The organism is Paenisporosarcina sp. TG20 (assembly GCF_000286315.1).
In the GTDB taxonomy this organism is placed as follows: Bacteria; Bacillota; Bacilli; order Bacillales_A; family Planococcaceae; genus Paenisporosarcina.
Map to the genome: position 1 here is coordinate 1 of NZ_ALJG01000351.1, position 41,896 is coordinate 41,896.

A 41,896-nucleotide genomic window follows, 5' to 3' on the forward strand; every position below is an offset into this window, starting at 1 on the left:
GTCCGCCTGTAACGGAAATCACTAGACTTTAATAGAAGGCTATCTTATAAAGGACCGGGCGTACTTTGCCCGGTTTTTCTTAAATGTAGAAAGTTATGCCATAAACTGAGGTGTTATGGTACTAACATTATAAAATGTGCATTCTTTGGTAACACTCTGGGAATTTGCCCGATTTTTCTTATGGTTTGGGTCGAATTTGGACAACTTTTTGTGCGATAGGGGCAACTTTTGGCTCGATTGGGGCAACAAACCAATTATCTCCTAAATTTCGTAATGGTTTTATGGGGCAAATAGTTTTTTCGTTGCAACTTTTCGCGTTTAGTTGCAACTTTTCACGTTTCGTTGCAACTAACCAATTTCCTCCTAATTTGATCCTCTTCGGTTTTAAAAAAGACCTGAATCGCTCTGTAAGCGATTCAAGTCTATTTAATGGAATAAACGATAAAATATCGATGTCCGATAGCTAGTCATGATGTGGTTGCCAACTGCCAGAGAAAGGATCGCAAATACCCTATCTCTGGTCTCGTGAATGGGTAATATTTACGTCAAATGGCGGTGTGCTCACTACTTCAAAGGTGGCAGAAGCCAGCTTGACTCTTCCTGAACTACGTTCTATCTCTTCGAGAATGCCTGTGAATAACTCATCTTTCATGATTCTTCGTCTTTTATATTCAACGACATATCTAAGCGTGAATTCCACCCAGTTATCGTTGACAGCTAACGTCACCAAAGGCTTAGTGGTCGCATCTTCAATGACGAATTTCCTCATCATTAATTCCCAGTATTCTCTTGCGAATTCATTATATTCTCCAGTTTTTTCGTCAGCAACTTTATATATCAATTCTCTTGCTAAAGTATACTCACTGCCGAATTTCACAGGTATAGTTAGCTCATCCCACAGAAATGGGAAATCGGTTGAATAATTATAAACAGGTTGTGTAAACACGAAGCTGTTAGCGATTTTTACTATTCTGCCGTTATATAAATCGCCATCAACCCATTGACCAACTTCCATAACAGTTGTTCTAAGCACACCTAGATCAATAACATCTCCGGTTACACCACCAAGCTGAACCCGATCACCTGTTTTAAACATTCCACCCATTAAAATTGTCAGCCAACCTGCAATACTGGCAATCACTTCTTTTAAAGAAAAAGCAATGCCTGCACTTGCAACACCAAGAACAACAGTGATACCTCCGAGCATATCGCTGTAAAGGATAGCTAAAAAAATAACAATCAGAATATAGCCAAAAATATTCATTGTCTTTTTAGTTTTATACCAGTTACTGTGATCCTTTACATAGCGTTGGGCAGTTTTTTTCAAACCAGTAATAAAAAAGGTGATTATAACAACGCCTAATAATGCGATTAGGAACTTATATATAGTAGTATTCGACATGATAGTATCTACTAGTTCATTCATTTCATAATCTCCTCTAGATCGATCTTATAAATCATTTACCCCTGAAAAGGCAAGGCAAACCCAATAACTGAATAGATTAACGGTTGATATAAAATGAATAAACAAACAGATAATCTAAAACCCCTGACATCACTTGAATGGTCATTAAGAAATGCTCCCCAACATGAAAAAAGTAATAATAAGCATGACAAACTTTCGTTATACTAATGTGAATTATCAGATTATAATTAAAATTAGTCAAGTAATGCAATTATGAGTTTTACTAAATTAATTTTAGAAGGGTTCATTTAATGACTATAATAGCCCATTTCTGGAACCACAGATATTGGGAAATCAGTAAGTATTGCAGAAGCAGTCAATTAACAAAACATTTGAAAAAACATATTAAAAATATTTGAAACAGGTATGATGATAGAGTAACAAAAAATTATTTAATGAAAAGGAGAAATATATGAAAAAAATTGTTAAGATTCTTGCGTCGATTAGCTTAATGCTTGCCGTTATTACTCCAACAGTTTCTCCAGCAACCAGCGTTCAAGCTGCTATAAATGGAGAAGTTGTCATTAATGAAATTGCTTGGATGGGGACCTCTGTAAGTTATAACGATGAATGGATTGAACTCTATAATAATACTAATACTTCCATTTCTTTAGAGGGCTGGATACTAAAGGCGACAGATGGTAGCCCGAATATTTCTTTAAGTGGAAACATCTCTGCAAAAGGCTACTTTATACTCGAAAGAACGGATGATTCAACTGTTTCTGAAGTATCTGCAAACCAGATTTATACTGGGGCAATGGGTAATTCTGGCGAAACATTCGAATTAATAGATTCAAGTGGTGTAGTTATTGATGAAGTTAACGCTTGGTATAGTGGTGACAATGATACTAAAGCGACAAAGGAGCGAATTGATCCTTTGGCTACTGGCTCAGATGCTGCCAACTGGAGTACGTCAACTGAAATTTATTTAGAGGGAATTGGATCTCCAGGTAAAATAAATTCCGGAACAATTGAAACCGGTGGATGTACTGATTCAGTTGAGCACCTAAATCAAGTTTCAGATGCCACGGATGCAATTAATGTGTACTTTAATAAATGTGCACTTGATCAATACGCGTCTCCCGGTAATGAAGCGAATTATAATGTGAATCTTGAAAATAGGTTACTTGAGCGAATATCGGGAGCACAAACGAGTATTGATTTTACTACATATGAAATCAATCTTCCTAAAATAGTGAATGCTCTTATCTTGAAAGCGTCAGAAGGCGTTGACGTGCGAGTAATTGCTGACTCGAAAAATGCATCTGATCCTAGCTATATTGAAAGGTTCGAATTAATGAGGCTTTATATAGAAGAGATGGTTCGTGGAAAAGACATGATAATTGGAACAGCTGATGATATAACAGTTTTATCAGAATCACCTATGTTGGCCGTTGAAGATTCAGTAAAACGAGCAAAACATGAACTACCCTCGTCACCGAACGACTTTCCTCTAAAGACTATTATGGTAGGAAATACTGAGATGATAGGCTATTTATTTGTAGAGGCTGAACAGAAGACGGATGGTAGTTATTATTCCCCATCGACGCAGATGCATAATAAATTTGCTCTTATCGATGATAAATGGGTATTTACTGGTAGCTGGAATTTCACAGTTACAGGGCTTTATGGGACTGATGAAAACATGAACATTGGTGTTCTTGATGGAAACCAACAGCATATCGTTGAAGTAAACTCTGCAGCATTGGCTCAAATTTATGAAACAGAGTTTAACGAAATGTGGGGGTCAGATACATTAACTCCTGATCTTCAGGTTTCCAATTTTAGCTCACGTAAAATTGATAATACCGTTCACCAGGTCACCGTGGGTGGTAAAAATATAGAAGTGTATTTCTCACCTGGAGACAATGCCATTGCAAGAATGGTAGAACTTATTAAGACAGAAGCTGATTATAAAACATATTTCACCATATTTGCATGGAGTGATCAGGCTTTAGTCGATGAGCTGAAAAATAAGTGGGAAGGATCTTATGAAGATTTGCAAGGGACTCTAACTGGATTCGATGTAAAAGGCGTATTTGACAGTAGCTTCTGGACTCAGTGGTGGTCCGCAAGTATCGAAATGACAGGCCAAACCGTTGCGGGAAGTGTCAACAATCCAAACACACGTTGGGCTAATGTTGCACCGGTATATAAAGATGCTGAATCTCGCAAGTTGCACAGTAAAACGATGATAGTTGATGCGGATACGGATAGCGATCCAACGGTTATTGTTGGTTCTACTAATTGGAGTACTAATGGAGAAGACATAAATGATGAGAACTTACTAATCATTCATGACGCTGATATCACGAATCAATTTTTACAGGAGTTCAATGCTCGCTATAAACAAGCAGGCGGTACAGTTTCCACTCCATAAAGATTAGAAGATGTGTAATTGGAGATATTGACTATATAAAATGTAAATAGCGGCTGAAATTGTATCTTCAGCCGCTACTTTTTATGAAGTCAGTGTCGATTCTCTCGTCCACAAAAATCAAAGGTTTAAGTAAAAGGGGGACTCTTGATGCAGAAACCAAAGTGGATCAAAAATAATTTTTATTCACCTACATACAACGATGAGGAATTATCATTCTTTCAAGACAAGGAAATCGAAAAAGTTCATCGATTTCAAAAAACACATAATGCTTTCACTGAAACGCCTTTACACCAGTTGAGTAATTTAGCTGAGTTTTTAAATGTTGCTGAAATTAGAGTAAAAGATGAGTCATATCGGTTTGGTCTCAATGCCTTCAAAGTGATGGGAGGCATATTTGCGATTGGAAAATACTTGGCTGAACGTCTAGGCGAGAATATTGATGACCTTTCATTTGAAACTTTACAATCGTCAAAAGTTAAAGAAAGGCTTGGTGAATTAACTTTTATTACAGCAACAGATGGTAATCATGGTCGTGGTGTAGCATGGGCAGCTCGCGAACTGGGACATAAATCTGTGGTCTATATGCCAGCAGGTTCCTCATTAGAGCGACTAACTGCTATTCGCAATGAAGGGGCAGAGGCAAATATTACGGAACTAAATTACGATGATTCAGTGAGGATGTGTGCAGATCTTGCACAAGAAAATGGGTGGATTATGGTCCAGGATACGGCTTGGGAGGGCTATGATGATATACCACTTTGGATTATGCAGGGGTATGCATCAATGTCAAAAGAAGTTGTGGAACAAATTGAGGGTGAACTACAGCCAACGCACATTTTTCTTCAGGCAGGAGTCGGATCATTTGCTGGCGCAATAACTGGTTATATGATTCAACATTATCGAAAAAACCCTCCTATCATTATTGTAGTAGAACCAAATGAGGCAGATTGTTATTATCAGTCATTTTTAACTAAAGAGGGGACTAGAGAAACTGTGACTGGAGAGATGAATACGATAATGGCGGGATTGGCCTGCGGGGAACCGAACACAAGAGCGTTTCGTATTCTCCGTCAGTATGCTACAGGAGCATTCTCATGTAATGATTCTATCGCTTCACTAGGAATGCGTGTGTACGGGAATCCTTTAAAAGATGATCCCCGTATTGTCTCAGGCGAGTCTGGTGCAGTAACACTAGGATTGTTATATTATTTGAGAAAATTAAAAGAAAACCTTCAAATTAGTCAAGATTTATCACTGGATTCCACTTCTCGAATTTTGCTAATAAGTACCGAGGGGGATACTGATCCTGTAAATTATTTAAAGCAAGTTTGGGAGGGTTAGTGTTTAATAGATTTATTCAAACACTCTTTACATATACATGATTTATATAGTTTTTCATTAGACACTAGCTTAAAAATTTCTTTGGGAAAAAACTGTTTAGAACACCAACAAGTTGGCTCTCCCAGCTCATTTCCACAATGATTTATTTTATTGCAAATAGGACATATCTTTGCATCGATTGTCATTTTGACCTCCACGTACTAATTTAATAGTCAATGATCTTCTTAAAGATTATAACTCAACTGTATGTTGGATGAAGTATGTAAATTGAAGTAATTTTCAAAAAAATTGTATACAAATACAAAAAAGATTTTTATACTTTTATTAACAGTTAATAATAGGAAGTTTCTAGTATAGTTTATCAGTTACTTCTATTAAACTGGTTTTCAAAAAATAGGATGGGGTGTAGAATATGTCCAAATTTGAATATGGATCCTATGATGCGATGGGTCTAGCAGAACTAGTGACAACTAAAGAAATAACAGCAACAGAGATTCTTGAGGCGGCAATATCCAAGACAGAAGAACTAAATCCTAAACTCAATGCAGTTATTCACAAAATGTATGATCAAGCGAGGGAACATTTAAATCTTAATCCATCTGGAGCATTTGCTGGGGTGCCTATGTTTCTCAAGAATATCACGCAGGAAATTAAAAATGAGCCAATTACGTCTGGGTCAAAAGCATTTTTAAACTATACAGCAAAAGAAGACTCCGAGTTTGTTAAGAGAATTCGCACAACGGGAGCGGTGTTCCTGGGTCAAACGAATGTTCCGGAGTTAGCTTTGATGGGGATTACCGAGCCTAAGCAATATGGAGCAAGCAGAAATCCGTGGAATATTGATTACACTCCAGGAGGTTCAAGTGGTGGTTCCGCTGCAGCAGTTGCATCTGGAATGGTACCGATTGCTGGCGCAAATGATGGTGGAGGATCCATTCGTATTCCAGCAGCATATTGCGGACTTTTCGGCCTAAAGCCTACTAGAGGACGCGCGCCAGTAGGTAGACAATTGGGAAGACAGTGGCAAGGTGCTTCAGCCGATCATGTGTTGACCAAATCAGTTCGAGATAGCGCAATGATGTTGGATCTAACAAAAGGTTATGAACCAGGAGCCGCTTTTCACGCACCCCCTTTTGAGTGTAATTATCTTGATTGTGTGACCAATCCGTTAGAAAAAAGACGTCGAATAGCCTATTCATTAAAGTCTCCAATTGGTACTGAAGTTGATTCTGAATGCAAGGAAGCGGTGCTGAAAACAGTCGCATTATTGGAAAGTATGGGCCATTTAGTCGAAGAAAAAGATGCTCCGGTTGATGGTCTTAAAATTGCTAACAGTTATATGACGATGTATTTCGGAGAGGTAGCAGCATCCCTTGCTTCTGCAGAAAATCTACTTGGAAGAAAGATTAAATATGGTGATGTAGAGCCGACCACATGGTTACTTGGGTTACTCGGAAAAGCTACAAATGCAGAAGAGTGGGTACTTGGTTTGAGAGAATGGGATGTTGCAGCATATTCTATGGAAGATTTTCATACGACATATGATTTTTATGTAACTCCAACAACTGCCTATCCACCAGCAAAAATCGGAGAACTGGATTCCAAGCTAACAGAAAAAGTTCTTCTGAATGTAATAGGGAAGTTAAAATTAGGGACACTAGTAAAAAAGACTGGATTAATAGATGAGATCATTAAGAATAGTCTTAAACGAACGCCTTTTACCCAACTAGCAAACCTTACTGGACAACCAGCCATGTCAGTCCCAATGTACAAAACCAAATTAGGTTTACCACTAGGCGTGCAATTCATAGCAGCAAAAGGTCGTGAAGATCTCCTATACCGAATGGCAGGAGAATTAGAACAGACTGATAACTGGCTACATATATAAAGAGAAGGCGAGCTCAGTTTAAAGTCACTGAATTCGCCTTTTCGTTTTTTGAGTGATAGTGCAGAGGATTTACTGTACACAAAGTGATCCTGAAACCTTTGTAAATATATTATGGACCTACATAGGTTGCATTGAGTGAAACAAGTATTAGCTGTTTGAAACTCTTAAAAAGTTCAGTAAATAATAATATATATAATAGAATTCAAAAGTATTATTTAAGTTGAAGTCGTATATATATATGAATCTAACGTGACAGACCAACTGCATTTTCTCCAGCGATAATTAGCTCTACTGCAACTTCCCCTTTAATTGAACTACGGGGATATATTGGTGCATTTAATCAGATAGACAAAACCTCTGATACTGGGTAGTTATAAATTGAACCGATTACAATTGCTTTTTGTAACATTTCTTATTTCAGAATTTGTGTGACTCTATTTCAAAAGACGGTTCATTCGTTCTCTTGTCCTAGAACCATAAACTCCGTCAACATGGTATGGGTCATGAACTTTTTGGAAACGTTCAACAGCGTCTTTTGTTTTTGCTCCATAAGAACCGTCAACTTCTCCAACTTTGAAAAACAATTCATTGAGAGCCTGCTGGAGCATCCTCACGTCGTTTCCGTTGTCTCCATAACGTAAAACGCCAGAAGGGAGTTTTGGTTCGAAAGCATCCTTTACTGCCCCTCTCATGATGTTCAAAAGTTCAGTGTTCTGTTCAGCTGAACCTTGATAACCAGGAATTCCGTGTTTCTTTGCAAGTTCAGCTCTGTGGTCGTAACTTGAGTCAACGTCAATTGACTTCAAATATTCAACAATTGAGACGGTCTTCATGTTTGGTTTTGGTTTTGGAGTCGCCTCTGAAACCTTCACAACTGGAATTTTGACTGTGTCTCCAATAGAAAGTTCACGAGCTTCAATTCCTTTGTTCACGTCCCGAATTGCGTCAAGTGAAACCTTGTATTTTTGAGCCAAACTGTAAAGTGTGTCTCCATTTTCAATCTTATGAGCGACATATTTACCATTTGGAATGTTGATAAATGAGCCGATTTGTAAAGCACGAGGGTTTACGTTTTGATTTGCTTCCTGCAATTCATTTACGGGTACACCAAACTCTTCAGCAATTGAATAGAGAGTGTCTCCATTTTGAATTTTATAGTTTCCGTCAGTATGATTTTGAGGAGTTTCTTGTTTGACGTCCTCTATTGGTTCTGACTTCTTCACTAAATCAAAATATTCAGCAATGCCTTTTGCAATTGCTTCTCCCTGGTCTTTTAAGAAACTATCGTCTCTCATTTTTAGTATATCCGTTCGACTATCCATGAATCCTCCTTCAACCAGAGCTGCAGGCATATTCGTTTCACGTAGTTCATGAAAGTTAGCTGATTTCACTCCCCGGTCTGTTAAACCCATCGCATTGACGACCTTTGGATGAATCTGATTCGCTAGTTTAACCGATAGAGGATTATTGCTCGCTGGTTCCATTACGTATGTTTCGACACCACTATGATTTCCCCATTGGGTTCCAATCGCATTGTGGTGAGAACTAACATAAATATCAGCGTTCCATGCGTTTGCCTCATTTGTACGAGTTACTAGAGGTACATCTGTATTTCCGCTTGGATCGTCGACACGTATCTGTTGTACACCCTCATAGTTTTCTAGGTAAGCCATCCCAGCAATTACAACTTTATTGTTAAATGTCCACTCTCGTTCTCCATCAGGCGTACGCTTACCTGGCGTATTTTTCCCGTGACCTGCTGACCACGCTACCTTTTTCATACTTCTTCAACCCTTTCTTTTCAGTGTTTTCTTCCAATTAAAGATGTTTAATAGCATGAATGCATTCTATTTACTGTATTCAAGCAAAAATATTAAACCTGAGTAATTTACACTCCCATCGAAAAAAAATGAATTTACTATAAATTAGATAGAAGGGAATTAGTTAAAGAGATACATTCTTAACATTTCATAAAGTGAAGTCCAGGAAAGATGGAAGTGGAAAAAAGTCTAAAGGGTCCAATTAATATAGGAAGTAATTCAGAAATAGTAAATACTAAAAATATGTAAGAGCATTGGAAATCATTCCAAACGTAAATATAAGCAGGGTTACTATTCGAAATTTCATTCTTAGGATATTGAACAGAAATTTTGGCTGTTTTATTATGATATATCATCCGATACAACAAGAAGGAAGGATGTAGAACAAGAACTTCTTAACAATCTGAGAACTCCTTGTATATACTGAGAAAAAAGGAGAATTCCATGAATAGAGCGTCAATTATAATTGTTGGAATCATCTTCAGTATTGGATTATTACTGATCGGGTTTATTTCATTGGAGATAATAAAAGGTAAAGAAGAGAATTTTGATTTTCCACTTCCAGTAAAAGAACTAAATAAAATTGAAAATTCGGTGAAAACACCTTCAGGAATAGAGAAAGACGTTGATATAGAAATATTTACCAATGCAAAAAAGGAAGCATCAAGATGGAACCAAACCGTAAGAAATCAGTTTGGTACAAAGGGTAGATATGAGATTGACTTGGATAATATTGCAAAAGATGAAACGAAGTCCGATGGGTATGTAACCACGTTTTACTATGTAATTGAAAATTCCTTAGACATAAGAATTGTGTATATAGTTGATAATGTGACAAAAAATGTAATCGAAATGAGGTTAGTTGGGTATGAAGAGGCTGGGGTTAACAGAGGAGCGATATTTCAAGCAATGAGTGTATTTATAAGTTATGTAGATAATTATTTAGAAAGTAATATGCCACTACCCCAAACCGGTGGACAATTGATAGAAACTTCATTTGGGACAGATCTTGAAGGTGTAAATAAAGTTGAAGTTGAATTTAGTGGAAAGAAATATTATTTTGTTCTGGATGTTTCAAACGGAATGAATATGTTGGTTTATCCAATTATACAATGAAGGTAAAAATCGGCCGATAACCTCGGAAGGCACTGAAAAAGTCAATTTATAATTTCTTAGCTTATGGACTAGTACAGGTGATTTCCGTTGCTGGCGGACGCTTTCCGCGGGCGAGCGCCGAGCCCAATGTCATCAAGCTAAAGAGTCAATAACTTACAGCTCCCATATCAATCATTCGAAATGGAGAACCTACGTTCAATTAATTGACGGCCTATTTTTGGATGAGGAAAAAAGGCAATAGGATGCCCGGGGCTTGGTATTCAATTTTTTCAAGTCCCTGTGTTCTTCTCTTTAGTTTCATCAAACGGTTATACCAGGTCCTCTCTTTACTAAAATAATGTTACAGACATCTTTTTTGATTTAGGCTATATTTATTTGCTTTTAGCCCCATATTGCGTGGAAAACTTCTTCCAGGACGAATGGGAACTTTATTTCGCGAAATCTCTTTCATAATCCGATGAAAGATGGCCTCACGCTTTTTGGGATGACCTTCGAGTAACATCAAAATCAGCGAATTCTTTAACTTTCCAATAAGAATATTTGTGTTAACCTGATAGTCGTATTTTAACTTTTTGCCTTTATTCTTTTGAGCAATATTCTCGTTTGCTTCGTGCTTTAAGAGGGCAGCCATATTGGTTAAATAAATGGATGCATAAAAGTCCTGTTCAACAGCGATCACTGTGTCACCCGTAAAGTTTTGAATTTGAAGGTTGTTTTTTAATTCATTATACTTACTTTCAATTCTCCAACGTTTAAAATACAGCTCTTTGAATTCTTGAATACCTAGGTCTTCATCCAAAAGATTTGTCACGAGAACTTCTTCTTCACCGGAATCTAACAAAAGTCGTATTACACGTAAACGAATTTTCTTTCCTTCAAAGTCTATCTCTATTATTTGATCTGGTTCTCGGGCTTCCATGACTTCTTTCATTGTGGAACGAGAAACACGTATTAAAAACTTAATTTTGCTCGATACCAAATAGGAGATGAATTTTTTGGAAGGATATCCTCTATCAAAAAGAATGAGATCATTTTTTAATCCTTTCATTTTCAGCTTTTCAATAAGTTCCTTGACACCATCGCGTTCTGCAAAAGTATACTTGCCGATTGTTGATACCATGATGATATTGTTTTCTAAATCATAGATACAAGAAGCCCTGGCACGAGCGAATTTTCTAGTCTTATTTTCAACATAGCCAAATTCATTTCTTAGCTGTTTAGAATTGTTCAGCTCTATGACAGAGCCATCAATAGCGGAAAGTCTATACCCTCTAAAGGTTTTCATGACGCCATCATCATAAAACCATTCTGTGACAGCATCAGCTAATTTGATAAAAGCAGTGGGAGATATTTCCCGTCTCGCCTCGGAAAATCCCTGCTTCGTGATGCTAAGTTCTGTACGATTCAGTAGGTTAAAAAAGTCATCTAATTCAAGTTGAACCGACTTTTTTACAAGGTTCATACAGAATAAAATGATACTAGTAAAATTCAATTTATTGTTTCCTTGACGTGTAAAATAAGTTGACTTCGTCCGAGATTCACACATAAATATCACATCGTTCAAAAGCTCTTCTGTCACTCGTATTGCGCCTAAAAAAGTCTTGCTTTTCATGATAATCCCTACTATCGAATTTGATATACCAAATAAAGGTATCCGAATCGATTGTTAGGTGTTTATTGAAAAGTCAAGTTACATTTAAGCGAATTGTTGACAAATTTACAACACTTAAAAAGCATAATCAAAAAGACACATTAGTCAGACGGGATATACCCTAATATATGGGAAACTAGCTTGATGACATTGGCGCCGAGCCTCCTCGTCGCTTGAAAAACCGGTGCTCCTGCATCGCTTCGCTAGCTTCGTCGCAAACGAATTGGGCAAAATTGCTTTTGCCCAATTTGCTTCCTGCGGGGTCTCGTCTGTCTCGCTTTTCCCGCAGGAGTCGCCGCCTTCCACTTCAATCACTTTCTAAGGACGATATGTTGTTAAAATATTTCCTAGGCATGGCGCCAGAAGCTTCGGTGATTGATCCGAGTTCCTTAACGAAGTTCCGTAAACTTCGTCTTCAAGACGTGAATTTACTAGATATACTCATTCAAAAGACGGTTGATATTACACTGGAAAAAGAACTCATCAAAAGCAAATCCATTATCGTGGATGCAACGCATACAAAAGCACGCTATACCCAAAAAATCACGTACAAATAAGAAAAATGTAGGGGTAAACCAAAGACAAACCTACTATTTTGATATTAATAAATGTAAAGTCTGTCCGTTTCGTGAAGGTTGTTCTTAAGTTTCGCACCCCTAAAAATGCGGTTTTCAAGCTACGAATTCCGTCGGAATCCTTCGCTAGGATAAGGTTCTTGCTTCATTCCATTTTGACCAATTAAGCCGCTTTATCGTCCTCAAATAATTGATTTCCCAAAAAGGAACTCTCGAACAGCTCCTTGATGTGTACATATTCAGGTGATTTCTTAAAGACTTGAATGTCAACTGCTCCCGATTCTGTAAACGCGGCAATGACCACGTCCAAAAGCTCCTCAAACAAGTTCCATAGTCGTTCCGCTATATTCTTTTCCACCATCTGATCCTTGATTACCTCAAACAACCCGCCCAATGTTTCATAGTCGTTCATCCTACGATAATAGGCTAAGAAGGAATACAAAATATACGTTGTGGTTACATGGGCAATTTGGGCACCAAAGTTCTGAGACTGGCATTTACCTAATCGAAGAAGTTGTTTGGTCTCTTTGAAAAAAACCTCAATCGTCCAGCGCACTGAATAGACTTCCAACATTTCGAGGAAGGTCAAAGATTAGTCTGTAGACAGGAATAGTTTCCACTTTTTTTGGTAGGGAAATCGACAAAAATACACCTTCACCGTTTCACCGATGGCCGCATACTCGACAGTCACTTCAAAGTAGCGTGTGTTTCTTTTGCGACAACGCTTTTCTTTCCCTTCATTCTGAAGGGTTTTTAGTAGTTGTTTGGCGTTCAATTCCTGTCCGTTGTAGGTGTATTTTCTGAAATCCTTTTTCATGGCACAAATCAGGTGCAACGCACCATTCTTAATCCCTCTAACGGTTGAGATGAACCCCTTACTTGGGAACCAGCTATCAACTAAAACATAGTTGGCTTGAAATCCATGTTTCACGGCTCTTTTAAGCATCATAAGTCCGCTGGTAATCTTGCCCACATCAGACTCTTTCTTGCGCTTGGCTCCATTGGACCGGGGATCTCTTATTTTAGTGTATTGTTCTTTCCGGTGCTTTTGTTTCTGCGGTTTTTCTGCATGCAGGCTAAAATCAAGTGGAATAAAACTTGTCCCGTCAAACAGCCCCAACGTTAAGTTCTTAAACCCTAGTGTACTTTTCTTGCGGCCCGCTACGTGATCATGAACATAGGAGATCTTTTCAATTTTCCGACCCGTACGAATATCAATCGTTTCATCCAAAATAAAGGCTGCTTTTTTGGCCATTGCCTTGTTCGGGTTTACTGGTTTTTGAAATTGTTTCGCGACAGTTAAAAGTAGATTGCGCCAAGGCATGCGCTCGTTATTCTTCAGACGGTAAAGAGCATCCTTTTTCATCCCTGCCATGTTTTGATAACTGCTTTTATAAAGGGCGTTAACACTAGTGATTAGCATGAGTGGAAGCAACAACAATAAAGTCATAATGTCGGTGACAGAATAGCCTTGTTGTTTTTTAAATCCGACCCGATGACAAAGGGAACGAAATTTGAATTCTTTCATCGCATTTTGTATAATAGAATCAATAGAAAAACCATGTGATTGAAATACTTTTTCAATTTCTTTTACATTTTTCTGCATGATAACACGTCCTTTTTGGTTGATTTGGAATAGTACCTTAATTATACCAAAAAGTCAGTGTTCATGCGGGTTTTTCTTACCTTTTCGTTTCTTTCGAAGAGGCTTTTTTTATAGGATTTTCAATGTGCGAAACTTAAGAATTAAAAGGATTGAGATTATCTCAATAGAAAAAAGAAGACGTAAAGGCGTATTTGATCTTTTATAACTCTAGCTTTAAAAATATATTGCACTTATAGATAATGAGCATACCAGAAAGAGAAATCCTTCCAATGTGCAAGAGGATTAGTTTATTTAGAAAAAATGAGTAAGCCTGGTACAAAAGGTAAAGGGATTCCATGTATATTAACAAAAGGAAAAGCAAGTAAATAATCCAAATTAGTGCTGTTTTTACGTTCTCATACTGACACCCCAACAAATCTTGTTTCACGAGAATGAAGTTGATATAGAATTGTAAAAATGCTAGCAAGGTATAGCGCTGTGGAGAAAAAATCCGCGGAGCTTTTTGGCGGTTTATCGGAGCTAATTGCACGGTTTTTTTCGGCAACAGTTAATTTCCGCTTTTCTACGACTGACATTCCTAAACCAAACATTTGGGGAATACAGACAAAAAAATGAATGTGAAGAGGATTTACGGTATGGAAGAGATATGCAGAAGATTTTTCAGTATAAGGAATGGTGAAATTTTATAATAGTTATAGAAAAAGAAAAGTTAGCGTGTAATGGTAGTAGTAATTATGATTTCAGATCATTTTGTTTAAGAAATACTTATTATTCAGGGTTGCTGCTTATCCTCGTTTAAAGCTATCAGCCCGTGATTTCTAAGCTTTGCATCACCGCTCTCTCTGAGCAACTACCTGAATTTGATATTTTTTTAATAATTCCAAAAAAAGTAGTGTTGAATATATCTTATCTTAGTAATATGATGGATATAATCTTTATCTAGCAATGACTTGACTTCCTCATACATAGTAACGGGGGGCAATAAATGAAAAATAAATTGAAAACGCTTTATTCTGATTTGTCTGAACCTATTAGGAGTAGTATTACAAAAAAATATGTGATTTTATTTGCGTTGACTTTTATTATTCCTAGCCTGCTAATATATCAGTTGATTGTTGGATATGCAGAGCGAATGATTGAGAACGATATTATCGAAACAAATGTTTCTAATACTGATAGTATTGTAAAAAGAATCAATAAAGAAGTTAGCGATATTGTCCTACAATTACATTTAATTTCTGGGAATGTTATAGATAATGAACTTGATGTAGATATAATTTTTGAACGCTCAAAAATAGCAATCTCTCAAAGTCCAATCGTCCATACGATCTATTTTCTTAACGAAAATCAAAAAATGATCTTTGAAGCTCCTTTTGAACCCGAAATTGAGCCTTCTATCTATTATGACTACCCTAAGTTCGAGCGCGTTAAAAGGAGTCTTAACTATGCGGTATCAGACTTTGCTCCTAATTCCCGTGGTGATACTGTTGTATCAGTTGCAATTCCAGTACTAAATAAAAAACATGAGTTTAAAGGTGTTTTAATTGCTGAACTTGGGAAGGATTATCTTTCATCTGTGTTAAAAAGTTTTATTGGAACAAAAGGTCATTTTAGTTTTATCGTTGATAATCATGGGAAAGTCCTTTCCTCTACTAATGGAAAAGAAGTAGGTTTGGACTATTCCTCAGAGTTAATTGTTAAAAAGTTATTTCAAGATTCATTTGGTGTAATGAAGGAGACGTATCTTGATGAAAAAAGTGTAATTGCCTACCAAACGATGCGTGATGGTTGGGCCTTAGCGTATGGAGTACCAGAAAGCATAGCATTTGAACCAATCCGCAAGCTATCGTTCCTTTTTACAATTAGTTTTTTAGGGGTTTTTGCTCTTTCAATCCTTTTTATATGGATGGGGATGCGTAATATTGTATATCCAATTGTGCGGCTAACAAATTATGCGAAGGAATATCGTAAAAAAATGTACTATGAGTCTACAGATAGTCATCAGTGCTATCAAAATGATGAATTAGGAGTACTGAGAAAAACGATTATTTCAGTAGGAAACAGTAATTATCAAAAACAAAAAATGTTGGAGGAAAAGGAAAGATATCTTCATGATGTTATTGAGGGAATACCCTATGCAATAGTAACGGTAAATAAAGATGCTATGATCACATATGTTAATCAGCAGTTTGAAAAAATGGTAGGTTTTTCTCGTAACAAATTGTTAGACGTAACTTTATCAGAACTCCCAATAAAAAACGATAAAAACGACTTCAGGTTACTACATTCTTTAGTATCTAAAGAAACCTCAAGTGAGTGTGAGAGTTATATTATTAATGCAGATGGTCAAAAGCATATTGTCAAAATAGCAACCGCCAAATTATATAACGAGCAAAAAGAGGCAATTGGTAGTATTGCTGTTTTACAAGATATTTCTCAAATGAAATTGTTAGAATCACGCCTTAAACAAAATGATAAGCTTGCAATTATCGGACAAATTACTACAGGAATTGCCCATGAGATAAAAAATCCTTTAGCTATTTTATCAGGATCTGCTGAGTTATTAGTAGATGAAGTAGAGGAAGAAAACAGTTCTTCTGAAATAGTGGAATTATCAAAGGATATCCATCAAGTAGTACGCAGGATGAACAGTATTGTTAATAACTTTCTCAGCTTTGCTAAAATAAATAAAAAGGATGCTGAGTCATTTGACGTTTCGATGGTGATGGAAGAAGTATTGCATCTTGTCCGTTTAAAAACTAGTGAGTCGAGAATAGAAGTGATTCGACAGTATGAACCTACGTCCGAAATAATAGGCCTTCATGATCAATTAATACAAGCTTTTTTAAACTTGGTTCTAAATGCAATTGAGGCAATGCCTATTGAAGGGACATTAACTGTATCAACTTTTGAGGTAATACAAGCAAAACAGGGAAGATGCGTAATTGTAGCTATAGATGATACAGGACCGGGTATTCCTGAAAAAGATGTGGAGTGGTTATTTGATCCATTTTTTTCTACAAAAGAAACAGGTAATGGACTGGGGTTAACCATCGCTAGAGATATAGTCAGAGAGCATAACGGTGAATTAAAAATAGAAAGTTCAAGTGAGGGAACATCGTTTCAGTGTTGTTTTTTAGTAAATACGGGGGTGGAAGTGGAGAATGAATAAACAATTATCAGTATTAGTAGTAGATGATGAAGTGCAACTATGCAAATTAGTCGCCCGTAAATTGAAAAAATCAGGTATTCTATCCCACCTTGCCCATGATGGAGCTGATGCATTATCAGTATTAAATAATAAACAAATTGATGCGGTTATTTTAGATTATATGCTACCTGATATGACAGGATTGGATGTACTAAAAGAAATCCAAAACAGAGGTGGAAATATTCCAGTTATCATGTTAACAGCGTATGCAAACGTAGAAAATGCTGTTTCTGCAATGAAGTTAGGAGCTACTGATTATCTAAATAAACCGATAGAATTAGAGGAGTTAAAAAATATCGTAGTAAAGAGTTGTTACCATAAGGTAAGAGAACCTAAAGAGGGTGAAAAATTAGGAGAAGATATATTCGCTTTTCAAAACAAAAAAATAAAACAGGTGATGGAGCTTTTAACTCAAGTGAAGGAAACCGACGCCAGTATTTTAATTTCAGGTGAAAGTGGCGTTGGAAAGACAGTTCTTGCTCGATGGGTTCATGAACAAAGTAGTCGTAGCAAAAAACCTTTTTTTTCCATCAACTGTGCTGCGATCCCAGAGTTATTATTGGAAAGTGAGTTGTTTGGCTATCAAAAAGGAGCATTTAATGGCGCAACAACTTCAAAGGTCGGAATATTTGTTTCGTCAGATGGAGGGACGATTTTATTAGATGAGATTGGAGATATCTCACCGAACATGCAGGCGAAATTATTACAACTACTTGAAGATAAGCGTGTCATGCAGTTAGGTAGTAATGATTTTCAAACTGTAGATGTAAGAATTATTACGGCCACAAATAAGGACGTAAAAGAATTAATAAGAAAAGGTGATTTTAGAGAAGACTTGTATTATCGCTTAAATTTGATTGAAGTAGAAGTCCCCCCATTACGAGAACGGAGGGAGGATATTCCGTTTTTAATTAAACATCAGCTTATAAAATTAAATGATAAATACAAAAAGAAGATAGAAATTGATCCACGTAGTGTAACCATTTTTACAAACTACCAATGGCCAGGAAACATAAGAGAATTACTTAATACCCTTGAACGAGCTCATATCTTAAAGCGTTTCGGTACAATTGTTCCAGAGGATTTAGTTAAAGCTTCATTTCAATTTGAGGAAGCACAACACGAGTTATTGACAGGCGAAGTTGTAAATAAAAATTTCTTTTCTGGAAATCTTCCAGAAGTATTAGAAGAAGTTGAAGAACAAATGATTAAGAAGGCACTAATAGAGACAAACGGTAACCAAACGAAAGCTGCAGAAAAACTAGGAATTGCAAGGCATACACTAATCTACAAAATAAAAAAATTCAGTTTAAAACTATAAGGTGGTTATAATGCCAAGGAAATCATTCTACACCGTAGGGAACATTCTTATTTTCGTATGTATGATATTACTAGTCTCCTGTAGCTCTAAAACAAAAGTCTTAGAAGAAATACCGACCAATACTTCGGATCTGCCAACGATAACTATTGGATCTAAACTGTTTACAGAACAGTATATTTTAATGGCGATGACATCGTTACTTTTACGAGATAATAGCTATAAAGTCAATGAAATACGTTTTTTAGATAGTCCTACTATCCGTAACGCGATTGAACAACAATTAATTGATATATATTGGGAATATACGAGTACTGCTAGGATTATCTTTCATAAGCAACCGGTAATTTATGACTTTGACGAAGTATATAATGCAGTGAAGGAATATGATGAAATCGATAATTTAATTTGGCTTGAAAGAAGTGACTTTAATAGTAGCTGGGGAGTAATTGTAAGGAAATCTTTTGCTGATAAACATCAATTGGTGACGATTAGCGACTTGATAGATTATATGAAGGAAAGTGATGCTCCATTAAAGTTTGCAACAAATGATGAATTTCTGATTCGAGAGGATGGGCTAGGCCATTTACAACAAGTGTATGATTTATCCTTAAATGATCATCAAGTACTTCCAGTAGATACGAACTTATTGACACTTGCGGTAAAAGAGGGTAGAGTAGGCGTTTCAATTGGAATGATTTCAGACAGTCGGATTAGTGAATACGACTTAATTGTACTCCATGATGATCAACAAGCCTTTCCGTCGTATCACGCAACACCAGTCGCTACTCAGGAATTAGTAGAGGAACATCCTACTGTAAAAATACTACTAAATCAACTCTCTAAAAGTATTACACATCAAGATATGATCGAGCTAAATTATCAAGTAGATGTACTCCAAAATGATGTAATAAAAGTTGCAAAAGCATTTCTCATTGAGAAGGGTTTATTAAATTAAATTTGTAACCGATCATGTATAAAAATAGACGTAGTTAAAAGATCAGTTCAAAAATTGGTCTTCTTTTTCCTGTTGTTATAGAAAAAACTCGTACCTCTTCTGAGAGGGCACGAGTTTTTTTATTTAAGTAGAATCAAATAATTGTAGATATTTTATTCACCTTTATAACTAAATTACTTTTTGAATTGCTTGAATGTTAAGAACAATTAAAAAATTTACCTAGATTGTAGAAAAAATCTACAGTTAAGTGAAGAAAATTTCTACAAACCTAGAAGAAAAAACAATGCTAACATACATTTAAATCATTCTTTTGAATTTTTTAATACTAAATTGACTGAAAGCGCTTTAAACACAAAGGGGGTAAATATTAAAACTACTGAATTAAAATAAAAAAATTGACTATTGTTCTCTTAAGAAATTATTCAAGATTAATGAAAAGAGAAGAAGGTGTTTGATTGAAAGAGATAAGGATGGAAGAAGACTCATTCGGATCAATGGCACTTCCAGTAGATGCCCTGTACGGAATTAATACGTATAGAGCAATTGAAAATCTATCATTCTCAAATAAAATTTTACAAGGTTACCCCGAATATATTTCAGCTCTAGTTGTTGTAAAAAAAGCTGGGGCAAAAGCAAATATGGAAGCTATGGTTTTATCAGAAAAAATCGGTAATGCTATTATATCAGCTTGTGATGAGCTTTTAGCAGGAGAGAACCACCAACATTTCCTAATAGATATGTTACATGGTGGCGGTGGAATTGCTACAAATATGAACATCAATGAAGTGATTTCTAATCTTACAAATAAAAAGTTTGGTAGTGCGGTTGGTGATTATTCACCCGTACATCCAATTGATCATGTAAATGCGTCACAGTCAACATCTGATGTGTGCCATACCGCAAGTAGAATCGCATTAATTAAAAGTTTTAAGCCATTGCAGAATGAAATAGAAGCTGTTATTGGTAGCGTGGCTGAAAAAATAGCGGATTTTGGAGAGATTACAACCATTTCTCGCACTTGCCTACAAGACGCAATGCGAGTAAAGCTAGGTGAAACGTTTAGCGGGTATGAGGCTATGTTGAAGCGGCGTCTTGATTCAGTAAATGAAGCAGTAGAAAAGCTCCATCAGATAAACCTTGGTGGTACCGTTATCGGTTCTGGTATTGGTGCACCAAAGGAATATCGCGATGTTGTCGTTCAAAAGCTTTGCGAGGCTTCTAATTTACGACTTTATCACCGCGAAAATTTGTTTGATGCAGCACAAAATATTGATGACATTGCAAACGTTTCAACTCAATTACGTCTATTAGCTTCAGGTCTAATCAAATTCGCAAAAGATTTACGACTTCTTTCATCAGGTCCTGAGGCCGGTTTTTCAGAGATAGTACTACCATCAGTTCAGGCTGGGTCGTCATTTTTCCCTGGTAAAGTAAATCCGGTTATACCAGAAACATTAATTCAATGTTGCTTTCAAATCATTGGCATTGATCAAACTGTCCAAGCGGCACTTGAGCATGGAGAGTTAAATTTAAATGTTTTTGAAGGCGCAGCAGTTACTAATAGTTTTGATGCCATGAATATGCTTGAAAAAGCACTTAGGACCTTTCGGAAAAATTGTCTGAATGGGATAAAAGCAAATCTAGAAAGATGTGAGGAACTGTCAAACAGTTATATTCCACTAGTTGTGGAATTGAAGGAAATGCTTGGATATTCAGTTACCTCCTCAATGATTAAAGAAAAAGGTAAAGAAGGAATAAAACAATATTTTAATGGAGGCGTTAAAATTGACAAAAATAAATGAAGTAATTGTTTTTGAAGGAATTGATCAACCAAAACTAGCATGGGCAAAAGAATGGCTAAAAGAACCGAAGAAACTTTATATCAATGGTCAATGGGTAAATAGTTCAGCTAATGAAACCATTGAATCTATTAATCCAGCGAATGGGCAAGTAACAGGATCGATTAACGGAGCAACAGAAGAAGACATCAACAAGGCTGTTCAGGCTGCAAGAGCTGCGTTTGATAATGGTCCGTGGCGCGATGTAACGCGAAAAGAGCGTGCCAAAAAGCTTCGTCAAATTAGTGCACTAATTAAAGAACACCAAGCAGAGCTAGCGACACTCGAATCGTTAGATAATGGAAAACTGTATACAGAGGCCTATAACGATGACGTTCAAGAAGCATCTGACCTATTTGAATATTATGCAGGTTGGACAGATAAATACTACGGTGAGAGCAATCCAGTAGAAGGTGACTTTTTAAGCTATACAACCCGTGATCCTGTTGGTGTATGTGGTCAAATCGTACCATTTAACTTTCCAATAGGAATGGCTGTTTGGAAGCTTTCACCTGCTCTTGCAATGGGTAATACAGTTGTCTTGAAGCCTTCAAGCACTACATCGTATTCGGCTATTCGTTTAGTCGAGCTTATTGATGAAGCAGGGATTTTCCCTCCAGGAGTGTTGAACTTAATTCTTGGTAAAGGTTCAATTGGCTCTCACATTAGTCGCCATATGGATGTTGATAAAATTTCATTTACCGGTAGTACTCAAGTGGGCAAGAAATTGGTTCATGACTCTGCTGACTCAAACTTAAAACCTTTAACATTAGAGCTTGGAGGGAAATCACCGAATATTATTTTCAGTGACGCCCCTGACTTAGATGCAGCAATTGAACGCTCTTTCTATGGACTATTTACCCATAAAGGAGAAAAATGTTCTGCACCTACTCGCCTCATCGCTCAACGTGATATTTACGATAAAGTAGTAGAAAAACTTGGAGAATATGCGAACAGCTATAAATGTGGTGATCCATTTGACCCTAAGAGTGACCAAGGAGCACAAGTTTCTAAAGCTCATATGGAATCTATCTTAAACTATATTGAAATTGGTAAAAGTGAAGGAGCTCGTCTTGTTGCAGGAGGAGAACGTGACATAACCGGTGAAAATGCAAATGGGTATTATGTTCGTCCGACTATTTTTGCTGATGTTGATAACAAAATGACGATTGCACAGGAAGAAATTTTTGGACCGGTATTATGTGTGATTCCTTTTGATACTGAGGAAGAAGCCGTTACGATGGCAAATGACACGATTTACGGATTAGCAGCAGGACTTTGGACAAATGATGTGTCCCGTGCTAATCGTGTAGCTAGAAAGCTAGAAGCAGGAATGGTCTTTGTTAATAAATATGGTTGTTATGACTTTGCTAGTCCATTTGGTGGCTGGAAACAAAGTGGCTGGGGTAAAGAATATGCTGTCCATTCACTACAATCGTATACAAAAACAAAAGCGATATGGATAGCCTTTTAATAAAAAACCAGGGAGAATTGAGGGAACTAACGATGATAATGAAAGCTGCAGTTATGACGGGTGTAGGAAGACCTCTTGAAATTTTGGCGGTCGATCTTGCGGAACCAAAGGCAAATGAAGTACTGGTGAAAATTGTTGCAACCGGTGTATGCCATAGTGATTTAAACGCATTAAATGATGAAAAAACGCCGACACCAACAATTCTGGGTCATGAAGGTGCTGGCATAGTAGCGGCTGTCGGACCAAATGTATCAAAAGTTAAGGTCGGAGATAAAGTTGCTTTAAGTTGGGTTCCTTATTGTGGAACATGTGAATTTTGTGTAACTGGTGCTGTTCATTTATGCGAATCAGCTTTTGGACCTATGTTTGCGGGAACTCTTTTAGATGGGACTTGTCGTTTAAGTAAAGAAGGGGAAAAGGTTTATCATAATTCCTTGTTATCTACATTTGCAGAATTTGCAGTTGTTCCAGAAATGTCATGTGTAAAACTGCCTGATGAAATGCCGCTTGCACAAGCATCATTAATTGGTTGCGGCGTCGCTACTGGTTATGGGGCAGCAGTGCATGCCGCAAAAGTGACTCCAGGATCGACTGTGGCCGTATTTGGTATTGGTGGTGTTGGTGTAAACGCCATTCAAGGAGCTCGTATTGCTGGTGCTTCAAAAATTATTGCTTGTGATGTAAAACCTGCAAACCTAGAAATCGCGAAAAAATTTGGAGCTACCCACACAGTTAATGTCGCCGAAGATAATGTTGAAGCAGTCTTGAAAGCGTTAACGAATGGCTTCGGTGTCCATTTTGCGATTGACTGTTCTGGTCATACAGGTGCAACAGAAACCGCATGGAAATCAGTACGTAAAGGTGGAACTGTTGTCGCAGTTGGTGCCTTTAATCCAACTATGTCATTATCTATCCCGGCAGGTGGGTTTCACCGTGTAGGAAAAATATTAAAAGGAAGTTTCTATGGAGATACACAGCCATTCCGCGATTTCCCAGCGATTGCACAACTATATCTTGACGGGAAATTTATGTTAGATGAACTTGTTCTTGATCGGATTAATTTGGATGACATTAATAAAGCATTTGATGCCTTTCATGATTGCAGCTGTATAAATGTTGGTCGGTCGGTAATTGAACTATCTGAACAAGTAGCTGCAAATGTTATTGATGAATATGAAGAGTTTGAGGTTGTTTCATAAGGATAAGGAAGCGGTAATTATTTCAATAAAATTCGACTACTCCAATGTGAGTAGTCGAATACCAACTATCTTATAGTGGTTAGATCACAGTGTGATTTCATATAATTTGCGTTTGTGTGAAAGCGCTAACAATTAAAATGATGGAGGGAATATAATGAAAAATATTAGACATACTGTGTTTTGGCCGCCTTTTCTTTTATTGATTGGAGCAGCTATCCTAAGCTTCGCGAGTAAAGATACTTTTGTAAAAGGAACAACAGACGCAAATAATTGGGTTATCGCTAACATGGGATGGCTATTTAGCTTAACAGGATTATTGATGGTCGGTGCTTGTGTTGCGGTCTTTTTTTCTCCGTTGGGAAATGTCCGAATCGGAGGGGCTAAAGCTAAACCAATGTTAGGATACGTAAGTTGGTTTGCGATTACATTAACCACTACAATTGCTACGCTTACGTTCTGGGCATTGGTAGAGCCTGTGTACCATGTGTCATCACCTCCGCTTTCATTAGGTATTGAACCGAACAGTGCCGAAGCTGCCTTGTTTTCAATGTCTACGTTGTTTTTACACTGGACTATAACGCCTTATGCAATCTACTGTGTTCCTACAATTGTATTTGCATTTGCCTATTATAATATGCGGAAACCTTATAGCTTGAGTTCCGCCCTGGCGCCTCTTTTTGGTGATAAGATGAATGGCAGAACTGGTGCTATCGTCGATGGAGTTTCCCTGTATACATTGGCCCTAGGTATGGCGGCTTCGATGGGAACAAGTATTTTAAATCTTTCTGGGGGCATTAATCATATTACCGGTATAAAAAGTACTCCTCTCCTTTGGGGGATCGTAGCTGCTGTAGTTACAGCTACCTTTGTAATTTCGGCTTCAACTGGACTGATGAAGGGAATAAGGGTGCTTTCTAATATCAATATGAGAGTATTTGTAATTATTACTATATTTGTATTTATAGTTGGTCCTACTACTTATATTTTAAATTTAGGTACAGAATCCTTGGGAGTTTATCTAAGTAACTTTTTCGAAAAAAGCTTATTTACTGGTGCGGCAGCAGACGATCTATGGCCACAGTGGTGGACAACTTTTTATTGGGCAAGTTGGTTTGCCTGGGCTTTAATCATATCTTTGTTTTTAGGACGAATTGCCTATGGTTATAAAGTGAAAACGGTTATATTGGTTAATTTTGTTTTACCTGCAGTATTTGGAGTGATTTGGATGACTGTTTTTGGTGGAACTGCTATTTCTATGCAGATGGCAGGAGCAGGTCTTTCTGAGGTAATGGCAAATAGTGGACCGGAAGCTGTTATCTATGCAGTGTTAGCAGCCTTGCCTTTGTCCAAAATAGTAATTCCGTTCTTTATATTTATTGTCTTTATCACCTTTGTAACGGCTTGCGATTCCAACATTGCAGCTATGAGTGGAATTAGTTCAACGGGAATTACTCCAGAAAGCCCTGAACCAGGTATTCTGATTAAAGTCATTTGGGGTGTTACCGTCAGTGTCATCTCTTGGACTATGATCAGTTTTGCAAATATCGACGGTGTCAAAATGCTAAACAATCTAGGTGGAGTACCAGCTTTATTTCTATCGTTTCTAGTATTTGGATCTTTAATCAAGATCATGATTGCTCCTCATAAATATGATAAAACGGAACAAGAAGACAAAAACAACGATCCTTTATCGTATGAGAACAAATCTGTATCTTAACCATTTGTTCGGCAAGCTTCCTAAGTGAAATGTAGGAGTACCATTTTCTCAATAAAAATCTAGCGAAAAAGAAGACCATAGCACACATGTGTTATGGTTTTCTCTTTCGCTGGTATAAGGCTCTGGGCCAATGTCATCAAGCTAACCCCACTTTCATCTCAAGTACACGGAAATCCCTTCATATAGGGATTTCTGTTTTTTATTTGGTCACTACAATCTTTATTAGTTTATTCATATTATTCTTTCAATTCAATCGTGATCATTCTTTTTTCACAAATGTATATTTAGCGTACTTTTATTCGTATTCCAACTCCTCAATAATCACGATAGCAGAACAGAGCAATACTATCCACTCCATCACTATTTTTCCTTAGGTCACTACAATTCGAAATTTAAAAGGGAAGTACTGTAATATCGGGATTTCGCGAATGAAAAATGGTCATTTTCGGGTCTTTTCATGCTTTTTATAAATATTTTGATGAAACTTGGGCTAAAAGTAAGACCTTTTCTGTAACAATAAAATTGACAGAACATAAAAATTAAGAAACCTTTCAAAATAGTGAGGAATTTAAAGGAAAAGCAAAATCACGCTATAAAATCGAATCGAAAAATAGTGAATTGAAACATAGACATGGGTATGATGTATCATCATATGCGGGTCTATTTGGTGTGCAGATGCAAGGAGCCATGGCCATATTCGCAGTAAACCTCAAACGAATTATGACCTTAATGAAGGAATCAGAGTAAACAATATGAAAGAAAAGGAGACATTTCGTTTAAAATCGAACGAAATGTCTCCTTTTTCAATTTAAACATACTTACAAATGTTAACCCCACTTTCATCTCAAGTACACGGAAATCCCTTCACATAGGGATTTCTGTTTTTTATTTGGTCACTACAATTTTTATTAGTTTATTCATATTATTCTTTCAATTCAATCGTGATCATTCTTTTTTCACAAATGTATATTTAGCGTACTTTTATTCGTATTCCAACTCCTCAATAATCACGATAGCAGAACAGAGCAATACTATCCACTCCATCACTATTTTTCCTTAGGTCACTACAATTCGAAATTTAAAAGGGAAGTACTGTAATATCGGGATTTCGCGAATGAAAAATGGTCATTTTCGGGTCTTTTCATGCTTTTTATAAATATTTTGATGAAACTTGGGTTAAAAACTGGCCCCTAACCCGATATTTTTTTGGATTATGTTGATTTTTAACGTATGGCTAATTCAACTTTCAGGGAAATACTCATCAGGAATTGCTTGTAATAGATAGATATTTACTCCATTTATGTGGTTATGATACCAATTATTTTATATTAAAATATTAAAAAAATTTATTTTAATTATAGGTAACTATTCCCAAATGCACAAGAATTTTTAGAAGAATAATAGAAATATTAAAACTAATTAGAGCATTTATTTATCGAACCAAATTAGTGAAATGTTCAGGCAGGGTAACGAAGAAGCTAGAATTAGTTGTAAGGAAGAAATGCAGAGTAACTCTTTTGGAATATAAATTTTAGACATGATGTTATCTTAAACTATTCGTTAAACAGAATAATTAAATAAAAAAACTATTGAGAAAGAACATAATATTTGTTATTGTTAGTTTATTAAATGAAACGCCGTTTCACATGTTGAAATGATAGAGGGGTGATTCATAATTGACGAATGTAATGGAAGTAAAAAATTTGCGTGTTGGAATTAGGCATGATGATGAAGACATTGCAATTGTGAACGATGTTTCATTTCATTTAAACAAAGCCGAAACACTTGGAATTGTTGGTGAGTCTGGTTGCGGGAAAAGTATGATGTCTTTATCCTTAATGGGACTTTTACCAGCAGGAGTGAGGTGGCAATCAGGAGATATCGTGGTTGATGACCTCCAATTCAAGAATTTCAAGACGCGTGATTGGAGAAATGTCCGTGGTAAAAAAGTTTCGATGATTTTCCAGGAGCCGATGAGTTCGTTGAATCCTGTTCATACAATCGGCAATCAGATTGTGGAAATGTTGTTGAGTCACGAAGACATCTCGAAAAAAGTAGCGCGTGTCCGTGCTCTGGAAATGTTGAAACTTGTTGGAATTCCAAGACCAGAAAACGTGTTGAAGGAATATCCGTTTCAATTATCAGGTGGAATGAGACAACGTGTAATGATTGCTATTGCATTGGCGTGCAATCCTGAGATCTTGATAGCAGATGAGCCAACAACAGCTTTGGATGTAACAATTCAGGCGCAAATACTGGAATTAATGAAGGATATTCAGAAAAAGTTAAAAATGTCAATTGTATTAATTACACATGATCTTGGGGTAGTAGCTGAGGTCTGTGACCGTGTAATCGTCATGTACGCAGGTGAAATAGTTGAGGAAGCAAACGTTGTATCCTTATTTGACTCACCGAAACATCCGTATACGCAGGGCTTGATGGAATCTCTTCCAGATATCGATAACGAAAAAGAGTATTTGTCGTCTATACCGGGAATTGTTCCTTCTCCAGGAAATATGCCAAAGGGATGCCGTTTTGCACCAAGATGTCCAATGGCGCATGAACGTTGTCATATTGAACCACCCACATTCAAAACAGAAGATGGTTCAAATGTGAAATGTTGGCTTTACAGTGAAGACCGAGAAGAGGTGAAACTGTGATACAAGAAGCGGATGTTTTATTAAAAGTAGAACAATTAACCAAATACTTTCCTGTAAAAGGAGGGATATTTGGTAAAAAAACATTACAACAGGTTAAAGCAGTGGATGGAATTTCTTTTGAGATAAAGAGAGGTGAAACGTTCGGAATTGTTGGCGAATCAGGTTGTGGTAAGAGTACAGCTGGAAGAGCAATAATGCGATTGCTTGAACCTACTTCAGGAGATGTACATTTTGAGGGTGTAAACCTATCAAAGCTCGATAAAAATGAGATGCGCAAAATGAGAAAGGATATCCAAATTGTCTTTCAGGATCCCTTTGCTTCACTTAACCCAAGAATGCGAGTCTATGACATTATTGAAGAGCCACTCATAAATTTCGAGATGGGTGATAAAAAGGAAAGAAAAGTTAGAGTCCATGAAGTGGCGGAACAAGTTGGCTTGACGATAGCTCAACTAAGCAGATTGCCCCACGAATTTTCAGGAGGACAACGACAAAGAATTGGTATTGCTAGAGCATTGGTAACAAAGCCAAAGTTAATAATTGCTGATGAACCGGTATCGGCACTAGATGTTTCAATTCAGTCACAAGTACTTAATTTAATGCGGGATTTACAAAAAGAGTTTGGCTTAACATATATCTTTATTTCACATGATTTAAGTGTTGTTAAACATTTTTGTGACCGGATAGGCGTGATGTATTTAGGGAAGATGGTCGAAATTACAAATAAACATGATTTGTATGACGACCCACTCCACCCATATGCTAAGTCTCTTCTATCTGCATTACCAACTTCGCACCCTTTGCAAGTAAAGGAACGAATCATACTAGAAGGCGATGTCCCAAGTCCATCAAATCCGCCTTCAGGATGTACTTTCCATCCTCGTTGTTTTGCATGTATGGACGTGTGCAAAACAGTAGCACCAACATTGCAGGAAGTTAAATCGAATCATTTTGTATCCTGTCATCTTTTTGAAGAAGAGGGTGTTAAAAGTGGATGAGTAAAACTATTGAAAAAGGCTTACAGTTAATGGAGCTTTTCAGAGAAGAAAAACCGACTTGGCGACTAGATGAGATTGCTTCTAAAGCTCAAATGTCTAAATCTACTACATTGCGTATCTTAAGAATTTTTTTAGAATTCGGTTACTTACAACGTATTATGGTTGAGAAAAATGGGGCTTTGGTTGAAGGGGAAACCTATTCGTTAGGATGGAAGCTTTTGCAATTAGGAGATATTGCTGCAAGTACCTTTGAGATAAGAACAATTGCTCTACCGTACATGAAATTATTGCAGCAGGAATTTAATGAAGCGGTACAGCTGGTAGCGAGAGAAGAAGATCAAGCGATATATATTGAAAAAGTAAATAGTACAAGACCAGTTCGATTGTATACACGGGTTGGCAGAACAGCGCCGTTGTATGCAGGTGCATGTCCTCGTACATTATTGGCATTTATGGATGATTTACAAGTCGAACAATTACTCGAAGCTCCTATAACTCTATATGCAAACAATACCCCAAAAACGAAAGAAGAGATTTGGGCGTATATTAAAGAAACACGTGAAAATGGTTTTTCTTATAGTATATCCGAACTTGAAGAAGGAACTGTGTCAATTGCAGTACCTATTTTCAATCGTAATAATGAAGTAGAATTTTCAATTAGTATAGCTGGTATTATACAGTCACTACCGAAAGAAAATATGCATCTTTTCCTTCCTAAGTTATGGGAGTCTGCAGCATTAATATCGGCTAAAATTGGTTATTCTCAGCCATATCCTTATGGCGAATATATACAACAAATTGACAAGGGGGAAGAAAAATGAAAAAGATGAAGAAGCAGTTTTTAGTAATTTCAATGATGTTAATACTTATTTTATCTGCATGTTCAAATGGTAGTTCAAGTACCGACAGTAGTAATAATAGTAATGATGGTGGTGGTTCAACTGATGAGACAAACCCTGCTGCAGAACGTGGTAATGAGATAGTAGTTGGAGTATCCGGTGACCCACAAAACTGGGATCCAATTGATACATTCCTATTAGATTGGGGTACTGTTGCCATTTCTGTTTATGAAGGTTTAGTGGAACGTACACTTGATCTTGAATTAGTACCAGGACTTGCTGAGAGCTGGGAATACACAGATGACAAAACTATCGTATTTAAATTACGTGAAGGTGTAGAATTCCATAATGGCGAACCATTTAATGCTGAAGCAGTGAAATTTACATTTGACCGCTTATTGGGTGAAGAAGGACAAAAAGGACCCCAATATTCTAACTATACATCTATAGAAAACGTAGAAGTAGTGGACGAATTTACAGTGCAAATGAATTTAAATTCACCAGATCCAGTACTTATTACTAAATTAGCAGGTTATGGTGCAGTAATTGTACCTCCTAACTATGTGCAAGAAAACACAGATGACCATTTTAATAATAATCCAGTGGGTACAGGTCCATTTAAAATGGTCAGTTACCAACGTGATCAAGAAACCGTTTTAGAAAAGAATGAGAACTACTGGAAAGAAGGATTACCAAAGCTTGATAAAGTTACATTTAAGATTATTCCAGAAGCATCAACTCGCTTAGCTGAACTTCAAACAGGCAATATTGATATTATGAAACGAGTAGAAGTGGCACAAGCAGAAACTGTTAAAGAAGCTAGTTACCTAGAATTAAAAGAAGTAGGAACACCGACAGTATTCTCATTACGTTTCGATACTGCAAAAGAACCATTAGGTGACGTAAGAGTTCGTCAAGCAATTAACTATGCAATTGATAAAGATGCAATCATTTCAGAAATTTTGGGTGGTTATGGTAAATCGATCAGCACATTCCAAAGTGAATTATCTTTTGGTAACAATCCTGATTTAGAACCATATCCATATGATCCTGAAAAAGCAAAAGCATTACTGAAAGAAGCTGGAGTTGCGGAAGGGACAAGTTTGGATGTCTTTATCCCAGGTAACGACGGTAACTTTAAAGAAATCGTACAAGTAGTAGCATTTTATTTAGAAGAAGTAGGTCTTAAACTAAATATCAACAGTGTAGACAATACAACCCTTATATCTGACTTGATTCCTAAGGGAGATGCAGGTCATATGTATAGACAAGGTTGGGGCGGATGGACACTTGACTATGATAATACTGCGTATTTAATGTATCACGAAGGTGAGCAATGGAATCCATCATTTAAAAATGATAAGGTCGAAGAATTACTTGAAGCACAACGTGCGACTGTCGATCAAGAGGAGCGAAAAGCAATATTTATGGAGTTAACTGAATTGCTACATGAATTAGCACCAGAAGTCAATTTGTACCAAGCAGTAGATTTATATGGTGTGAACAAGAGGTTACAAGGCTTCCAACCACCTCATGATGATCGTATGCGTTTAGAAGAAGTTAGTGTTGAATAAATAGCAATGAGAGGTAGTATGTCTTTCATACTACCTCTTTGCTTTAAACGGGGAAGGAGGAAATAGAATGTTAACTTATATCATTCGTAGGTTGTTACACACGGTCTTAGTTATTTTTGTTATTTCCTTAATTATCTTCTTTTCAATTCGTTTAACAGGAGATCCTGTATCCGTCATGTTCTCTGCTGGCGAACCATCTAAAGAAGCAATTGAGGAAGTAAGAAAAAATTTAGGCTTGGATAAACCAGTCTATGAACAATACTTCATATTCCTTAAAGGGCTTGTAACTCTAGACCTTGGAGAATCTTTTAGAAGTGGTACATCTGTTACTAGCCTTATTTTGGAACGCCTAGGTGCTACCTTAGCTTTAGCATTTGGTGGAATCGTGGTAGCTATGGCTATAGCATTTCCGGTTGGTATTCTTTCAGCTGTTAAAAGAGGAACTAGTATTGACTTTTTCGGAAGAATTTTTTCTTTGATTGGTATCTCGTTCCCAAACTTTTGGTTGGGAATCATGTTAATCCTGGTTTTTGCAGTTCACCTACGATGGCTTCCTTCTTCAGGGTTTGAAAGTTTCAGTCATTTAATATTACCATCCATTACATTAGGTATGATTCTTTCTGGCATACTTGCACGTTTGGTTCGCTCTTCTATGTTAGAAGTAATGAATCAGCAATATATATCAACAGCTAAATCAAAAGGAATCAGTGAGTGGTCTGTCATTATCAAGCATGCTTTCAGAAATGCATTGTTACCAACCATCACTTTTTTAGGTATCCAATTTGGGTCTTTGCTAGGCGGTACAGTAATTGTTGAACAAGTATTTGCTTGGCCTGGTGTTGGTCGACTAATAATCGATGCAATTAACCAGAGGGACTATCCAGTCATTCAAGGTGGCGTTATATTCCTTGCAGTCATCATGGTCCTAGTCAACTTAATCGTGGATATAAGTTATTCATTTATTGATCCTCGTATCAAAACTGGGAAGGGGGCTTAACAATGACTACAAAGAATGATGAAAAAATCATTGTTAAAGGGAAAAAATCGTTAGGGAAAAAATTCATACAATTTGTCAAGAAAAACCCAGCAGGCTTTGTAGGGCTATTGTTAGTCGTATTAAGCGTTGGTAGTGCTCTTTTCGCACAATGGATTACACCCTTCGATCCTACAAAAGCAAGTTTGATGGATCGTTTAGCCCCTCCTTCATGGTCAGACCCTACTGGAGAATCAGTCTTCTTTCTAGGTGCCGACCAAATAGGTAGAGACTTATTTAGTCGAATTATATATGGAGCGAAAATTTCCCTTATGGTTGGCTTTTTTGGGGTACTCATTTCACTAGTAATTGGTACAATTCTTGGATTAATTTCAGGGTATTTTGGGAAATGGATGGACGATTTTATTATGCGTACAGCCGATGTTCAACTGGCGTTCCCATTCATTCTCTTTGCAATTGTGGTTATGAGTGTTCTAGGTACAGGTGTATGGAAAATCATTATTATTTTGGGTCTTACATATTGGGTCGGCTTTGCTCGACTAATAAGGGGCCAGGTTATCGCACTAAAAGAGCAGGAATTTGTTCAAGCAGCTAGGGCAATTGGTGGAACCAATTTCACCATAATTCGTAAGCATATTTTACCTAATGTTCTATCTTCAATTTTAGTTTTAGGGACGATGTACATTGCAGAATTTATTTTACTTGAAGCCTCACTAACTTTCCTTGGACTGGGTGTTGATCCGACTATCCCTTCATGGGGAGGGATGCTTGCCGACAGTCGTAATTATATTACTACAGCTTGGTGGACAGCCGTTTTCCCTGGTGTAGCCATTATGATTACCGTACTTGGTTTTAACTTACTCGGAGATTGGTTACGTGATCGATTTGACCCGAATTTGAAAATGTAGGGGTGACAAACGATGAAGTATGAAGACTTTTGGACGATGAATGGTCTGTTTTTAGATAAAAATGGTGATGGTATTAGGGATGGTATTTCTCTTTTTATTGACTTGCCTAAACAATTTATGCCAGAAGGACTTTTTGATTTTATGGCACGGTTAGGCTTTGAAACCACAGCTCTTTCCTACAATTTCTTTGAGGATATCAATCAACATATTCGTCTATCATTTAGAGAATCTGAAATAGATAAAATTGAGTTAACTGATAGTAATAAAGTTTGCATCTACTATAACCAGGTACAGTCTTGTTCAATTTTATTGCAGGAGCTAGCTAAATCCGGATTGGAGACTCAGGATTCTAATTCACCTACCTGGGAAGAGCGAACAATTAAGAAAGTCACGGATATTTGGTCTATTTCGGGCTTTGGAGATACTATAGAAGCTTCTCCACATCATCGATTAAATTTGGGTATAAATATAGACCCTACGATTAAGTCAATGCCACTTTTTAAGGAAATATGCCATTTCGTTGTTAGGGCAGCTCATTATAGTACGTCTATTCATTTCCCTCTATCTTTGAATGATAATCCATTCGTACTTTTGGACTTCAAAGAGAGTCAAACAAATCAAATCTCTGTTCCAATTAAACAACAGATTGTACTAGAAGGTAATAAGGAGGGGGTGGTAAGCCTCCTCAGTTGGATTAACCGTCAAAAACATTGGAGTGATGGTGGCTCGTTTGGGAAGTGGGAGCATCAATTATCTCTGGAACAGAAACAAGAACAAGAGAGTTCGATTTGGTTAGAGGAAGAGTGGACCACTCAATCAGAAGTTGAAAAACTATATGGAGTTTTATCTGAAACAACAATAGAAGAAGGCTCTGCTATTGAAATCTTCATTTCTGAACCATATGAAATACGAAAAAGTATTGAAAGTTTTATTAAAATGAAATATCCGTACATACAATCAATAAACGTACGTTCATCATTTAAACCTGGTTTTCATTGGATTAAAGAAGAAATACTTCCAATGATTTCAAAAGATTGTATTGAATTAAAGATTTTAACGAAAAAGGAACAGAATGAAGCGGGGCTTGAATTGCCTATCAGATGGATTCAAGAACTTTATCCTATTGACCTATATTTGGAAAAAGAGCTTACTCAACTGGATGCAGAATCGATTCAATTTGACTTAATAGATGAAAATACGCTTAAAACCTATGAAGTAGTTGAATTACTATCAAATGGAGAAGAGAAGACATTAGGAAATCTTTCAGTTCCTATATCTAAAATAGAGTATGTTGTACCTAATCAATTTTCTTATCCAACTACAAGTATGTTCCGCACCTTTGTTGAAGGTCAATTAACCAACGAAGTAAAGATTCCGACAGATCGAGAGCAATTCTATCTGTATTATATGGAAGAGTTTCTGCCGAAATTAGTAGGAAAACTTGGATCGGTAAACGAAGGACAAGGTGTTACACGTCCGTTATTCGACCGAATAGAGCTTGAAGTGACAATGAGTGAAGAAGAAGAAAAACTTGGTGTAGATCATGAACGAACCTCATCTATGGAAGCATTGTATGAAGATCTTTATTTTAATACATTAGATTATTTTTCAGAGTGGGGCACCCAGGTATCAGGAATCTCCTATGATGCACCTGGTGGGATTCATCCATATATGCATGTTAGTAGAGGTAGTAAACCTAAAGCATCCATTCGAGTTTTTAAATGGAATGATTTCATTCCTGCAAGAATTGCGACTTCGAATATTTGTATGAATTCAAACTGTGAAAGTTTAGAGGCCATAGTGAATATTGGTCACCTCAAAAAAACAATAGCGTTAGAAGATGTTTCTCAATCATTGAACATGAATAGCCAATTAGAAGACTGGTTAGATCAGCATCCGAATATTAAGGTAGTATATCCTGCTACTTCCTATGGAGGAGAAACCATACCAGTAATAGAAGTATATTTGAAATCCAATGAAGAATTTGAATCTTCATTAAAATTATCACTTCATAAACCAACAATCGTAATTGAAGCGGGACATCATTCAAATGAGGTTTCAAGTACACAAGCGGCACTGCAATTAGTTGAAATGGTTGTACAAGGTCAATTTGGAGATCTAAATAAAGTCAACATCGTAGTCATTCCAATGGCTAATCCTGATGGAACAAAGTTGTTGTCGAAATTAAGAGCCGAACATCCAGAATGGAAACACCATGCTGCTCGTTATAACGCGGTAGGCCTAGAGTTTGCACATATACGTTATAAGGAAACTATTTTTGGTGAAGCTGATGTTCTTCCAACGGTTATGAAAAAATGGGCTCCAGATGTAGTAGCTGACAATCATGGAATTCCAGCTCATGAATGGATACAACCATTTGCAGGGTATAATAGCCCTCCTAGATTCCCAGTTTCATATTTCCTTCCTAGTTCTAAAATGTATGGAATTGGACGTGTATCGCAAGAGGTTAACACAGAACTTCTTTCAGAAAATTTGGAAACAATCGTGCAATCAATTGTTTCTCAATTTGAAGGAACAGATATAGAGAAAGATAATATTTATTGGAAAAAAAGGTTTATAAAATATGGCCATCAATGGTTACCAGAAGTATTTCCTATTGAGGAATCTGAAAACTTTAATTTTTATAGAAATACTGCTGTTACGCCAACATATCCAACAGTTAGTATTCTTAGATATCCAGAGTGGGTAGCTGCTGATTTAATTTCTGAAGCTGCTGATGAGATTGTTTATGGAAAAGAATTGGATAGTTGTATAGAAGCTCAGGTCCTTTTTAATAAAGGAATTATTAACGTTTTGCAAAACAAGGAAATCTTAGTTTTAAACGACAAAGGTACTCGATTCCGGGAAAGACCGATTAAACTTTAAAAGGAGGATGACTATTGAAAAAACTATTATTGACAGGATTTGAACCTTTTTTATCATATACGGTGAATCCAACGATGAAAATTGTTGAAGAGTTAGATGGAGAGACGATTGGGGACTATACAATTCAAAGTAAAATCATGACTGTAGATTTTGCATCTTCAGGAAAACAATTATTAGATCATATTAAGGAAACAGAACCAGACGCGGTTATTTCGCTTGGCTTGGCTGGAGGACGTTACAAGATTACCCCTGAACGGATTGCGATTAATTGTAAAGATGGGGAACCTGATAACAATGGGTACAGTCCTGTTGATGAAGCTATCCAAGAAGATGGACCACCTGCTTATATGTCTACTTTGCCTATTCGAAAAATGGTGAATTCATTAATTGAAAAAGGATATCCAGCCGAGATTTCAAATACAGCTGGTACTTACTTATGCAACAACGTGATGTATGAAGGGCTACATTATGCTGCACAAAATAAGTCATCTATGAAAAGTGGTTTCATTCATATTCCAGCTTCCCATGAGTTGGCCTTGCAACATGGTAAAATTCCAAGCATATCACATGAAGATTTGTTAAATAGTGTACGAATTTGTATTGAAGTTCTTTCAGAGAGTGATAAATAATTACACTTCCAAAACAAAGAGCGGCCGAAAATTTCTATCTTCGGTCGCTCTTTTTATAACGGATAAAGTTTTCACTTTACAATCTAGTCCCATGCACAATTGAGTCGCACGTTTTGGGTAAGAAAATGCCTTTTCTCTCATCTTCAAACACCGTAATTGAAGTTGCTTTGGGCTTTCGTGGTGGTGCTTTAAATTTCAAAGGGTCTCAATCATAAATGATAATATCAGTAATTTTATATGCGCCATTTTCTACCATTATTACAACATAATCTTTTTCGCGTTCATAAGAGGAAAAATTACCTGCTGCGTCCATGAAGTCGAATGTTTCAAAAGTACTGACTACAGCGTGGTTCGTTTCAATAAAGACATCTGTGATTTCGTTTGATGTGAAATCGAAAATCATCCCTTGTCCGGAAATCTGTGAAATATAGTCATCCATTTCGTTGTATGCAGTACTGTCGTATAAAAGCATGTCTTCAATGTAGTAAAAATCTTCGTAATCTAGTGCCAGTTCATAGTTGTTCCTGAAGTACAGGACAAATTGGGTAAGTGTGCTTTCTTCAAAGTAAAACTTAAAATCATCATTATTTTCTTCAGAGGATTTGTAATCTTCATAGTAAGAGTCAGCTTTTGCAGAGGAGTCAGGATCGTATACATAATCGTCGTAAAATGAAAACACATTGACTACTTCAGTTGCAGTCATGGGAGAATTGGACCAATTTTGGACCAGTTCTAGCATCGTGTACATGGGAATGGAAAAGCCGATAGATTTATCGTCAGTTAGTAAAGCTGAGTTGATACCGATTACTTTGCCTGTTTTAGCATCTAGGAGGGGTCCACCACTACTACCAGGTGAAATTTGTGCGTCAATTTGGTAAACATTTTCGTATTGGAAGTCTGAAGTAAATGATCGGTCGAGTCCGGTTAAGTAGCCAATAGAGGCAGTGTTTTCTAAACCTTGAGGGCTTCCAAGTGCAATAACTTCCGTTCCAATATCTGTTTCCCCTGTTTCTACAATAAGTGGGGTTTGACCTGCATAATCGTTGACCTGAATTAAAGCAATGTCATAAAGATCTGAAATCCCAATGACTTTTCCCATAGTTTGTTGACCGTTTATGTTTTTAAGTATTACTTCTTTGTAGCCAGCTACAACATGGGCATTGGTTATGACAGTTCCTTTTTCTTCAAATAGGAAACCAGAACCTAAGCTGGTCTCAGTGAATATGGTAAACACTCGTGATTGGGACTCTTTAATAATTTGAGTTTTTTCTTTCTCTTGTTCTTTCTCTGTTAATGGAACAGGATCTGGTTCCTTTTTTAAGGGAGTTTCTTTCGTATCTACTTTTTCTTCATTTCTTTTATTAAGAGAAACTTCGGAATCTGTTATTGTTGTTATTTCTTTTGGTTCCTGATCATTAAGAATGGTAGATATCTTAAATCCAATAGCGAAACATACAAAAAGTGTGAGAAGTAAACCAGTAAACAAAAGTGCCTTCCGCTTACGAGACTTGGCACGTGTCTTTTTTATTTGTTTTCCGCAGTCACTACAAAATTTAGCCTCTTGTTCATTCTTCGCTCCACAATGAGAGCAATACATATAACCCCTCCTTGCTTCCAATTTATGTTTATTTTATCACACTATTTACATGGGACAAAAGAAATACTATCTCTCAAGTTTTTTTTTGATATATTTTTTAACTATTCTGTTTAAATGATATAATAAGATTGTATGGAAATAAAGTGGTATTGAAATAAGTATTAATACATAGGTTATTTCATAATGACGGCTATCGAAAGGGATGAAGTGTATGGGACAAGTGAATGAGGATTTTAAAGTTGCAGTGGTGCAAGCCGGCTCTGAAATTATGGATAAAGTTAGAGGAGTTAAGAAAACAATTAAACTATTGGAAGAGGCTGGAGAGAATAATGCAAAGATAATTGTTTTTCCAGAAGCTTTTATTCCTGCATATCCAAGGGGAATGTCCTTTGGAGCAGTTGTAGGTAGTCGTTCAAATGAAGGTAGGAAAGATTTCTTAAATTACTGGAAAAATTCAATTACGATTCCAGGTGCGGAGACTGATCAGATAGGAAAAGTAGTAAAAAAAATTGGTGCTTACGTAGTCATAGGAGTTATTGAGAAAGATAATGAAAATAGTAATGGAACACTATATTGTACTGCTTTGTTCTTTGGCCCAGACGGAGATATTTTAGGGAAGCATAGAAAGTTGAAACCAACTGGATCGGAGAGATTGATTTGGGGCGAAGGAGATGGGAGTACATTGCCAGTCTTTGATACCCCTTACGGCAAAATTGGTTCTTTAATTTGTTGGGAAAATTATATGCCATTAGCGAGAGCGGCAATGTATTCTAAAGGAGTTCAAATTTATATAGCTCCTACTGCGGATCATCGGGATACATGGCTTGCTTCAATGCGTCACATTGCTAATGAAGGAAGATGCTTTGTATTATCTTGCAATCAATATTCAACGAAAGATATGTATCCAACTGAAATTACTTCTCGAGAAGAATTTGCTCATTTGCCACATGAAATGTCACGAGGTGGTAGTTGTATCGTAAATCCTCTAGGTGAATTCTTAGTAGAACCGGTCTTTGGAGAAGAAAAAATACTGTATGCAGACTTAAATCTTGATAAAATTGCCGAAAGTCAATTTGATTTTGATGGAATGGGACACTATTCCAGACCAGATGTATTTCAACTTATAGTTAATGAAAAAAAACAAGAAAATGTTATTTGGAATAAATAATTGATTTAAAAAACAATACAGGTTCAATACTTAATAGCCTTAGTGCCACTGAAATGAGAAGTTAATTACACTATTTATAGTGGTGATTAGCTTCTTTTATTACTAAAAAACAAGATGGTCTCCATGATTTAGAGAATAATTAAACAAGTTTTTAATTAGAAGAAATATGGCGAAAGGGAATAATTAATATAAGCGAGTCAATTTCGGTGTTTGTCAAGATAGTTGTCGCATAAAGATCTTTTCATTGATTAAACATTTGTTCAATTTAGCTTCATTCTAACTACCGCGCTTTGCTTGCTCTCCTGTGGATAACAAATCAGAGTTTCACTCTAATTTATTATCCACAGGGCAAAGGGGTAAATACCTTTAGAGAATACGAGTAGCAGTTCATAGATGTCTACAAACCTATTTGGAAGTCTTATCTGCTCGTAACTTTTCTTTCATCGGATTTAATGCAACTGACTCGTGTGGATCCCAGTTTCTCGTTGAACGTGACCATCGCTCTGGATGCTTTTGTTTCGCAAGTTCATATACTTCTTTTCGCTTTTTGAGTACTTCAATGTGGACACCTGTATGACGCTGTTCTGGTGTCACAAAATTGATTCCGCTATGCTGATGCTCAAAGGTGTGCCAATGGGCAAACCTTGCGGTCCATTCTCGTGCATCTTCAATTGTTTTGAATCCAGTGTACGGGAACTCAGGTCGATATTTAAGTGTCCGAAAGATGGATTCAGAATACGGATTATCATTACTCACACGCGGTCTTGAATAGGAACTTTGGATGCCTAGTGTTTCAAGTAATACCTGAAACGTCCCTGCTTTCATCGGACTGCCATTATCAGAGTGTAAGACCAGAGGTGCCCCGTGAATTTTTTCATTTAGAATGGCATTTCTTATTAATTTTTCGGCGTGAGCAGCGTCTTCTGTTTCCCATACTTCCCACCCGACAATCTTTCTACTAAATAAATCGATGATTAAATAAAGCTTATAATAGAACCCTTTAACAGGTCCTTTTAACCAAGTAATATCCCAGGTCCATACTTGATTGGGGGCCTTCGCTAAATAACTTTCGGGTAATTTCATTTCTGGTCTTTTACTTTGACCACGATGCTGCTGCATTTTTTCTTCCCGTAAGACGCGATACATTGTTGATTCAGATACGATATAAATCGATTGGTCCGCAAGTTTCGGTACGATTTGTGAAGGTGGTAAATCCACAAATTCTTCTTTTTTGACGACATCTAATATTTCTAGTCTTTCTTCTTTTGTTATCTTGTTCTTAGGTTCAGGACGTAGCGCGTGGGGTCGTTGATCATTCTTGATTCCACCATCTGAAACCCAACGTTCATACGTGCGAACATTGATGTTCAGTTCTGCACACGCACGAGCTAAGCGCGCACCGTTGCGATTAGCTTCCTGAATTAGTTCTACCGCGAGTTTGCGATCTGACGGGCTAATCATTCGTCCTCTTGATCCCCCCAAATCGCTCGGGCCTTTTTTCTTAGCAATAATAATGCCGCTGCTTCTGCCAACGCCTTTTCTTTTTTACGCAGATCTTTTTCAATCTCAGATGTACGTCGTTTTTCTTCTTTCAGTTCCTGAGAAAGCCGCTTGGTCTGATTGATTTCACCAGTATTTGCGTCTAAACAAAGTGAACGCCATGCATCAATTTGCTCTTTATATAACCCTTTTTTGCGACAGTATTCTGCTAGCTCTGTTTGATTCATGGAGTAGGTTTCCAAAACAACTAGAAACTTATCTTCACTACTCCAGCGTTCAGAAGTTTGTCCATTACCCGGTGTTGAATGTCCATTAATACGTGCGTTGTTTCTCCATTTATAAAGTGACTGTTCTGAAATTCCAAGTTCTTTACTAATACTCTTAATCGATTCGTTAAGAGGGGGCATCATTCTTTTTAGGACAGCGTCCTTCAAATCCTTCGTATATCGTTTCACAATTTGTGTATTCATGTCGCACGACCTCCATCTATTTATTAAGTATAACAAGGAGAGTTCTATACGACACCTATCCTAACAGAGGGGGATTTCATAATAATAAGTCTAGTAATAAAATCCGAACAAAGTTG

At 36.9% G+C, this 41,896-nt stretch carries 29 protein-coding genes and 2 pseudogenes; 22 read left to right on the forward strand and 9 right to left on the reverse strand.

The annotated features are described in order from the left end of the window. Positions 1–511 precede the first annotated feature (511 nt). Complete coding sequence (locus B371_RS0117140) at positions 512–1,426, reverse strand: mechanosensitive ion channel family protein (protein WP_019415543.1); 915 nt, start codon at positions 1,424–1,426, stop codon at positions 512–514. 451 nt (positions 1,427–1,877) lie between these two features. Between B371_RS0117140 and B371_RS0117145 the strand changes: the two genes are divergently transcribed. Both B371_RS0117145 and dpaL read left to right on the forward strand, forming a co-directional pair. Beyond that, positions 1,878–3,845 carry a phospholipase D-like domain-containing protein gene (locus tag B371_RS0117145; RefSeq protein WP_019415544.1) on the forward strand — a complete coding sequence of 656 codons (1,968 nt, stop codon included), beginning with the start codon at positions 1,878–1,880 and terminating at the stop codon, positions 3,843–3,845. A gap of 147 nt (positions 3,846–3,992) precedes the next feature. Continuing rightward, positions 3,993–5,186 (forward strand): diaminopropionate ammonia-lyase, encoded by a 1,194-nt coding sequence (dpaL, locus tag B371_RS0117150; protein ID WP_019415545.1) that lies wholly within the window; start codon positions 3,993–3,995, stop codon positions 5,184–5,186. On the opposite strand, the gene B371_RS0117155 is transcribed toward dpaL, so the two are convergent. Continuing rightward, entirely contained in the window at positions 5,183–5,371 is a 189-nt protein-coding gene (locus tag B371_RS0117155; RefSeq protein ID WP_019415546.1) for a cysteine-rich CWC family protein, read from the reverse strand. The genes dpaL and B371_RS0117155 overlap by 4 nt on opposite strands. Before the next feature lie 227 nt (positions 5,372–5,598). Between B371_RS0117155 and B371_RS0117160 the strand changes: the two genes are divergently transcribed. Beyond that, a complete protein-coding gene (locus B371_RS0117160; RefSeq protein ID WP_019415547.1) occupies positions 5,599–7,074 on the forward strand; it encodes an amidase in 1,476 nt (491 codons plus the stop codon). Positions 7,075–7,508: 434 nt separating this feature from the next. Here B371_RS0117160 and B371_RS23070 read toward each other — a convergent pair whose 3' ends face one another. After that, the gene (locus tag B371_RS23070) at positions 7,509–8,855 is read right to left on the reverse strand and encodes an N-acetylmuramoyl-L-alanine amidase (RefSeq protein ID WP_019415548.1); all 1,347 of its coding nucleotides are present in this window, start codon (positions 8,853–8,855) and stop codon (positions 7,509–7,511) included. 483 nt (positions 8,856–9,338) lie between these two features. Here B371_RS23070 and B371_RS0117175 point away from each other — a divergent pair, with 483 nt between their 5' ends. After that, entirely contained in the window at positions 9,339–10,010 is a 672-nt protein-coding gene (locus B371_RS0117175; RefSeq protein ID WP_019415549.1) for a hypothetical protein, read from the forward strand. A 340-nt stretch (positions 10,011–10,350) separates the two neighbouring features. On the opposite strand, the gene B371_RS0117180 is transcribed toward B371_RS0117175, so the two are convergent. Further along, positions 10,351–11,622, reverse strand: a complete 1,272-nt coding sequence (locus B371_RS0117180) for an IS4 family transposase (protein WP_019415550.1) — start codon at positions 11,620–11,622, stop codon at positions 10,351–10,353. Positions 11,623–11,978: 356 nt separating this feature from the next. On the opposite strand from B371_RS0117180, the pseudogene B371_RS22025 reads away from it, so the two are divergent. Beyond that, positions 11,979–12,200 (forward strand): annotated as a pseudogene (locus B371_RS22025) (transposase); the annotation flags it as partial. 199 nt (positions 12,201–12,399) lie between these two features. Here the strand turns inward: B371_RS22025 and B371_RS24160 are convergent. Beyond that, positions 12,400–12,810 carry a transposase gene (locus B371_RS24160; RefSeq protein ID WP_255348675.1) on the reverse strand — a complete coding sequence of 137 codons (411 nt, stop codon included), beginning with the start codon at positions 12,808–12,810 and terminating at the stop codon, positions 12,400–12,402. Between the two features lie 18 nt (positions 12,811–12,828). Continuing rightward, positions 12,829–13,842: a transposase gene (locus B371_RS22030; protein ID WP_019415553.1), complete on the reverse strand. Its 1,014-nt coding sequence runs from the start codon at positions 13,840–13,842 to the stop codon at positions 12,829–12,831. Positions 13,843–14,827: 985 nt separating this feature from the next. Here B371_RS22030 and B371_RS0117195 point away from each other — a divergent pair. The 16 genes and pseudogenes from B371_RS0117195 to pcp all read left to right on the forward strand — a co-directional run bounded on the left by B371_RS0117195 (position 14,828) and on the right by pcp (position 37,045). Continuing rightward, the gene (locus tag B371_RS0117195) at positions 14,828–17,014 is read left to right on the forward strand and encodes a PAS domain-containing sensor histidine kinase (RefSeq protein ID WP_019415554.1); all 2,187 of its coding nucleotides are present in this window, start codon (positions 14,828–14,830) and stop codon (positions 17,012–17,014) included. Continuing rightward, positions 17,007–18,374, forward strand: a complete 1,368-nt coding sequence (locus B371_RS0117200) for a sigma-54 dependent transcriptional regulator (protein WP_019415555.1) — start codon at positions 17,007–17,009, stop codon at positions 18,372–18,374. The genes B371_RS0117195 and B371_RS0117200 overlap by 8 nt, the downstream gene beginning before the upstream one ends. 10 nt (positions 18,375–18,384) lie before the next feature. After that, entirely contained in the window at positions 18,385–19,329 is a 945-nt protein-coding gene (locus tag B371_RS22035; protein WP_019415556.1) for a glycine betaine ABC transporter substrate-binding protein, read from the forward strand. 455 nt (positions 19,330–19,784) lie between these two features. Beyond that, positions 19,785–21,131, forward strand: coding sequence for a lyase family protein (locus tag B371_RS0117210; protein ID WP_019415557.1), 1,347 nt, complete (start codon positions 19,785–19,787; stop codon positions 21,129–21,131). After that, positions 21,115–22,641: an aldehyde dehydrogenase gene (locus B371_RS0117215; protein WP_019415558.1), complete on the forward strand. Its 1,527-nt coding sequence runs from the start codon at positions 21,115–21,117 to the stop codon at positions 22,639–22,641. Before B371_RS0117210 ends, B371_RS0117215 begins: the two co-directional genes overlap by 17 nt. Before the next feature lie 32 nt (positions 22,642–22,673). Further along, positions 22,674–23,840, forward strand: coding sequence for a Zn-dependent alcohol dehydrogenase (locus tag B371_RS0117220; protein WP_019415559.1), 1,167 nt, complete (start codon positions 22,674–22,676; stop codon positions 23,838–23,840). A 154-nt stretch (positions 23,841–23,994) separates the two neighbouring features. After that, the gene (locus B371_RS0117225; RefSeq protein WP_019415560.1) at positions 23,995–25,557 is read left to right on the forward strand and encodes a BCCT family transporter; all 1,563 of its coding nucleotides are present in this window, start codon (positions 23,995–23,997) and stop codon (positions 25,555–25,557) included. A 489-nt stretch (positions 25,558–26,046) separates the two neighbouring features. After that, a pseudogene (locus tag B371_RS23080) lies at positions 26,047–26,304 on the forward strand (transposase); the annotation flags it as partial. Between the two features lie 941 nt (positions 26,305–27,245). Then, the gene (locus B371_RS0117230; protein WP_040681318.1) at positions 27,246–28,217 is read left to right on the forward strand and encodes an ABC transporter ATP-binding protein; all 972 of its coding nucleotides are present in this window, start codon (positions 27,246–27,248) and stop codon (positions 28,215–28,217) included. Next, complete coding sequence (locus B371_RS0117235; protein ID WP_019415562.1) at positions 28,214–29,215, forward strand: dipeptide ABC transporter ATP-binding protein; 1,002 nt, start codon at positions 28,214–28,216, stop codon at positions 29,213–29,215. The genes B371_RS0117230 and B371_RS0117235 overlap by 4 nt, the downstream gene beginning before the upstream one ends. After that, a complete protein-coding gene (locus B371_RS0117240; protein WP_019415563.1) occupies positions 29,212–30,036 on the forward strand; it encodes an IclR family transcriptional regulator in 825 nt (274 codons plus the stop codon). Before B371_RS0117235 ends, B371_RS0117240 begins: the two co-directional genes overlap by 4 nt. 5 nt (positions 30,037–30,041) lie before the next feature. After that, positions 30,042–31,628 carry an ABC transporter substrate-binding protein gene (locus tag B371_RS0117245; RefSeq protein ID WP_040681320.1) on the forward strand — a complete coding sequence of 529 codons (1,587 nt, stop codon included), beginning with the start codon at positions 30,042–30,044 and terminating at the stop codon, positions 31,626–31,628. A gap of 67 nt (positions 31,629–31,695) precedes the next feature. Further along, positions 31,696–32,625, forward strand: coding sequence for a nickel ABC transporter permease (nikB, locus tag B371_RS0117250; protein WP_019415565.1), 930 nt, complete (start codon positions 31,696–31,698; stop codon positions 32,623–32,625). Between the two features lie 2 nt (positions 32,626–32,627). Further along, entirely contained in the window at positions 32,628–33,530 is a 903-nt protein-coding gene (locus B371_RS0117255; protein WP_019415566.1) for an ABC transporter permease, read from the forward strand. Positions 33,531–33,542: 12 nt separating this feature from the next. Beyond that, on the forward strand, positions 33,543–36,416 hold the full coding sequence (locus B371_RS0117260; protein WP_019415567.1) for a M14 family metallopeptidase: 2,874 nt from the start codon (positions 33,543–33,545) through the stop codon (positions 36,414–36,416). Between the two features lie 14 nt (positions 36,417–36,430). Beyond that, positions 36,431–37,045: a pyroglutamyl-peptidase I gene (gene pcp, locus B371_RS0117265; protein WP_019415568.1), complete on the forward strand. Its 615-nt coding sequence runs from the start codon at positions 36,431–36,433 to the stop codon at positions 37,043–37,045. A 205-nt stretch (positions 37,046–37,250) separates the two neighbouring features. Here the strand turns inward: pcp and B371_RS0117270 are convergent, their stop codons facing one another. Further along, positions 37,251–38,642, reverse strand: a complete 1,392-nt coding sequence (locus B371_RS0117270) for a DUF2116 family Zn-ribbon domain-containing protein (RefSeq protein ID WP_019415569.1) — start codon at positions 38,640–38,642, stop codon at positions 37,251–37,253. A 211-nt stretch (positions 38,643–38,853) separates the two neighbouring features. Here B371_RS0117270 and B371_RS0117275 point away from each other — a divergent pair, with 211 nt between their 5' ends. Then, on the forward strand, positions 38,854–39,810 hold the full coding sequence (locus tag B371_RS0117275; RefSeq protein ID WP_019415570.1) for a carbon-nitrogen hydrolase family protein: 957 nt from the start codon (positions 38,854–38,856) through the stop codon (positions 39,808–39,810). 405 nt (positions 39,811–40,215) lie between these two features. Here the strand turns inward: B371_RS0117275 and B371_RS0117280 are convergent, their stop codons facing one another. Both B371_RS0117280 and B371_RS0117285 read right to left on the reverse strand, forming a co-directional pair. Next, positions 40,216–41,271: an IS3 family transposase gene (locus B371_RS0117280; protein WP_019415571.1), complete on the reverse strand. Its 1,056-nt coding sequence runs from the start codon at positions 41,269–41,271 to the stop codon at positions 40,216–40,218. Beyond that, positions 41,268–41,780: a transposase gene (locus B371_RS0117285; protein ID WP_019415572.1), complete on the reverse strand. Its 513-nt coding sequence runs from the start codon at positions 41,778–41,780 to the stop codon at positions 41,268–41,270. Before B371_RS0117285 ends, B371_RS0117280 begins: the two co-directional genes overlap by 4 nt. Positions 41,781–41,896 lie beyond the last annotated feature (116 nt).

What these genes read in the sequence shown, in the direction of transcription:
- B371_RS0117140 (WP_019415543.1), bottom strand. Translation starts at nt 1,426, where the DNA reads ATGAATGAACTAGTAGATACTATCATGTCGAATACTACTATATATAAG.
- B371_RS0117145 (WP_019415544.1), top strand. Translation starts at nt 1,878, where the DNA reads ATGAAAAAAATTGTTAAGATTCTTGCGTCGATTAGCTTAATGCTTGCC.
- dpaL (WP_019415545.1), top strand. Translation starts at nt 3,993, where the DNA reads ATGCAGAAACCAAAGTGGATCAAAAATAATTTTTATTCACCTACATAC.
- B371_RS0117155 (WP_019415546.1), bottom strand. Translation starts at nt 5,371, where the DNA reads ATGACAATCGATGCAAAGATATGTCCTATTTGCAATAAAATAAATCAT.
- B371_RS0117160 (WP_019415547.1), top strand. Translation starts at nt 5,599, where the DNA reads ATGTCCAAATTTGAATATGGATCCTATGATGCGATGGGTCTAGCAGAA.
- B371_RS23070 (WP_019415548.1), bottom strand. Translation starts at nt 8,855, where the DNA reads ATGAAAAAGGTAGCGTGGTCAGCAGGTCACGGGAAAAATACGCCAGGT.
- B371_RS0117175 (WP_019415549.1), top strand. Translation starts at nt 9,339, where the DNA reads ATGAATAGAGCGTCAATTATAATTGTTGGAATCATCTTCAGTATTGGA.
- B371_RS0117180 (WP_019415550.1), bottom strand. Translation starts at nt 11,622, where the DNA reads ATGAAAAGCAAGACTTTTTTAGGCGCAATACGAGTGACAGAAGAGCTT.
- B371_RS24160 (WP_255348675.1), bottom strand. Translation starts at nt 12,810, where the DNA reads ATGTTGGAAGTCTATTCAGTGCGCTGGACGATTGAGGTTTTTTTCAAA.
- B371_RS22030 (WP_019415553.1), bottom strand. Translation starts at nt 13,842, where the DNA reads ATGCAGAAAAATGTAAAAGAAATTGAAAAAGTATTTCAATCACATGGT.
- B371_RS0117195 (WP_019415554.1), top strand. Translation starts at nt 14,828, where the DNA reads ATGAAAAATAAATTGAAAACGCTTTATTCTGATTTGTCTGAACCTATT.
- B371_RS0117200 (WP_019415555.1), top strand. Translation starts at nt 17,007, where the DNA reads ATGAATAAACAATTATCAGTATTAGTAGTAGATGATGAAGTGCAACTA.
- B371_RS22035 (WP_019415556.1), top strand. Translation starts at nt 18,385, where the DNA reads ATGCCAAGGAAATCATTCTACACCGTAGGGAACATTCTTATTTTCGTA.
- B371_RS0117220 (WP_019415559.1), top strand. Translation starts at nt 22,674, where the DNA reads ATGATAATGAAAGCTGCAGTTATGACGGGTGTAGGAAGACCTCTTGAA.
- B371_RS0117225 (WP_019415560.1), top strand. Translation starts at nt 23,995, where the DNA reads ATGAAAAATATTAGACATACTGTGTTTTGGCCGCCTTTTCTTTTATTG.
- B371_RS0117230 (WP_040681318.1), top strand. Translation starts at nt 27,246, where the DNA reads ATGGAAGTAAAAAATTTGCGTGTTGGAATTAGGCATGATGATGAAGAC.
- B371_RS0117240 (WP_019415563.1), top strand. Translation starts at nt 29,212, where the DNA reads ATGAGTAAAACTATTGAAAAAGGCTTACAGTTAATGGAGCTTTTCAGA.
- B371_RS0117245 (WP_040681320.1), top strand. Translation starts at nt 30,042, where the DNA reads ATGAAGAAGCAGTTTTTAGTAATTTCAATGATGTTAATACTTATTTTA.
- nikB (WP_019415565.1), top strand. Translation starts at nt 31,696, where the DNA reads ATGTTAACTTATATCATTCGTAGGTTGTTACACACGGTCTTAGTTATT.
- B371_RS0117255 (WP_019415566.1), top strand. Translation starts at nt 32,628, where the DNA reads ATGACTACAAAGAATGATGAAAAAATCATTGTTAAAGGGAAAAAATCG.
- B371_RS0117260 (WP_019415567.1), top strand. Translation starts at nt 33,543, where the DNA reads ATGAAGTATGAAGACTTTTGGACGATGAATGGTCTGTTTTTAGATAAA.
- B371_RS0117270 (WP_019415569.1), bottom strand. Translation starts at nt 38,642, where the DNA reads ATGTATTGCTCTCATTGTGGAGCGAAGAATGAACAAGAGGCTAAATTT.
- B371_RS0117275 (WP_019415570.1), top strand. Translation starts at nt 38,854, where the DNA reads ATGGGACAAGTGAATGAGGATTTTAAAGTTGCAGTGGTGCAAGCCGGC.
- B371_RS0117280 (WP_019415571.1), bottom strand. Translation starts at nt 41,271, where the DNA reads ATGATTAGCCCGTCAGATCGCAAACTCGCGGTAGAACTAATTCAGGAA.
- B371_RS0117285 (WP_019415572.1), bottom strand. Translation starts at nt 41,780, where the DNA reads ATGAATACACAAATTGTGAAACGATATACGAAGGATTTGAAGGACGCT.